Below are 57410 nucleotides of genomic sequence, written 5' to 3'. Positions count from 1 at the left end.
TCCACCTCGCACGAGCGGTCCGAAATTCTCCGGCCCGACGAGCAACGCGGGTGTAGCTCAATGGTAGAGCCCTAGTCTTCCAAACTAGCTACGCGGGTTCGATTCCCGTCACCCGCTCGCCTGGATGAGTCGCGACATCGTCGAACAGACGAGGTCGCGACTCTTCTGCTTCTGAAGGGCGCTGGCCGGACATTTCGCGGAGATCGTGAGTCACGTCACCGAAGGCCCCGTTTCGGGGCCGGGCCTGCCCATTCGTGGCCGATCGTGGCCCGCAGCCGGCGACGTGCCGCCGATTAAACATGGCGGCATCGCAACGGTTGTGTAACGATGCTTCCTGTACGTCTCGGGGGGACGTCATCCATGACAACGAACGAAGGTTTTGACCATTGCTTAACGCCAAGACTTCGGGCCGACGTAACAGCCTCACTGCCCGACTCGCCGCAGCCGCCGTGAGCGTCGCTGCCCTGTCTCTCGCAGTACCCGCTGTCGCCGCCGCGAACCCGGCCGACAAGGTCACCATCTTCCCGGGTGGTCCGACCATCGACGTCCCGCAGATCCCGGGCCTGCCGACCTCGCCGGAGAAGCCCAAGCCGAAGACCACCGAGCCCTCGGTGCCCGGCGTGCCGGCCATGCCGAACGTGTCCACCAAGACCGGCTACGTCGCACTCGCCGACGACGCCACCCACACCATCTACTGGTGGAAGGACGGCAAGTACCTCAAGCAGATGCCGATCTCCATGGGCTCGGATCGCTTCCCCACCGACAACGGCGTGTACCGCACAATGGAGAAGTACCGCGACATGTACATGGACAGCTCCACGTACGGTGTCCCGATCGACTCGCCGGACGGCTACCGCACCTACGTCGAGTACGCGACCCGCATGTCCAACTCGGGCATCTTCATCCACGCCGCTCCGTGGTCGGTGAACCAGCAGGGCAACACCAACGTGAGCCACGGCTGCATCAACGTGAGCACCGAGAACGGTCGCTGGGTCTACGAGAACATCGAGACCGGCACCCCGATCGTGGTGCGCGGCACCGTCGGCGGCAAGTACAACGGCTGACCCCGGTTCCCCGGAACCAACGAGGCCCCTCCCGTATTCGGGAGGGGCCTCGTTTCGCATCGGCTCACGCCGCACATCGTTGGGGTCTGGCCGACAGGCCCAGGGTGGCGTGCACCTGCAGCCAGTGCGCAAGGGCTTCGCAACCGGTGCCGTCCGGGTCGGTCAGCGGGGCGCGGCGGTAGGGCTCGCTGTCGTAGCTGACGTGGCGACCGCCGAGCGGATTGGACCAGCGCAGCCCGGGCACCGACAGCCGCGACGGCAGATAGCCGCGCACCTCCCGGGCGGCCACCGCCAGTCGGCCCAGGTCGGTGCGCCATTGCCGCGGCGAGATCGCGGTCAGTGCGGCGTTCTGCAGTTCCGCCGCACGCACCCGGGTGTAGACCTCCCCCGCCCAGCGGCCGAGCCCGCGGACCGAGAACACCGCGGACAGGTCGGCGAGGTCGCGGATCAGCGAGTCGGGACTGGCATTGCAGATCACGTCGCCGGGGGTGCCCACCCAGCAGGCGGGGATCGACGACGGCAGCGCGGGGCCCGGACCGGCCACGCCCCACCCGTCGCATCCGGCGACGACGCCCGGCGGCTGGTGCGGGTCGGCGACGAAGCCGACGGCCGCCACCGAGTCCAGGAGTGCCTCCTCCGAGGCCGCGCTCGCGTCCGCGAGCAGCGTGCGGATCACGACGGCGCCCTGGGAGTATCCGATGAGCATGAGGGCGCCCGCGGGGTCGGCGGCGCGGGCGGTGGCCATCGCCGCACGCAGGGCGCGCACGCCGACGGCCACACTGGTCTGGTAGTCGTCGCCGGCCAGGCGCGGACTCGGCCCGTAACTGGCCGGATAGGGCACCCAACGGCACCGGAAGCGATCGTCGAGCTCGTCGGTGACCGCCGCGAGCATGCCGGTGACCTCGGTCCGCGTGTCACCGTCGAAGGACTCCCCGGTCCCGCCCACGGCGAGCACCGTGACCGGGCGGGGGCGGAACGAGGCCGCGCGGTGGACTGGAGTCATCACCCCACTGTGCCGGGGCCACCTGACAGGGGCCCCACCGCTTCCTGAGGCGTCGCTGATAGTCGGGCGATCAGCTCTGGCACGACGGGCACCAGAAGAGGTTCCGTCCTTCCAGCTCCTGCCAGGCGATCGGGGTGCCGCACAATCGGCAGGGCTCCCCCGCCCGGCGGTACACGTAGGTGCGCGGACGATTCGACGCGTACGCGGGGGCGCCGTGATCGTCGTCCGGGCGCACCACGTGGATGCGCCCGCGCTGGGCACCCACCTCCATCAGCGCCACCAGATCGGCCCAGATCGCGGCGAACTCCTCCGGCGTGACGGTGGTGCCCGGCCGCAGCGGATCGATACCGGCGCGGAAGAGCACCTCGGCGCGATAGATGTTGCCGACCCCGGCGATCACCTTCTGATCCATGAGCAGCGAACCGATGGCCCGTCGTGAGCGCGCGATCGCCGCGGCCGCCAGGGACGGGTCCGCGTCGGCACGCAACGGGTCCGGCCCCAAACGCCGCACCAGGGCCTCCAGGTCCGGCGGGGTGTACAGCTCGCAGGCGTTCGGCCCGCGCAGGTCCACTCCCAGGTCGTCGCCGACCATCCGCATCCGGATCTGACCGACGGGATCGGGCATCGGCAGCGTCTCCTCGGTGAAGGCGCCGTAGATCCCGAGGTGAATGTGCACCATCGCGTTGCCCGTCGCCGGGTCGCCGTCGTCGAAGGTGTAGAGTAGATGCTTGCCCCAGGCCTGGGCGGCGGTGAACCGCTTCCCGTCCAGGAGGGCCGCTTCGGGACCGAACCGCCCCTGGGGGCTACTGACCCGGACCCGTTGGCCGCCGAACTGCTGCTGCTGCCGACGGGCCAACCGATGCAGCGCGTGGCCTTCGGGCATGGGTGACGATCAGGCCTGCGGGAGGTTCTTCTCGCCGGTGGCCTCGTACTCGCCGATCAGGTCCAGGCGACGCTGGTGGCGAGCCTCCTCCGACCACGGGGTGGCCACGAAGGCGTCGACGATGGCCAGCGCCTCCTCCTTGGAGTGCATCCGGCCACCGAGCCCGATGAGCTGGGCGTTGTTGTGCTGGCGGGCGAGTTCGGCGGTCTCCACGCTCCATGCGAGCGCGCAACGGGCGCCCTTGACCTTGTTCGCGGCGATCTGCTCGCCGTTGCCGCTGCCGCCGAGCACGATGCCCAGGCTGCCCGGGTCGGCGACGACACGCTCGGCCGCCTCGAGGCAGAACGGCGGGTAGTCGTCGACGGCGTCGTATTCGTGAGCACCGCAATCGATCACCTCGTGACCGGCGGCGCGCAGATGATCGGCGATCTCGTTCTTTCGTTCGAAACCGGCATGGTCAGCACCCAGGTAGATCCGCATGCCGCCACTATAGTTTGGTGTCGTGGACACCCACGCGCCCATCCCCTCGGTCCCCGGCATCGTCGACCCCTCCGTCGTGGTGCCGCCGCCGCACGTACCCGGCCCGAACGCCCTGTGGCGACCGCCCGCGGTCTTCTCGGGCCGCCCTCGATTCCATCCCTGGGAACTGCCCATGCTGGTCCTGGTGATCCTGCTGAGCCTGGGCGGCTACCTCACGGTCCTGACGCTGGTCGCGATCGGCCAGATCAGCGACTACTTCCTGCTGGTGCTGGCCCTGCCGGTGCTGTTGCTGGTGGCCCGCGGCACGCTGTTCGCGCAGCAGCGGGTCGGCGCCGTGCAGATGACGCCGACGCAGTTTCCCGAGGGCTACCGCATGATGGTCGACGCGGCCGCTCGCTACGGCCTGCGATACGTGCCGGACGGCTACGTGGTCAACGGCAACGGCGCGATCAACGCCTTCGCCTCCGGCCACGGCTTTCGGCGCTACATCGTGATCTATTCGGATCTGTTCGAAGTGGGCGGCGCCGCGCGCAGCCCGGAGGCGCTGGAGTTCATCATCGCCCACGAGGTGGGCCACATCGCGGCCGGCCACACCTCGTACTGGCGCCAGTTGCTCACCGGCACCGTGATGTCGATTCCGATCCTGGGTTCGACGCTCTCGCGCGCCCAGGAGTACACCGCCGACAACTACGGCTACTACACGTGTCCGGCCGGGGCGCCCCCGGCGATCGGCGTGATGGCGGCCGGCAAATACATGCTCGGTGCCGTCAGTTTCGATCAGTTCGCCGACCGCGCCGTGATGGAGAAGGGCTTCTTCGTGACGCTGGTCAACCTGCTGTCCACGCACCCGGTGCTCACCTGGCGGGCCGCCGCGCTGCGTGACCGCACGCGCGCCGGCGCGATCGTGCTGCGCCCGCGACGTGCCACGCGCGGCATCGGCAGCGGGCACATCCTCGACATCGACGAGCCGGTGTCCTCGGCGCGGCCTGCGCCGGGCATTCTCCCGAACGGACTGCAGTCGCCGCCGAAGTTCTAGGAACGCGCTAGTCGAACGAGGGGTCCTCGGTGCGGGTGCGCTTGAGTTCGAAGAAGTGCGGGTAGCCGGCGAGGGCCACCACGCCGTCCCACACTCGCCCGGCGTCCTCGCCGCGCGGGATCCGGGACAGCACCGGCCCGAAGAAGGCCACGTCGTTGACGTGAATGGTCGGCGTTCCGACGTCCTGGCCCACCTTGTCCATGCCGGCGTGGTGGCTGGCGCGAATCGCCGCGTCGAAGTCGGTGGAATCGGCGGCCTGCGCCAGGTCCGCGTCCAAGCCTGCGGCGGCCAGGGCCGCGGGAATCATCGACGCGTCGGTGTTGCCGCGGTTGTGTCGTTCGGTGCCCATGGCCGTGTACAGCCGGTCGAGCACGTCCTCGCCGTACCGATCGGCGGCCGCGGCCAGGACCCGCACCGGCGCCATCCCGTCGACCAGGAACGCCCGGTACTCCGCGGAGATGTCCTTATCCTCGTTCAGCACCACCAGGCTCATCAGGTGGAAGTTCACGTCGATGGGCCGCACCTGCGCGGCCTCCAGGATCCAGCGCGAGGTGATCCAGCACCACGGGCACAGCGGGTCGAACCAGAAATCCACACGATCGCGATCAGCCATGTCCCCATTCAAGCACTTCGCCGCGCCACCCCGACGCGGCCACCGCCCGAGTGGTTGCCGTCACACCCGAGGTCTGGTTACGTGGAGCGGGGAGGTCGGGGAACGCTCAACAGCGAAGGACCGTCACCATGACCAGCTCACGAACCCGGACCGCCGTCGGTGCCCGCGCCGCACTGGTCGGCGCCGCCGTCGTCGCCACCGCTGCGGCCACGGCCCTGACCGCAGCACCCGCGGACGCGGCCCCGCCGGGTGCGGTCACCATCTCCGGCACACCGATCTCGGTGGTGCAGTGGCCCGCGATCGGCCTCCAGTTCAGCGGTCTCGTGGTGCCGATGCCGGCGCTCGGCAACGTCACCGCGGCCACCACCGGCACACGCGGCCGCACCCGCCTGGCGGCGCCGTTCCCGGCGACGACCTGCTCGGCCAGCGGCGGCGGCGCGCTGGTGTCGATCAACTGGCTCAACACCACCAACGGCCGCAGCGGCAACGCCACGGTCAAGCCGTGCACCAACTTCCTCGATCCCACGCCGCGGTACCGGGACGTCGCCACCGGATCCGGGCAGATCGTGCTCAGCACGCACCTGATCGGCTCGCGCCCCTACCCCAATGCCGCGCAGCCGTCGCTGCCCGGCGTGGGCGGTTTCCTCGCTCCCTGACCCCGCGCGCGGGACTACAGTCGGACGGGTGACTGCACCCAATTTGACTCGCGCTGCGGCCGCCGAGCGCGCAGCGACCATCGACGTCCAGAACTACCGGATCACCCTCGATCTCACGTCCGGTCCGGAGACCTTCGAATCCCACACGGTGGTGACCTTCGCCGCCGAGCGGGGCGCCCAGACCTTCATCGATCTGGTGGCCCCGCACCTGGAGTCGGCCAACCTCAACGGCATCGATCTGGATGTGTCCGGTTATGACGAGTCCGTCGGGCTCGCGCTGCCCGACCTGGCGGAGCAGAACGTGCTGTCGGTGGTGGCCCGGTGCGCCTACTCCAACACCGGCGAGGGCCTGCACCGCTTCGTCGACCCGGCCGATCACGCGGTGTACCTGTACTCGCAGTTCGAGACCGCCGACGCCAAGCGCATGTTCGCCTGCTTCGATCAGCCGGACCTGAAGGCGACGTACTCGATCACCGTCCAGGCACCGGCCGACTGGCAGGTGATCTCCAACGGTGCGACGGCCGAGCGCAATCCGGTCGCCGACGGCGGGGTGGAGCACGTCTTCGCCACCACCGAGGTGATGAGCACCTACCTGGTCGCGCTGATCGCGGGACCGTACGCCGTCTGGTCCGACGAGTACGTCGACGAGCACGGGACCATTCCGTTGCGCCTGTTCTGCCGGGCGTCGCTGGCCGAGTTCATGGATGCCGAGCGCCTGTTCACCGAGACCAAGCAGGGGTTCGGCTTCTATCACCGCACCTTCGGCATCCCGTACGCCTTCGGCAAGTACGACCAGCTGTTCGTGCCCGAGTTCAACGCGGGCGCCATGGAGAACGCCGGTGCGGTGACCTTCCTGGAGGACTACGTGTTCCGCTCCCGCGTGACGCGCTACCTCTACGAGCGTCGCGCCGAGACCCTCCTGCACGAGATGGCGCACATGTGGTTCGGCGACCTGGTCACCATGACCTGGTGGGACGACCTGTGGCTCAACGAGTCGTTCGCGACGTTCGCCTCGGTGCTGTCCCAGGTGGAGGCCACCGAGTACACCAACGCCTGGACGACGTTCGCGAACGTCGAGAAGTCGTGGGCGTACCGGCAGGACCAGCTGCCCTCCACCCACCCGATCGCCGCGGACATCCCCGACATCGCCGCCGTGGAGGTGAACTTCGACGGCATCACCTACGCCAAGGGCGCCTCGGTCCTCAAACAGTTGGTGGCCTACGTGGGGCTGGAACCGTTCCTCGCCGGACTGCGCGAATACTTCGACGAGCATCGCTTCGGCAACGCCACCTTCGCCGATCTGGTCGGTGCACTGGAGCGGGCGTCCGGACGCGATCTGTCCGGCTGGGGCGATCAGTGGCTCAAGACCACCGGCATCAACGTGCTGCGTCCGGACTTCCGCGTCGACGACGACGGCCGGTTCACCGCCTTCACCGTCGTGCAGGAGGGTGCGGCACCCGGCGCGGGCGAGACGCGCGTGCACCGCATGCGCATCGGCGTCTACGACGACGACGCCGACGGTCGCCTGGTTCGCACGCACTCGGTGGAGATCGACGTCGACGGTGAGCGCACCGAGGTGCCCGAGCTGATCGGAGTCGATCGCGGCGCCCTGATTCTGCTCAACGACGACGACCTCACCTACGCCGCGGTACGCCTGGACCCCGAGTCCCTGGCCACCGCCACCACGCGGGTGGCCGACATCGTCGAACCGATGCCGCGCACCCTGGTGTGGTCGGCGGCCTGGGAGATGACCCGCCAGGGAGAGATGCGCGCCCGCGACTTCATCGCCCTGGTCAGCGCCGGCATCGGCGCCGAGACCGAGGTCGGGGTGGTCCAGCGCGTGCTCCTGCAGGCGGCGACGGCGCTGGAGGCCTACAGCGAGCCCGGTTGGGCCGCGGCTACCGGGCGCCCGGCCCTCGCGGCCCGGCTGCTGGAGTTGGCCCGGGCCGCCGAGTCCGGCTCCGACCACCAGCTCGCCTTCGTCGCCGCACTGTGCTCCGTGGTGCCCGGCGCCGCGGAGATCGCGGTGCTGCAGGCACTGCTCGACGACGCCGATCCGGCGACGGCGGGACTGCCCGGGCTGACCGTGGACGCCGAGCTGCGCTGGAAGCTGGTCAAGGCCCTCGCCGGCGCCGGGGTGGCCGACGCCGCCGCCATCGACGCCGAGGCCGCGCGCGACAACACCGCAGCAGGCGCCCGACACGCCGCCGCCGCCCGCGCCGCGCGGCCCCTGCCGGAGGCCAAGGAGCAGGCGTGGACCACCGCCTTCGATGACGACTCGGTGGCCAATGTGACGGTGCGCGCCATGGTGGAGGGCATCGTCGCCCCCGGCCAGGCGCCGCTTCTCGCCGGCTACACCGAGCGCTACTTCGCCGAGGTGGCCCGGCTGTGGGCGCGCCGCTCCAGCGAGGTGGCGCAGACCGTGGTGGTGGGGCTGTATCCCTCGTGGGACATCAGCGAGCAGGCGCTGGCCGCCGCCGACGCCTTCCTGGCGCAGGAGCTGCCGCCGGCGCTGGCCCGCCTGATCGTCGAGGGCCGCGCCGGGGTGGAGCGTTCGCTGCGCGCCCGCCTCGTCGACGCCGGCTGACCGGCGGCGAGACGACGAGAACCGCCCCGCACCTCTTGTCGAGGTGCGGGGCGGTTCTTCGTGTGTCTGTGCGTGCGGGTGCTACGGGCGAGCGACGGCGGTGGCCATCACGCGCAGCGCCGAGACCAGGCCGTCGATCAGCTGGTTCTCGCGGAACGCCGACACCGCAGCGGTCACGCCGAGCTCGGCGACACGGTCGTTGACCCGACCGGCCACCTCCGCGCCCGACACCACGGCCACCTGCCGGGTGTTCGGCGACACGGCGATCAGGGTGGCGTAGGCCGGCTCCGGCGCCTGCGCCAGGACGGCACGGGCGTCGGTGACGATGTCGTCACCGAGTTCGCCGATGTACACCGAGAAACGCACCTCGGCGAGGTTGCTGGCATCGCGCAGCGCCTCGTCGAGTGCGATCAGCTCGTCGCGCGAGAACGGCGGGGTGTCGAAGGTCGCCCCCGGGAACAGTGCGGCCGAGATACGGCCGCTGGCCGTCACGGCCGCGCCGAGCGGAAGCCCCTCGGCGTTGGTATGACCAGCCAGGTCGACGACTCCGGCGCTCTGCTGGACGATGTCACCACTTGCCACTTGCGTACCCTCCCTCGGTGTCGGCAGGCTCGAAATGACGAGGCAGTGCCATGGGTTCGATTTCGGTTGCGCTGAACAATGCCGGCGCACGCGTCCACTCCTGGTCCAGCGTGTACTCCGCGATGCGCGGACGCTTGACACCGGACGAGAAGAGCATCGACACGATGCATGCGGCCACGGCGATGAGAACCAGCACGGTCACTGTCAACCCGACGGGTACGACAAAGTCTTCCACTGTCAGCCTTTCGACGAGCGTCCGCTTCAGGACGCGCCCAGCCCGCGGGATGCGGACCGTCTTTCGCTGTCTAATTTAACCCACCCCGGGCCGCCGCGTGCGCGGAGGGCCTACAGCGCGTCGTAGACCGTTCCGGCGAGTGAGGGACAATGGGCGATGTGACTACCTTTTACGAGCAAGTCGGCGGCGAGGCGACCTTCCGAGCGATCACCGAAAGGTTCTACGCCGAGGTGGCCCGGGACGAGATTCTGCTGCCCATGTACCCCGAGGAGGATCTGGCCGGCGCCGAGCGTCGACTGCGGATGTTCCTGATCCAATACTGGGGCGGCCCGCACACCTACTCCGATGAGCGCGGCCATCCGCGCCTGCGCATGCGGCACGTGCCGTACACGATCGGCCCCGCCCAGCGGGACGCGTGGCTGCGATGCATGGACGTCGCCGTCGCCTCGATCGACTCGGACGTGCTCGACGACGAGCACCGCGCCCGCTTGCAGGAGTATCTGCGCGCGGCCGCGCAGTCCCTGATGAACAGCCCCGTGTGACAGGATTTACCGCGTGACTGCAGATTTTCCCACCGAGGTGTTCCCCGGCGCCCAGAGCGGCCCGGCCGCCGCGGCCGCCGACTGGTGGACCGATGCGGTGATCTATCAGATCTACCCGCGGTCGTTCTCCGACCTCGACGGCGACGGCATCGGCGACCTGGCCGGGGTGATCGACAAGCTCGGCTATCTCGAGCTCCTCGGGGTCGATGCCATCTGGCTGTCCCCGGTGATGCGCTCCCCCATGGCCGACCACGGCTACGACGTCTCCGATCCGCGCGACATCGATCCGATCTTCGGAACCCTCGCCGAGTTCGACGCCCTGGTCGCCGAGGCCCACGAGCGCGACATCAAGGTGACGATGGACCTGGTGCCCAACCACACCAGCGACCAGCACGCCTGGTTCGCCGCCGCCCTCGGCGCGGGCCCCGGCAGCGCCGAACGCGCCCGCTACCACTTCCTCCCCGGGCGCGGCGAGAACGGCGAGTTGCCGCCGAACAACTGGACCAGCGTCTTCGGCGGTCCGGCTTGGAGCCGGGTCCGCGAAGCCGACGGCGAGCTCGGCGAGTGGTACCTGCATCTGTTCTCCCCGGAACAGCCCGACCTCAACTGGGACAACCCCGAGGTGCTGGCCGACCTGGAGACCACCATGCGGTTCTGGCTCGACCGCGGCGTCGACGGCTTCCGCATCGACGTGGCGCACGGAATGGCCAAGGCCCCCGGGCTGCCGGACATGACCGAGCCGGCCACGGTGCTCAAGCACACCGACGACGATCCGCGCTTCAACAACGAGGCCGTCCACGAGATCCACCGCCGGATCCGCGCGGTGATGGACGAGTACCCGGGCACGGCCAATGTGGGCGAGGTGTGGGTCGAGGGCAACGAGCATTTCGCCAAGTATGTGCGCCCGGACGAGCTCCATCTGGGCTTCAATTTCCGCCTGGCCACCGTCGATTTCGAGCCGAGGGCCATCCGCGAGGCCATCGACGAATCGCTGACCGCGGTCGCTGCGGTGGGGGCCGTCCCCACCTGGACTCTGTCGAATCACGACGTCGAGCGCGAGGTGACCCGCTACGCCCCGCAGGTCCCGGAGACCGACAATGACGACGACGCGCTGCGCGCCGAGGAGAACGCGCTGGGGATCGGTATCGCCCGGGCCCGCGCGATGGCGATGATCGAGCTGGCCCTGCCCGGCACCGTCTTCATCTACAACGGCGCCGAGCTCGGCCTGCCGAACGTGGACCTGCCCGACGAGGTGCTCGTCGACCCGGTGTGGGAGCGGTCCGGGCGTACCGAGCGCGGCCGCGACGGGTGCCGGGTGCCGATGCCGTGGGAGGGCCGGGAGGCGCCCTTCGGTTTCAGCACGAACCCGGACACCTGGCTGCCGATGCCCGCGGACTGGGATCGGTTCACCGTCGAACAGCAACTGGAAGACGTCTACTCGACGCTGTCGCTGTACCGGCAGGCCATCGAGCTGCGCTACGACCGGCCCGAATTCAGCGGTCCGTACGTGGAGTGGTACGGCGCACCCGAGGGCTGCCTGGCCTTCCGGCGGTCGGGCGGGGCGATCTGCGCCCTGAACGCCACCGAGCGCCCCGTCCCGCTGCCGCACGGTGAGATCCTGCTGGTCAGTCTCCCCCTCGTCGACGGCATGCTGGCGCCGAACTCGGCCGTCTGGCTGGTCTGAGGGTAAGGCCGGCTACAGCGGCGACAGCCCCAGCCGGGCGCGCCGCTGGTAGACCGATCCGTAGCGCGCGTCCACCCGGATCCACGCCGGGCTCATCCGGACACGCACCGGTTCGTCCTCGCCGATGGCGGTGAGCGGTGAGTCCTCGGAGATCTCGCGGCCGTTCGCGTCGCGGACGAAGCCCATCGAGGTCAGCGCGAAGACGGCCCGCATGGTGACCTCGGCGCGCTCGTCGGGGTCGGCATCGCCGCTGACGGTCAGCACCGTCTGATCCAGCAGTGACGGCGGGGTCCCCAGGGCCCCCGACTCGTCGCGGGCCACCTGGGTTCCCTTGCGCGCCAACGCGATCAGCTCGCGCGCGGGAATGTCGTCCAGGTGCGTGAAGCCGCTGCTGCCGGGCAGCGCGCCGCGCCAGGCGGCCGGGAGCGCGAAACCGAGGCCGACGACGTCGTCGTTCGCGGCCAGCGAGGCGCTGACCGCACCGAGGTCGGCCACCACGTCGGAGGGCTCCACCGTTCCGAACACCGCGCGCGTGGCCAGCACGTCGAAGCCGGTGCGCACCCACAGTCCCACCAGGCCGTCCTCGCGGAGGCGCAGGCGCAGCACGCCCGAGTCGTCGACCCGTGCGGCGCGCGCGACGAACGCCGCCACATCGCCCCGGTCGGCCGCGGAGGCCAGGGTCAACCCGGGCGCCGCCCCGGTCATCGGCCCGCCGAATCCGGACGCAGGAACGACTGCAGGTACTCCTTCTCGGCCGGCGGAATGCGCCGCGGCCGCTGCGTGTCGATGTCGAACGAGACCAGTTGGGTGCTCGCCACCACCGATGGCTTGCTGTCGGGATCGGCGCCGTGCGGACGCACCTCGTAGCCCACGGTGAAGTCGACCGCGCGGACCCGTTCGACGAACATGGTCACCGAGATCGGCGACTGGTCGTGCCGGATCTGTCCCTGGTACTTCACGTGCAGGTCGGCCACCAGGCAGCCCTTGCGCATCGGGTGGGTCGGCTTGTCGTCGTAGAAGAGCCACGGGATGCGCGCCTCCTCCAGCAGAGTCACCATCCGGGCGTGATTGATATGGGCGAAGACGTCCATATCCGACCAGCGCACCGGCACCTGAACCACGTAGCCGTCCGGCGTGCGGTGCCCGTTGTCCTCGAAAAGCCTTCTGTCCCGGTCGATCTCGACATCGTCGTGCGGCACGGTGCCACCTCCCTCGTGCATCCAGCCTACGGTCACACCACGCTGCGCAGTGCACGCACCGCTACCGTCAAGCCCGCGATGCCGGGTTCGGGCGCGTCCTTGACCTCCTCGACCGTGGCCAGCACGCGGGCCAGCGTGGCGCTGCGCGCGGCCTCCCAGTCGGCGATCTTGGTCTCGGCGCTCTCCCCCGGCTCGGACATGCTCAGGATCGCCGAGGTGAGGGACCGGACCAGCGCGTGCAGGTCGTCACGCAACGCCAGCCGGGCCATCAGGTGCCACCGGTCGATCCGTTCCTGTGCGCCGACGGCCACCAGCAGTTCGTCGATCGCGAAGTGTTCGAGCACCGCGAAGGCGAGGTCGCCGACTTCTTCGGGGGTCCGGTCGGTGATCTCGGCCAGGTCGGCGATGTCGAGCAGGTGGAGGCGATACGGGGCGCGGGCCACCGCGCGGGCCAGCTCCGGATCGGCGCCGTCGGCGATGTAGGCGTCGGCCACCTGTTGCAGGTCGGCCGCGATCGTGGGCCGGGCCCACTGATCGATCAGCTCGGTCAGCGCGGCCGCACCGCGATAGCGGCGCACCTCGGCGGCGATGGCGAGCGGCTGCGGACGGTGTTCCAGGAACCATCGGCACGCGCGGGAGAGCAGCATGCGAGCCCGCTGGGTCATCGCGTCGAGCACGGCGGCGTCCAGGTCGCCGGCGCGCAGGCGCGCGATCTGTGCGCTGACACCGAAGACCTCGTCGGTGGCGGTCGACGCCCGGGCGGCCTCGGCCACCGTCGCCGTCGTGGCCTCGGTGATCCGGAACAGGTGGGTGATGCCGCCGTCGTCGACCATCCGATTGACCAGCATGGTGGCGGCCAGCTCCCGCCGCAGGCTGTGCTCGGCGATGCCGGCGGCGAAGCGCTCCCGCAGCGGCGGCGGGAAATAGGACTCCACCAGGGGCGCGAAGACCTCGCCGTCGAGCAGCGTCGTGCCCACCAACTCGGCCTTGGCCTCCAGCTTGACGTGCGCCATCACCGTGGCCAGTTCTGGGCTGGTGAGGCCGCGTCCGGTGGCTTCACGACGCGCCATCAACTCCGCCGGGGTCGGGAGGGTCTCCAGCGCCAGGTCCACGCCGCGCTCGGAGAGATCGGCCAGCAGCCGCGCGTACAGGTCGGCTTCCTCGTCGCCGCGGCGGCGCGCGCACCCCAGTTCGGCGTTCTGGGTGATGTTGTCGGCCAGCACCAGCTCCGCGACATCGTCGGTCATCGATTCCAGCAAGGCGGTCCGCTCGGCGGGGTCGAGGGCTCCGGACGCGATCTGAGCGTCGAGGAGGATCTTGATATTGACCTCGTGGTCGGAGCAGTCCACGCCGGCCGAGTTGTCGAGCGCATCGGTGTTGATCCGCACCCCGCACAGGTCCGCCTGCACGCGCCCACGTTCGGTCACACCCAGGTTACCGCCCTCCCCGACCACTCGGACACGCAACTGATCGGTGCTCACCCGGACCGCGTCGTTGGCCTTGTCGCCCACCGACGCGTCCGACTCATCGTCGGCCCGCAGATAGGTGCCGATCCCGCCGTTGAACAGCAGGTCGACGGGCGCACGGAGGATCGCCTGGATCAGCTCGGGCGGCGACAGCGCGGTCACCGTCTCCGCCAGCCCGAGCGCTCGGCGCACGTGCGGGCTGATCGGAACGGACTTGACCTCCCGCGGGAACACGCCGCCGCCCGCGCTGATCAGCTCCGTGCGATAGTCGGCCCACGACGACCGGGGCAGCGCGAACAGCCGCTCCCGCTCGGCATACGAGGAGACCGGCTCCGGGTCCGGGTCGAGGAAGATGTGCCGATGGTCGAAGGCGGCCACCAGGCGGGTGAACCGGGAGGCGAGCATGCCGTTGCCGAAGACGTCTCCGCTCATGTCGCCGATCCCGACCGCGGTGAACGGTTGGCTCTGCACGTCGACGTCCAGTTCCCGGAAATGCCGCTTGACCGCCTCCCACGCACCACGCGCGGTGATGCCCATGGCCTTGTGGTCGTAGCCCACCGAGCCGCCGGAGGCGAAGGCGTCACCGAGCCAGAAATCGTAGTCGGCGGCCACCGCGTTGGCGATGTCCGAGAAGCTCGCGGTGCCCTTGTCGGCCGCCATCACCAGGTACGGGTCGTCGTCGTCGCGACGCACCACCGCGCGCGGGGGCAGGATCCGCCCGTGCACCCGATTGTCGGTCAGCTGGATCAGCGCAGCCACGAATGCGCGGTAACACGCGATGCCCTCGGCCCGCAGCGCCGCCCGGTCGGCGGCCGCGTCACCGGTGAGCACGGGCGCGCGCCGGACGACGAAACCGCCCTTGGCCCCGGCCGGCACGATGACGGCGTTCTTGACCGCCTGCGCCTTGACCAGACCGAGGACCTCGGTGCGGAAGTCCTCGCGCCGCTCGGACCACCGGCAGCCGCCGCGGGCGACGGCACCGAATCGCAGGTGCACGCCCTCCACGCGCGGCGAGTGCACAAAGATCTCGAAGGCGGGGCGGGGTGGGGGCGCCAGCGCCAGCCGCGCGGTGGCGAGCTTGATCGCCACCGTCGGGGCGAAACCCTCGTCGGCTCGGCGGCATTGCGCGTCGTCGGCGCGAAAGTAGTTGGTGCGCAACGTGGCCCGGATGGTCGCCGCGATCGCCCCGATGGCGCGATCGGCGTCCAGGCTGAGGATGGCGGCGAGTTCGGCGTCCAGCGCCCGCTCAGCGACGGCCACGCGCTCGGGGCGCGCCGCCGCCTCGATCGCCGGATCGAACCAGGCGACGAACAGGTCGACGAGTCCGCGTGCGCTCGCCCGGTACTCGCCGAGCACCTCGGCGAAGTGCGCCACGCTGTTGCCCAGGCCGCACTGCTGCAGATAGCGCACGTAGGTGCGGAGCACGGAGATCGCGGCGCAGCTGAGACCGGCCCGCAAGACCAGTTCGTTGAGTTCGTCGACATCGATGTGGCCCAACCACATGCGCCGGAAGGCTTCGGCGAGCAGGGGCGCACTGGACTCCGGATCGGCCACGCTGACGTGCGGCGCGGGCGCCACCGTGAACTCGTAGATCCGGACGCCGACACCGTCGGCGCGATCGACCAGGTAGGGGTGCTCGTCGAGAACGGTCAGACCCAGGCTGCCCAACATCGGCAGCAACTCGGTGAGGGCGGCGTCGCGTCCGGCCAGGTACAGCACAAAGGTCCACGGGGTATCGCCGCCGGTGCGCAGGTCCACGTGCACGTCCTCGGCGGCCAGCCCGGCCACGATGGGCAGGTCCACGGCCGCCGCCGCCGGCGGGCGCTCCTCCCGGTAGCGGGTCGACAGCGCCGGAAGGAGTTCGCCGACCGCGGCGTCGGGGCCGATCAGGGCCCGCACCCCGTCCTCCCAGCTCGCCGCGGCGGCGGTGAGTAGCCGCTCCAGCCGCGCGTGGGCGGGTGATCCGATCCGCAGATCGCCGGGTTCGGCCTGGGCCGGCACCCGCATCATCACCTGCAGCTGTGCGAGCGGGCCGTCGGCCAGCCGCGTCGCGAACTCCGGCTTCGACCCGCCCACCTCGCCCTCGATCCCCTCGATGATCGCGGCCCGCACATCCGAGGAGTAGCGGTCGCGCGGCAGGTAGGCCAGCGCGCTGAGGGTCCGGCCGTCGTGGCAGCGCCGGGCGAACAGCCGGACCGAGCGGTCCACGGTGGCGACGAGCAGTTGATCGAGTCGGTGGGAGATCTCCTCGACGGACCCGGAGAACAAGGCGAACAGCGGGTAGGTCTGCAGCAGTTCGACGGCGGCCAGACCGTTGAACGAATCCTCGTCGAAGCCGTGCGCCCGCAGAACCGCCGCCACCTTGCCGCGCACCACCGGTATCTGCCGCACCGACTGGTAGATGCCGATGGAGCTGAAGGTGCCGAGGAACTGGTGCTCCACGGCCCCGTCGGAGAAACGCAGAATCATCGGATAGCGGGTGCGCAGCACCCCGGTCTCCAGATAGCCCCGGTCGATCACCGGTTCCGACGGCAGGCCGTCGAGGGCGGGTACCCGGGCGGTGCCGGGGTCCGACCACACCCCCAGTCCGGGCCCGCCGTCGCCGCGCGCGTAGCCGACGACGTGAAAGTTCGCCCCGCTGCCGATCCAGTCGATGAGGTCCCGGTACTCCGCACGCACCCCGTCGGGTGCGACGAACTCGGTCCCCACCTCGGTCAACTGCGCGTGAATCGCCTCCGTATCGCGGGCGAGGGCCCCCAGCAGATCCACCGCACGTGCGACCGCGGCGCGCAGGGTCTCCGCCTCCAGTGCGGCGGTGGCGAAGGCCCGCACGCTGATCCACGATTCGTCCTCGGCCCCGCGGGCGTCGTCGCCGTAGGCCACGAGTCGTCCCGCCGCATCGCGGCGCACCGGCACGATCGGATGCTCGATTCCGGCCACCTGGAGCCCGAAGTCCTCCACCGCGGTCAGCACCGACTCCACCAGGAGCGGGGTGTCGGCGGCTACCACCTCGATCGTGACGTTCGCGTCGCCGTGCACCCGGGTCGTGACCACCGCGGCCCCCTGCGGTCGCACCTCCGCCGCGGCCGGAGGGATCGGAAGCTTGTCGTCGATCGCGGAACCACCCATGTCTGGGAGGCTAGTCGCCCGGGCACCGACCGCGCCGGGTTACCGGCGGGCGCTCACACGTAGTCCGAGACGGCGGACACCGGTAGGGCCGGGCGCCGCGGACCGGTCATCAGAATCGGGGTGAGGGTGGTCGAACCCCGCTCGGCCACCACGCGCGCACGGTACTCGGTGGGGGTCTGTCCCACCACCGCCTCGAAGCGCCGGCGCAGTGTACCCACCGACCGGAATCCGGACGCCGTGGCCACCTCGGTCAACCTGATCGACTCGGGCGCGTCCAGCAGGGTCCGCACGTGCTCGATGCGGCGCGCGGTGATCAGCCCCGCCACGGTCGCCTCGGACCCGGAGAAGAAGCGGTACAGCTGACGCCGACTCATGCCGAGCCCCTCGGCGCAGACCGACGCCGACAGGTCCGGGTTCGCGAAGTCGCGCTCGATGCGCTCGCGAACCGCGGCGCGCACGTACTCGTCGTAGGTCTGTTCCTGCAGTGCGAGCGCCCCGCGGATCAGCTCGATGACCGCCCGCACGTCGCCGGGCCCCAGTCCATGTCGACCGGCGGTGGTGTCCAGCACGAACTGCGTGACGAAGTCCGCCGTGGCCCCGCTGAGGGGCGAGTCCAGGACGGTGGCACCGGTGCGCCGGAAGGCCTCTCCGCACTGATCCACCAGGCGCGCCGGGATGGACAGCACGGCCAGTCGGGTGGGCTCGGTGAAGGTCCAGTCGAGCCGACGATACGGCGAGAACAACACCAGCTGTCCTGCCGCACAATCGACCTCGACCGCACCGTCGGCGAGACGCAGCCGCGATGCGGTGTCCGCGACCGCGGCCTTGACCACTTCACCTTCCGGGGTGGCCGGGATGCGCGCGTCCTCCTGTCGCAGCACGCAGGGCGTGAGCCGAGTGAGTTCGGCACTCCAGGTCGGTCCGGATTCGTAGCGATGGACCGTCGCCCGAAAGTCCGACGGCGGTGCCGCGGTGATCGTCGGAAAGCCCGGGTGGCCGGTCAGTCCGGTCGGACCCGCCAGGCTAATCGGCGGCCGAACTATCGCCATTGAGCGCCCCTTCCCGTGCCGCCTGCCGGAGCTGACTGGGGGTCAGTCCGTACTCGACACTGAATCGTTTGGAGAGCGTCCCCGCCGACCGGAACCCGGAGGCCGCGGCCACTTCGCGCAGATTCATGTGCGGTTGGCGGAGCAGGAGTTCACGCGCGTGGGCCAGACGCCGCCGAGCGATCAGGACCGCGGGCGTCTCGTCGCTGTCAGCGAAGAATCGGTACATGTGGCGACGGCTCAGATACAACATCTGAGCGATGGCATCGCCGGAGAAGTCCGGGTCCCGGTAGTGCTGCTCGATGAGTTGCCCGGCGACCTCCCGGACGTACAGTTCGCTGTCGGCCGCGCGGAAGGCGTCGGAACGATGCGGTGCCAGGGCCGCGCGCACCAGTTCGGCGACGGCCAATTCGGCCCCCGGGTCCAGCTCGCACTGGCGCACTGCCACGTCGTTGGCGAAGCGAGTGATGAAGGCCGCGGTGGCCCGGGCCAGCGGCGAGTCCTCGACCAGCGGCGCCATCGACCACCCTCCGAGCGGTCGCGGGCCGAGCAGTTCGGTGGGCACCCACACGCCGGCGAGGTCGGCCACCATGAGGGAGGACTGCACGAACGGCGCATTGTTGTCCACGGCGACCAGATGGCGCGGGTGGCTGTAGGAGAGCGTGCGGGTACCGGACGAGACCGTGCCGCCGCCGACCATCTGCTGAGTGCCCACCAGGATGAAGTCGGATCGGAACTCCTTGACCAGATCCGGAGTCCGGGCGGTCGTGCACGGGGTCCGCAGCAGGGAGAAGGTCATCAGGCGGGTCAGCGGCCGCCAATACAGATACTCTTCGAAGGCGTCCGGATGTTCCGCGGAGACGCGGAACGTCTCCAGGTAGCCGTCCAATCCCTGCCGCCCCACGCGCCGCAGGTAGCGGGTGGAGGCCCCACCCAGCGGATCGAGCGCACCGATCCGCGACTGCCAATCGTCGACGACAGCCGCCGGCAGACCTGCCGCAGACTCCGCCGATCGGGTCGAGCCGGAGTGGTGCCGCAACTGATCACCGTCGCTTCCTTGACAGACCCCGCACAAACAGATACAAGCCCTAGAACACCCCGAATGCTAACGCATACAAGTGAAACGTACGACTCCGAACGGACGAGAGAAGCCGACGACCCCGCGAATCGCGGGGTCGTCGGGTATCGGCGCGCGGCGCCGGGTCAGTCGCGGGTGAGCTTCCGGTGGGTCACCCGATGCGGACGCGCGGCGTCGTCGCCGAGGCGCTCGATCTTGTTCTCCTCGTAGGCCTCGAAGTTGCCCTCGAACCAGAACCACTTGCCCTCTTCGACGTTGCCTTCCCACGCCAGGATGTGGGTACAGGTCCGGTCCAGGAACCAGCGGTCGTGCGAGATCACCACGGCGCAGCCGGGGAACTGCTCGAGCGCGTTCTCCAGCGAGCTGAGCGTTTCCACGTCCAGGTCGTTCGTCGGCTCATCGAGCAGGATCAGGTTGCCGCCCTCTTTCAGGGTCAGCGCCAGGTTGAGACGGTTGCGCTCACCGCCGGAGAGGACCTCCGAGGGCTTCTGCTGATCGCCGCCCTTGAACCCGAACGCGCTCAGATAGGCGCGCGAGGGCATCTCGTTCTGGCCCACCTCGATGTAGTCCAGGCCGTCGGAGACCACTTCCCACACCGTCTTCTTGGGATCGATGTTGGAGCGGGTCTGGTCCACGTAGCTGAGCTTGACCGTCTCGCCCACCTTGACGATGCCCGAATCCGGCTCTTCGAGCCCGACGATGGTCTTGAACAGCGTCGTCTTGCCGACGCCGTTGGGACCGATGACACCGACGATGCCGTTGCGCGGCAGGGTGAAGGACAGGTCCTTGATCAGCACGCGGCCGTCGAAGCCCTTGTCCAGGTTGCTCACCTCGACCACCACCGAGCCCAGGCGCGGCGGGGTGGGAATCTGGATCTCTTCGAAGTCGAGCTTGCGGTGCTTCTCGGCCTCGATCACCATCTCGTCGTAGCGGGCCAGACGCGCCTTGTTCTTGGTCTGGCGTGCCTTGGCACCGGACCGCACCCAAGCGAGCTCCTCCTTGAGGCGCTTCTGCAGCTTCTGGTCCTTCTTGCCCTGGACCTCCAAGCGCTCGGCCTTCTTCTCCAGGTAGGTGGAGTAGTTGCCCTCGTACGGGTGCAGCTTGCCGCGGTCCACCTCGCAGATCCACTGGGCGACGTGATCGAGGAAGTAGCGATCGTGCGTCACGGCAAGGACGGCGCCCGGGTAGGTCGCCAGGAACTGCTCGAGCCACAGCACCGACTCGGCGTCCAGGTGGTTCGTGGGCTCATCGAGCAGCAGCAGGTCGGGGGCGCTCAGCAGCAGCTTGCACAGCGCCACTCGGCGTCGCTCACCACCGGACAGATGGGTGACAGGCGAGTCGCCGGGCGGGCAGCGCAGCGCGTCCATCGCCTGCTCCACCTGGCTGTCGAGGTCCCAGGCGTCAGCGTTGTCCAGATCCTCCTGGAGCTTGCCCATCTCCTCCATGAGTTCGTCGGAGTAGTCGGTGGCCATGAGCTCGGCGATCTCGTTGAAGCGCGCGAGCTTCACCACGATCTCGCCCATGCCCTCTTCGACGTTCTCCTTGACCGTCTTCTCTTCGTTGAGAGGCGGTTCCTGCAGGAGGATGCCGACGGTCGCCTCGGGGTCGAGGAACGCATCACCGTTGCTCGGCTGGTCCAGGCCCGCCATGATCTTCAGGATCGACGACTTGCCGGCGCCGTTCGGACCCACCACGCCGATCTTGGCACCGGGGTAGAACGACATGGTGACGTCGTCCAGGATGACCTTGTCACCGTGCGCCTTGCGCACCTTCTTCATCGTGTAAATGAACTCGGCCATGGGCCATGCTCCTAGCTGCTAGTTACCGTATTGCGCGGGGTGAGCCTCACTGGTTCCGCACCGGTCGGCGCGGATCCACGCTCACGCCCCGGGAGTCTCACCGTGCGCGATCCCTACCGACTCTATCGCCAATACGGGCCCACCCTCGCACTCGCCGTCGGCGCCGGCACCGATCCGGACCCGCCGCGAATACGACGGACTCGAAACCACCGACCTGAGCCGGTGGACCTCGCTCAGAACGGCGGCTCGTCGAAGTCGCGGTCTTCGAGGACCGCGTGGTCGGCCGCGGTGACGGGTTCCGCGGCCTGTCGAGGTTGCTCGGCGAGGCGACGGTCATGGTTGGCCTTGCGTTCGGCGCGACGCCGGGCTTGCTTGGCCGCCGTGCGGGTGCGGGCGCGCTGCGGACCGTCTTCGACGGTGCCGCCGGCGGTCCCGATCGCATGCCGGCCGGCGAGTTGGTGCGTGCAGCGCAGGTCGGCCAGCCGAGGTCGGGGCGGACGTTGTCGAACTCGGCCACATGGTCCAGATCGCACGCGAAGGCCGCTCGTTCGCAGCCGGGGATCGAGCAGGTGCCCCAGAGGAAGCGCGCGATCAGGTCGGTGAGCAGATTCGGTCGGTACGGATCGCTCGGAAGAGCGGTCTTGGCGATGACGGCGGCCGGTTGTCCGTCGTTTCCGGCCTCGGGCCGTGAGCCATCGCCCCGGCGCTCGTCCGGGGTCTCGGAGCGGGGTGCTCGTCGATGCAACGCCGCCTCATCGGGACGTTCCTGCGCGCCGGCGGCACTCGCAGGGTTGGGTTCCAGCAGGTCGTCGAGACGGTGCTGGTGAATCACGGCATCACCGCGGGCGGCGATCTCCCGAACATGCTCAGCTGAGATCGGCCCGTGTCCGTCGAGGTAGCCGCACTTGTCGCCGCCTTCCAGCGTGGTCGCGTCGCACAGCACGTGCACGACGATCCGCGCGGCGCGGGCGTCGAGTTCGACGTCGCTGATTGCCGCGGTGCAGCCCTCGCTGCCGCACTCGCACGTGAACGGCTTGCGCTGCAGCAGCGCGATCGCCGCGTCGGAGCGCGCTTGAGTTTTGGTGCGGGGGTCTTCTGGGCAGCGGCCGGCGATCACCGCGTCGAGCATCTGCCGCGCGAGGCGCACGTCCTCGGCGGTCGCGGTGAGAAACAGTTGCGCCATCCCCGCTTCGAGGGTCTGGTGGCCGAGGCTGCGGGCGTCTTTAGCGCCCTCGCGTTCGCGGCGCACGGCATCTGGATCGTTCTCAGCGACATGTCGGCGGGCCAGCGCGCCGATCTTAGTGACTGAGATCGAAGTGTATCCGCGCTGGGCGCCCAGGATCTCGGCGGCGATCACGGCGTCGATCTTGGCCATGACGGCTTCGTCGAAGACGATGCGGGTCTCGTGGGCGATCCGATGGAAGCGGTCGCGGTCGATCAGGCCTAGCCTCATCGTCGCGTACACGCGCGGCAACCGATCACGAGCGTCGAACGCGTCCAGAAGCAGGACACGCGCGGCGTACTCGGTGCTCTCCAGACTCATCTGCAGCTCCAGCGTCGTCTGTGCTTCGGCGTCGATCAGCGACTTCTGGGTCGCGACCACATCGGTCGTCGAGGCACAGACACGCGCATGCATCGACAACGCGAACTGGAACAACTGCCATTCCAGGAAGCACGGCCCGTTCTTGGTCGCGGTGATCGCCGCGACCACCGCACCGGTAGGCAGGTTCGCCAGATCGGTGCCGGGAGCGGGAAGACCGCAACCGGTCAGGTCGGCGTCGGGCCACCTCGAAGCGATTCGCTGCACCACGGCCACTCACCTCCCCAAGCGAGTCAGCACACCTTCATCTCGTTCTGGTGTTCTAGGGCAATGGTAGACCCGACCTCCGACAAGAACGGGTCTCGCCGACCGCATTCTGCGAAAACACCCTCGACGAGTCGGGTACACGGTTCCTGAGAATCGTCTGGAAATCCGGCTGGCCCCCTGGACTCTCCCCGAATAACCCGTAGTTTTGATCGGGGAAAGCCCCCACCCACCAATCCCCGGGAGGACCGCGCATGCGACTGCGACTGAAGATCTGGCACCGGAAGCAACGCTTCGTCATTCGACAGCGTCCGGTCCTCAATCAGATCTATCGGTTGGCCGTCGGCGTCGTCGGTACCGTCATGATGCTCGCGGGTCTGGTGATGATCCCGCTGCCGATCCCCGGCCCCGGCTGGGTGACCCTGTTCCTGGGTCTGGCCGTGCTGTCCACCGAGTTCGCGTGGGCCCACCGGGCCACCTCGTTCATCCGCCGTCAGCTGCAGCGCGCCGCGACCCTGTCCAACGCCTTCGTCGAGCGCACCCGCACCGTGGTCGGCAACAACCTCGCCTACCACCGGCGGACCATGCTGGCTCACGCCCGCACCGCTTACACCCGGATCTCGCCCCGCCCGGTCAGGGCCTGATCCGGCACCGGCACCCAATCCTCTTCGGCGGCGCCCTCACCTTCGGGTGGGGGCGCCGTCGTCTGCGGTCCCGGTTGCGCCAGGTCGACGCCCAGCGACACCGCCTTCATCTCCAGCGACGCGCGTTTGACGCCGTCGTTGCCGACGTACTCGTCGGTGGACAGCGCACCGTGCGCGATGATCAGCGCACCGCGCCGCACCGCGGTCGGCACCGCGGCGGCCAGCCTGTTCCAGCACTTCACCGACAGGTACAGCGTCGCCCCGTCGGTCCACTGCCCGGACTCGCGGTCGAGCCGGCGCGAGTGGCAGGCCACCCGGAAGGTCACCAGGTCGCCGTGTGCCTTGGTGCGCACGCTCCGCGGTTCACTGATCACCCGTCCGGTGACCGTCGCATACGTCTCGAACATGTCCGCTCGCTCCTTTGTCTGCGCTGAGGACGAGCCCGAAGGTCACGGACTCGCTCCTCCAGCGTGAGCGGCGACGGCGCGGCGGGGAACCCCCGCGCCCGCGGAGCTGTGGGCAGCTAGGTGCGCGGCGGCGTCTTCTCCACAGGTTCGTCGGCGGCGGAACCGGTGTCGGCCGCCGCGGTGTCCTGCGGTGCGTCCGGGGCCGGCTGGTGCATCTGCGCCAGCATGGCGTTGTAGCTCTCCAGTTCCGCGTCGTCGTCGCGGGCGGCCTTGCGATCGAAGTTCTTCGCCTGCCGGGTGTCCTGACGCTGCCACTGCACCAGCAGGGCGATCATCACCAGCATGAGGGGGAACTCGCCGGTGGCCCAGGCGATGCCGCCGCCGGTCTGCTGATCGGAGCTCAGGTCGTACTGCCACGGCAGCACCAGCGACTTGTACCAGTCCTCGGCGATCACCGCGGTGGTCAGCATGAGTGCGACGCCGAAGAAGGCGTGGAAGGGCAACGAGCCCCACACGATGCCGAGCTTGGCCACGGGCGTGATCTGACGCGGTGACGGATCGATACCGATCACCAGCCAGTAGAACAGGAACCCGGAGATCAAGAAGTGCAGGTTCATCGCCAGGTGCGCGGAGTGATTGTCGACGATGTTCTCGAAGACGCCGCCCAGGTAGAGCACATAGAAGCTACCGACGAACACCGTGATGGCGACGAACGGGTGCGTGATGAACTTGGAGTACTTGCTGTGAATGCCGGTGAGGATCCATTCGCGCGGGCCGGGCGGCTGTCCGCGTCCGGCCGGCGGGATCGCCCGCAGCGCCAGGGTCATCGGCGCACCGAGCACCAGCAGTACCGGCACCAGCATGGACATGATCATGTGGCTCATCATGTGCACGCTGAACACCGCGGGTGCATAGCGACCCAGACCCGAGGAGGTGGCCAGCAGCAGCGCCAGGCAGCCCAGCAGCCAGGCGACCGTCCGGCCCACCGGCCACTTGTCGCCGCGCCGACGCATGCGCCACACACCGATCAGGTACACGATCGCCAGGACGATGGCCAGGCTGCCGAAGATCAGATCGAAGCGCCAGTCCAGTGCGATGCTGGCGAAGCTCGGCGGACGGTCCAGGCGGTAGCCGATCTTCAGTTCCACCGGCGAGACGTCCGCGGTCGCCAGGATCGGCGGCGGGGTCCGCGACAGCCCCGAGCCCAGGCCGAAGGCCACCGCGAAGACCGCCGTCTCCACCGCGGCCAACCGGACGAACAGGGAACGCTGCGGATCCTGCGTCGCCTCCAGCTCGGCGATGGTGCGCTTGCGATGCACCGCGCCGAAGGCGCCCGCGATCAGCAGCGCCACGAACTTGGCAACCACCACCAGCCCGTAGGTGGTGGTGAACAGCTCCGCGAAGGTCATTCGCACCAGGGCGTTGATCACTCCGCTGGCCGCCACCACGATCAGGCACCAGAAGGCCATCCGCGAGTATCGGCGCACCGCCAGGGCGCGCCAGCGGCCGTTGCCGAAGCTGTAGGCCAGCACCACGATCAGGCCGCCGGTCCACGCGGCCGCGGCGACGATGTGCAGGATCAGGCTGTTGGCGCCCAGGTCGTGGTTGCCGCCGGCCGACGAATGACCGGCCAGCGCGGGCGGCATGAGGGACAGGAAACCGAGGCCGAGCACCAGGATCGTCCAGCCCCAGCGCAGTGCGGCCCGGGCCACCACCGCGGCGAAGATCGCGAAAATGGCCGTCCACAGCCAGTACCGGGTCTCGGCGACCTGCCCGCAGACACCGGTCAGATTCCCGGGACCGATGCTCGAGAAGCACTCGGAGATCGTGGTTCCCAGCGGATTGCCGCTGGCGTTGGCCACCGACAGCGGAATCAACGCCAGCGCGGCCACGGCCCATCCGAAGAAGGCCGCCGACGACCAGCGCAGGGCCCGGTAGCCGCCGACGTCCAGTTCACCGCTGGCCTGCGGCGGCACGAAGAACGCGGCGAAGATGGCGCTACCGAACCCGACGGCGGCCAGCAACTGCCCGATCACGGTGAACACCGGGAGCCCGTAGGTGGGCACCCACCCCGGATCGGGCAGGCCGGTCAGCTTCAACGCGGTCGCCGCGCTGATGGCCGTGACGATGACGGCGGCCAGCGCACCCACCGCCAGCAGCGCGGTGATCAGGAGGCGGCGCATGCCGGACGGATCTCGCATGCTGTCGCGATCATGGACCGCGTCCGCCCGCGAGGTCGTCGTACTCATGAGATCCACTCTAGGTCGCGATATAGTGACCCTCGCTGTCGGCTACCCGCCTCCGTAGCTCAGGTGGATAGAGCAAGGGCCTTCTAATCCCGAGGTCGCAGGTTCGAGTCCTGCCGGGGGCACTGTTGGCGGCCGACCGGGCGTACGTGAGTGAACTCATACTCGCGCCCGGTCGGCCGCATGGTTTCAGGCGCCGGTGTAGCGGCCGGGCCGCTTCTCCAGGAAGGCCGCGACCGCCTCGTGGTGGTCGGCCGTCTGGTGGGCGATGCCCTGCATCGCCGCCGACAGTTCGAGCAACTGATCCAGGCTCTGCCGCGAGGACTCGCGCAGCAGCTTCTTGGTCATCCGCACCGCGACGGGCGGATTCGCGGCGATACGGGCCGCCAGCTCGCGCGCCTGCGCCAACAACTCGTCGGGTTCGGTCACCCGCGAGACCAGCCCCCACTCGACGGCCGTCGCCGCGTCGACGCGATCGCCGGTCAACGCCATCTCCGCGGCCCGGGCCTGACCCACCACGCGCGGCAGGAACCAGGCTCCGCCGTCCCCGGGAATGATTCCGAGCTTGACGAAGCTCTCCGCGAAGAACGCGGTCGACGACGCGATCCGCAAGTCGCACATCATGGCGAGGTCGCAGCCGGCGCCGACCGCCGGCCCGTTCACCGCCGCGATGATCGGCACTTCCAGCGTGTCCATCGCGCGCGGGATCCGCTGAATACCCAGCTGGTAGCCCACCCGCTGCTGGTGCGCACCGCCGCCGAAGAGTCCGGTGCGGGCCGCCATGTCCTTGACGTTGCCGCCCGCGGAGAAGGCGCTGCCTGCCCCGGTGAGGATCACCACCCGCACGCTCGGGTCCCGATTGACCGCGTCGATCGCCCCGACGAGGGCGTCGATCACCGCCTCGTCGGAGATGGCGTTGCGCGTCTGCGGCTGATTCAACGTCCAGGTGACGACGTCACCGTCGCGTTCGACGAGCAGTCCTGCCGCGCTCATCCGAGCAGCTCCAGGATGGTGGCGTTGGCCATGCCGCCGGCCTCGCACATGGTCTGCAGGCCGTAGCGGATGCCGTTGTCGCGCATGTGATGCACCATGCGCGTCATCAGGATCGCCCCGGACCCGCCGAGCGGATGGCCCACCGCGATCGCCCCACCCAGCGGGTTGAGCATCTCGTCGGCGGCGCCGATCTCGGCCTGCCAGGCCAGCGGCACCGGAGCGAAGGCCTCGTTCACTTCGAAGACCCCGACGTCGGACACCGACAGTCCCGAGCGGCGCAACGCCTTCGCCGTCGCCGCGATCGGCGCGGTCAGCATCATCACCGGATCGTCGCCGGCGAGCGCCACGGTGTGCACCCGCGCCATCGGCTGCCACCCGTTGGCCAGCGCGATCTCGCTGGTGGTCACCAGCAGGCCGGCCGCACCGTCGGAGATCTGCGAGGCGTTGCCCGCGGTGATCACGCCGTCGGCGTCGAACGGCGTCTTGAGCGTGGACAGCGAGTCGACGGTGGTCCCCCGCCGCAGGCCCTCATCGCTGTCGAGTCCGGCGATCGGCGCCAGCTGCGCATCGAAGGCGCCCGCATCGATGGCGGCGGCCGTGCGCTCGTGCGAACGCGCCGAGTACTCGTCGAGCCGAGACCGCGACAGATTCCACTTGCGGGCCATCGCCTCCGCGCCGAGCCCCTGGTTGAAGCCGTCCACGCCGTAGCGCTCGAGCACCGACGGCGGGTACGGCTGCCCGTCGCCGCGCGCCGATCCCATCGGCACCCGGGACATGGACTCGACGCCGCCGGCGACGGCGATGTCGTAGTGCCCGGCGACAACGCCGGCGGCCGCGAAGTGCACGGCCTGCTGCGCCGAACCGCAGCGGCGATCCACCACGGTGGCCGGGACCGATTCGGGCCACCCGGCCGCGAGCACACCCACCCGGCCGATGCTGCCCGCCTGGTCCCCGACCTGACTGACGCAGCCCCAGACCACGTCGTCGACGAGTGCGGGATCCAGTTCCGTGCGCTCGGCGATCTGCCTGAGGACATGGGCGGTGAGGTCGCCCGGATGGACACCGGACAGAGCGCCGTTGCGTCTGCCGATCGGCGTGCGTACCGCTTCTACGATGACTGCATCTCTCATGGCGGCCATTGTGGCACCCGTCACCGGCAGTCCGGCCCGGCAGGTGTCGCACGCACACTCGGCGCCCGGTCGCGGTGAGATCGTCGTGATCGGCGGGTAACGGCGGCGTCGACCGTTGCGTAACACCGCCGCGACAGCCTGAGTCCCATGACCAGCAGCCCCGAACGCACCGTCGACACCGTCTGCGGGTACTGCGGGGTCGGCTGCGGCCTGCGCCTGACCGTCGTCGACGGCGCGGTGACCGGCTCGGCCGGCACCCCGGACCACCCCGCCAACCGCGGCCGCCTCTGCACCAAGGGCGCCACCACCGTCGACCTGCTGCGCGCCCCCGGACGCCTGACGACGGCGCTGCGCCGCCCCACCCGCGACGCGCCGCTGACCCCGGTCGACGTCGACGACGAACTGGCCCGGGTGGGCCGCGTCTTCACCGAACTCCGCGACGCCCACGGACCCGACGCGGTGGCCCTGTACGTGTCCGGCCAGATGTCCATCGAAGCCCAGTACCTGGCGAACAAGCTGGCCAAGGGCTATCTGCGGACACCGCTGATCGAGTCGAACTCCCGCCTGTGCATGGCCAGTGCGAGCACCGGCTACAAGCAGTCGCTGGGCGCCGACGGACCGCCCGGCAGCTACGACGACCTCGATCACGCCGACCTGTTCCTGGTGATCGGCGCCAACATGGCCGACTGCCATCCGATCCTGTTCCTGCGCATGATGGATCGGGTCAAGGCCGGCGCCCGACTGATCGTGGTGGACCCGCGCCGCACCGCCACCGCCGCCAAGGCCGACCTGCACCTGGCGGTGCGCCCCGGCACCGACCTGGCCCTGCTGAACGGCCTGCTGCGGCTGCTGGTCGACGCCGACGCCCTCGACCACGACTTCATCGCCGCGCACACCGAGGGCTGGCCCGCGCTGGCGGAGATGCTCGAGGACTATCCGGTCGACAAGGTCGCCGCCGACACCGGCCTGTCGGTGGACGAGCTGCGGCGGGCCGCGACGATGATCGCCGAGGCCGACGAGTGGACCAGCCTGTGGACGATGGGCCTGAACCAGTCGGTGCGCGGCACCTGGCACACCAATGTGCTCTGCAACCTGCACCTGGCCACCGGGGCCATCTGCCGCACCGGCAGCGGCCCCTTCTCCCTCACCGGCCAGCCCAACGCGATGGGCGGCCGCGAGATGGGTTACCTGGGGCCGGGACTGCCGGGGCAGCGCTCGGCACTGGACGCCCGCGACCGCGCCGAGGCCGAGGCGCTGTGGGGACTGCCGGACGGGACGATCCCGGACGCTTCCGGCGGCGGCACCATCGACCTGTTCGAGCGACTGGCCGACGGCACCGTGAAGGCCGTCTGGATCATCTGCACCAACCCGGTGGTGTCGGTGGCCAACCGTGACGTCGTGATCCGCGCCCTCCAGCAGGCCGAATTCGTGGTGGTGCAGGACGTGTACACCGACGTGGAGACCGCGGCCTACGCCGATGCGGTGCTCCCGGCGGCGCTGTGGACCGAGGCCGCGGGCGTGATGGTGAACTCCGAACGCTCCCTGAGCCTGTGCGCGCCCGCGGTACCCCCACCCGGCCAGGCCCGACCGGACTGGCAGCTCATCGCCGGCGTCGCCGCCGCCATGGGTTTCGGCGAGGCCTTCGACTTCCCCGACGCAGCAGCGGTCTTCGACGAACTGGCCGCGTTCGCCAACCCGCGCACCGGGTGGGACGTACGCGGGGTGAGCCACGCCCGGCTGAGCGCCGGTCCGGTGCAATGGCCGGCCGCCCCAGGAAGCGCCGACCGCAACCCGATCCGCTACCTGCACGCCACCGACGACGGCGCCGCGCACCCGGTCTTCCCCACCGCCTCGAGACGAGCCCGCTTCCTGGCGCGCCCCTTCCTGCCGGCCGGCGAGGCCCCGAACGAGACCTATCCGCTGCTGCTGACCACCGGGCGGCTCGCGCACCAGTGGCACACGCGCACCAAGACCGCGCGGGTCCCCCGGTTGGAGAAGCTCAACCCGGAGCCCTACGTCCAGCTCCATCCCGAGGACGCGGCGGCCGCGGGCATCGTCGACGGTGCCCCGGTGGACGTCGTCTCCCGCCGCGGGCGGGTACGGCTGCCCGCCAAGGTCGGCGCGGCCATCACCCCCGGCCTGTGCTTCGTGCCGATGCACTGGAGCGGGGAACTGCAGGCGGTCAACGCCGTCACCAGCGACGCCGTCGACGCCGACTCGCTGCAGCCGGAATTCAAACTGTGCGCGGTCTCGATCACGGCGGCCCCGGTCACTCCGGCCCCGGTCACGGGCGACGCCGAGGCCCCGGCACTTCCCGATCCGGCCGAGATCCTGGGCGCCGATCGGGTGCTGGTGGTGTGGGCCTCGCAGACCGGCACCGCGCAGGCCTACGCCGAGCGGTGCGCGCAGCTCGTGCGCGCCGACGGCAGGCAGGTGCTGCTGGCCGAGGCCGACCGTGTCGGCCTCGACGACCTGTGGGGCGACGTGCTGTTCGTGGTGGCCACCACCGGCGACGGCGACGCGCCCGACGGCGCCCTCGCACTCTGGGATGCGTTGGGCACCGCCACCTCCGAGGAGGTCGCCGACCTGCGGTACTCGGTGCTGGGCTTCGGCGACTCGTCGTACGCCGACTTCTGCGGCTTCGCCCGCAAGCTCGACGGACGCCTGCGGTACCTGCGGGCGCGGCCACTGGCGCCGCGGGCCTCGTGCGAGCCCGACTCCGCCGCACCGGCCGACCGCTGGCTGACCGAGGTCCGCGGGGTGCTCGGGGCGACCGCGGACCAGCTGGCCGCCGCCCCGGCGTCGGCGGCCGTCGCGGACGCGACGTATTCGCGTACCCGTCCCCTGCGCGCCCGACTGGTGGCCAACGATCTTCTCTCCGCGCCGGGATCGGCGAAGCAGGTGCGGCGCTTCGCTTTCGAGCTGCCCGCCGACACGCTCACCTACGAGCCGGGCGATGCCTTGGGCGTGTGGCCGCGCAACAGCAGCGCGGCGGTGACGCAGTGGCTCACCGCGACCGGTCTCGACGGCGACACCCCCGTCGAAGTCGACGGCGTCTCGATGCCGCTGACCCGGGCCCTCACCGAGCACTACGACATCACCCGCATCACCGGGGATCTGCTACGCCTGATCGACGCGCGCCACCACGCCGCCGAACTCACCGAGCTGATCGAGAACCCGGCCCGGCTCGCCGAGTGGTCGTGGAACCGGCAGGCGCTCGATCTGCTCGGCGACCATCCGATCACCGCCTCGGTCGCCGACTGGCTCGCGGTGCTGCGCAGGCTGGCGCCGCGCCTGTACTCGATCTCCTCGAGTCCGGCGGTGGACCCGGGCCGCGTGGAGGTGACCGTCTCGGTGGTCGGATTCGACGGCGTGCACGGCCGACGGGCCGGCGTCTGCTCGTCGTACCTCGCCGCGGGCGATCCGGGCCCCGATTCGGCCGAGTACGGAATCTTCATCGCCCCCAACCGCAGCTTCGCGCCGCCCGAGGACCTCCAGGCACCGATGATCATGATCGGCCCGGGCACCGGCGTGGCCCCGTTCCGGGGCTTCCTGCACCACCGGGCCGCGACCGGCGCGACCGGCGAGAACTGGCTGCTGTTCGGCGAGCAGCACCACGCGACCGACTTCTACTACCGCGACGAGCTGACCGGCTTCCTCGACTCCGGTCTGCTGACCCGCCTGGACACCGCCTTCTCCCGCGACCAGGCCGCGAAGGTCTACGTCCAGGACGTGCTGCTGGCCCACGCCGCGCAGGTGTGGTCGTGGTTGCGGCGCGGCGCGCACCTCTACGTCTGCGGCGACGCGACGCACATGGCCCGCGACGTGGACGCCGCGCTGCGCCGGATCGTCGCCGAACAGGGGCGCCTGGCGCCCTCGGCCGCAGACGCCTTCGTCACCGCGCTCGGCGCCGAGAAGCGGTACGTCCGCGACGTCTACTGAATCGGCGCCGCTTCCGCCGATAGGGTGCAGACATGACCTCGACCGGTTTCGACGCGATCGTGCTTGCCGGCGGACGGGCCCGGCGGCTGTCCGGAGCGGACAAGCCGGCCGCGTCCGTCGGCGGCCGCAGACTGCTCGACATCGCGCTCGACGCCGTCGCCGACGCACACACCGTGGTGGTGGTCGGGCCGGAGCGTCGCCTCCCGCCGCAGGTCTTGGCCGCCCGCGAACATCCCCCGTATGCCGGACCGGCGGCGGCCATCGCCGCGGGCCTGGCCGCGCTGGAGTCCGCGGGCCGCACCGACGCGCCCGTCGTGGTGTTGGCCAGCGATCTGCCGGAGGTGACCGCCGAGCAGATCGCGCGCCTGCTGCGAGCCCTGCACGAGGACGGCGCACCCGCGGCCTTCGCCGCCGACGAGACCGGCCACCCCCAATACCTGGTGGGCGCGTGGACCGCTCGGGCCCTCGCCGCCGCCCGCACCGCAGGTCCGAGCGCCTCCGTGCGAAGTCTGTTGCCCGACGGCGCCGCCTTCCTGGCCCTGTCCGGCACCGCGGACGTCGACACCGCCGACGACCTGGCGCAGGCCCGCCGTCGCGCCGGGATCGGCCCCGACCCCGTCGCCGCCCGCGCGATCGTCCGCGACGCCCTGGCGCCGCTGCCCGCGACGCTGCGCAGCGCCGACGCCGCCGCCGGAGCAGTGCTGGCCGCACCGCTGATCGCCGCCGAGCCCTTCCCCCCGTTCGATGCCTCCGCCATGGACGGTTTCGCGGTGGCCGGCGACGGCCCCTGGCGCCTGATCGACGCGCCGCGCGCCGCCGGCCACACCGATACCCCGCCGCTGGCCCCCGGCCAGGCCGCCCCGATCGCCACCGGCGCCGCCCTCCCGGACGGTGCGACCCGTGCGCTGCGCCACGAGGAGACCGCCCGCGACGGCGACCTGCTCACCGAGACCTCCGCGGGCCGCGACGACACCCGGCGGACCGGCAGCGCCTGGCCGGCCGGGGCCACCCTGGCCCCCGCCGGAATCGACGTCGACGCGGCGGTGCGATCGGTGGCCCGCGCGGCCCGCGTCGCCGAGCTGCTCGTGCGCGGCCCCGTCCGCGCCCGCCTGCACACCTCCGGCGACGAGATCGCCTCTGCCGCTTCCGGATCCGGGCCGCTGCCGGTCGGCACCATCGCCGACTCCGCGTCCGGTCCGGTCACCGCGCTGCTGCGCGAGCACGGCCTCGCGGTGAGCGACGGCGGGCACCTCGCCGACTCGGTCGAGGCCTTCCGCGCCGCGCTGGCCGCCCCCGCCGAGCTGATCGTCGTGATCGGCGCGACGGGCCACGGGGTCGCCGACCATCTGCGGAGCGCACTGGCGGCCTCCGCGGCCGAACTGCTGGTGGACGGGATCCGACTGCGCCCCGGCGGTTCCCTGCTGGTCGCTCGAATGCCCAGCGGCACAGTGCTTCTCGGGCTCGGCGGTAATCCGCTGGCCGCGGTCGCCGGAACCGCGGTGCTGGCGCCGGCGATCATCGATGCGCTGCTGGCACGCTCGCCGCGCGCACCGGAGGTCCTCGACCTGGTGTCCTCGGAGCAGTTACGCCTGCCCGGCCGCTGGCGCGTGCTGCCGGTGGAACCGGACGGCACCGGGCGGTGGGTGGCCACCGCCGGCCGCGGCACCGGCCACCTGGCCTCCGCGATCGGCCACCGCGGCCTGGCCCTGATCCCGCCGGCAGGCTCCGAGGCGGGCGTGCACCGCCTGGCCTGACCGCTCACACCCGCGGCGTCCGCCGTGTGCGTTCGATGTGACCGGGCGGCCACACCGCAGCAGAGTCGGGGCAATACGTCGTTCCTACCGTGAGATCCACACGGCCAGGAAGGGCAGATCTCATGCAGCGAACAGTCATCGTGGTGGGCCACGGGATGGTCGGTCACCGCTTCGTCGAAGCCTTGCGCACGCGCGATCGGGAGCGCCGCTTCAAGGTGGTGATCCTCGGCGAGGAGAACGATCCCGCCTACGACCGGGTGGGGTTGTCCGGCTACGTCGACAGCTGGGACCGCGAAGCACTCGCCTTGCCGGGCAACCGCTTCGCCGACGATCCCGAGGTGGAACTCCGTACCGGAACGCGCGTGGCGGCCATCGACTCGCACGAACGGCGCGTCGTCACCGACACCGGTGAGCGCCTGGCCTACGACTCCCTGGTCCTGGCCACCGGATCGTCCGCGTTCGTCCCGCCCGTCCCCGGGCACGACCTGCCGGGCTGCCACGTCTACCGCACCCTCGACGACCTCGACGGCATCGCCGCCGACGCCCGCGCGGCGCTGGCCCGCGACGCTGCGGCGGTGGGCGTGGTCATCGGCGGCGGCCTCCTCGGCCTCGAAGCGGCGAATGCCCTGCGGGGACTGGGCATCGCCCCGCACGTCGTCGAATACAACCCCCGCCTCATGCCCAATCAGGTGGACTCCGGCGGCGGTGAACACCTGGCTCGGATGATCACGGACCTGGGCATCACGCTGAGCTTGGGGACCTCCACCGAGCGCATCGAGCCCGGCGACGACGGCGGCGTGCGGGTGACCCTGTCCGACGACACCCGCGTGGAGGCCGGTCTGGTGGTCTTCGCCGCCGGTGTCCGTCCCCGCGACGAGCTCGCTCGCGCCGCCGGCCTGGACGTGGCCGAACGCGGCGGCGTCCACACCGACCTCACCTGCACCACCAGCGATCCCGACATCTACGCGATCGGTGAGGTCGCGGCCGTCGAGGGCCGGTGCTACGGGCTCGTCGGCCCCGGCTACGCCACCGCCGAGGTGCTGGCCGACCGCCTCGTCGGCGGCGATGCGACCTTCCCGGGCGCGGACCTGTCGACCAAGCTCAAGCTGCTCGGGGTGGAGGTGGCCAGCTTCGGCGACGCGCTGGGCACCTCGCCGGGAGCCCTCAGCGTGGTGGTCAGCGACCCGGTCGGCGGCACCTACGCCAAGCTGGTGCTGTCCGACGACGCCAGCGTCCTGCTCGGCGGCGTCCTGGTGGGCGACACCTCGTCGTACGGCATGCTGCGTCCCCTGGTCGGGGCCACCCTGCCCGGCGACCCGGTCGGGCTGATCTCCCCGGCCGCGGACGGATCGTCGGCGCTCGGGCTCTCGGCGCTACCCGACGACGCCCAGATCTGCTCGTGCAACGACGTCAGCAAGGGCACGCTGTGCGCGGCCGTGGCCGACGGCGCCTGCACGGTGGCCGACCTGAAGAAGTGCACCGGCGCGGGCACCTCGTGCGGCTCCTGCGTCCCGCTGCTGTCGAAGATCCTGGACGAATCCGGCGTGGTGCAGTCGCGCTCGCTCTGCGAGCACTTCCCCCAGTCCCGGGCCGAGCTGTTCGAGCTGGTCCTGGCCAGCCGGGTACGCACCTTCTCGGGACTGATCGGCCGGTTCGGCACCGGCACCGGGTGCGACATCTGCAAGCCGACGGTCGCGTCGATCCTGGCCTCCACCGGCTCCGAGCACATCCTCGGCGGCGAACAGGCCACCCTGCAGGACACCAACGACGCGTTCCTGGCCAACATCCAGCGCAACGGCACCTACTCGGTGGTGCCCCGCGTCCCGGGCGGCGACATCACCGCCGAGCAGCTGATCCTGATCGGCGAGATCGCCCGCGACTTCGATCTGTACACCAAGATCACCGGCGGCCAGCGCATCGACCTGTTCGGCGCACGCGTGGAACAGCTCCCGCAGATCTGGCGGCGCCTGGTGGACGGCGGCATGGAGTCCGGGCAGGCCTACGGCAAGTCGCTGCGCACGGTGAAGAGCTGCGTCGGCTCGGACTGGTGCCGGTACGGCCAGCAGGATTCGGTGCAGCTGGCCGTCGACCTGGAACTGCGGTATCGCGGCCTGCGTTCGCCGCACAAACTCAAGATGGGGGTCTCCGGCTGCGCCCGCGAATGCGCGGAGGCCCGCGGCAAGGACGTCGGCGTCATCGCCACCGAGTCCGGTTGGAACCTGTACGTGTGCGGCAACGGCGGCATGACCCCCAAGCACGCCCAGCTGCTGGCCGGCGACCTGGACACCGCCACCCTGATCCGGTACATCGACCGGTTCCTCATGTACTACATCCGCACCGCCGATCGCCTGCAACGCACCGCGCCCTGGCTCGACGACCTCGACGGCGGCCTGGACCGGCTGCGGCAGGTGGTGGTCGACGACGCGCTCGGCCTGGCCGCCGACTTCGAGGCGGCGATGGCGCGGCACGTCGACGGTTACTCGTGCGAGTGGAAGGGGGTGCTCGACGACCCCGAGAAACTGGCCCGCTTCGTCTCGTTCGTCAATGCGCCCGACGCCCCCGATCCCACGGTGAGCTTCGGCGAAAGTCACGGCCGCAAGGTCCCCGTGCTGCTCGGTCAGCCCGTCGTTCCGGTGAAAGGAGCCTGAACCATGTCCCTCGCCTTCGATCTGCACCGCTGGAGTCGCGACTGGACGGCGGCCTGCCGGCTCGACGCCCTCGAACCGCTGCGCGGCGTCGCCGTCCTGCTCCCCGACGGGGCGCAGGTGGCGCTGTTCCGCCTGGCCGACGATCGCCTCAAGGCCATCGGGAACATCGACCCGATCGGCCGGGCGGCCGTGCTCTCGCGCGGCATCGTCGGCGACCGCCACGGCTTCCCGGTGGTGCACTCGCCGCTCAAGAAGCAGGCGTTCAGCCTGATCGACGGTCGGTGCCTGGACGCCGAGGGCATCTCGGTGCCGGTGTACGGCACCCGGATCGGCCTCGACGGCATGGTCTTCGTCGCCAATTCGCCGCAGGTCCGTTTCGCCTATCGGCCGGCCCCGATCGTGGCGGACCGGTGACCACCGTCCTGGTGGCCCACGGCACCCGCAACCCGCGCGGGGTCGCGATGATCGGCGACCTCGCCGCCGCGATGTCGGCCCGGCTGCACGAGCCGGTGCACGCCGCCTTCGTGGATGTGCTCGGGCCCTCCCCGACCGAGGTGCTCGGCCGCCTCGCCGAGCACCACGCCGCTCGCGACCAGCCGGTGGCGGTGGTGCCCGCGTTCTTGGCGCGCGGCTATCACGTGCGCGTAGACCTGCCCGCGCACGTGGCGGCCGCCGGGCATCCGGCGGTCGCCACGACGCCGGCCCTCGGACCGGCCCCGGAACTGGCCGCGGCCCTGGCGGCACGGCTGCGCGCGGCCGGCCATCGGCGCGGCGACGCGGTGGTGCTGGCCGCCGCCGGATCGTCCGATCCGACGGCCGTGGCCGACGTGGACGAGGCGGCGGCCCTGCTGGGCACGCTGATCGGGACCGCGGTGAGCGTCGGATTCGCGGCGCCGCCCGCCGACGGGTCGGCGCACCCCGGGGTGGCCGAGGCCGTCCGTGCCGCGCGGGCCGGGGGCACGCGCGTGGCGGTGGCGTCGTACCTGCTGGCCGAGGGTCTGTTCCAGCAGCGCCTGGCGCGCGCCGGCGCGGACGTGGTGGCGGCCCCGCTGGGCCTGCACCCGCACGTCGTCGCCCTGGCCTGCCGCCGGGTGCGCGCGGTCAGAGCGCGAGTCGATAGCCCCGCTTGACCACCGTCGCGATGAGTTCGCGCACGCCCAACGCGGTGCGCAGGCGGCCGATGGCCACCTCCACCGCGTGGGCGTCGTCGCCCGCCGCGGGCAGCAGCGCCAGTAGTTCCTCGCGCGAGCGCACCTGACCGGGCTGTGCGGCCAGCGCCTTGAGCAGCGCCAGTCCGGTCGCCGACACCTCCCGCAGTTCCCCGTCGACCACCGCCGCCGCCGCGCGCACACCCAGGGTGTGTCCGGCGACCCGCAGTTCGGCGCGCCGGACGGGAAGATCGTCGGCCACCAGGCGGGCCAGTGCACCCAGCCGCATGCGGTCCGGCGCCACCGAGTCCACCCCGATGCGCGCCAGCGGGGCCGCGGTCACCGGCCCCACGCAATAGACCACCACGCGCGTCAGCAGCGCCTGCCGCAGGGACTGCGTGAGCCCCAGCTCCTCGGCGCGGCCGAGCATGGACGCCACTGCGGGGGCGGAGGTGAAGGTCACCGCGTCGACGCCACCGGTCGCGAGGTCGGAGATGAGAGCGTCGAGGGCGGCCGGATCGTCCGGCGTCTTCCAGCGGTACACCGGGACCGCCACCACGTCGGCGCCGAGCGCCGCCAGACCGGGCAGGAACTCCGGGTTGGGGTCCCAATCGTCGGAGGCCCCGTGCAGTTGCACCGCGACCCGGATCCCGCTCAGGTTCTCGCCGCGCAGGTGCTCGAGCACCTCGGCCGACGACTCCGACTCCGGGGACCATTCCTCGCGCAGACCGGCCGCCCGCAGCGCACCGGTGGGTTTGGGGCCGCGGGAGATGACCCGGGTGCGCGCCAGTACGGCGAGCAGGTCCTCGGCGAGCCCCCACCCGTCCGCGGCTTCGATCCATCCGCGGAAGCCGATGCCGGTGGTGGCGATCAGCATGTCCGGCGGCCGGGCCAGCAGTTCCTCGGTGGCCGCCCGCAGCGCCGCATCGTCGGGCAACGGCACCATCGTGATGGCCGCCGCACCCACCACACGCGCACCGCGCCGCGCCAGCAGAGTGGTGAACTCCTCGGCGCGGCGCGCTGCGGTGACGGCCACCGTGAAACCGGTCAGCGGTCCGTCGTTGTCGGTCATGAAGCAAGTGTCGCAGACACCCGGTCGGTTTCTCGCTCGGCGTCGCGATCACGCGGCACCGCCAGGTACACCCGCCAGGTGATCACCGCGGCCACCGCGTAGAAGATCCCGAAGATCACGAATGCCCAGGTGGCCGCGCCCGTGGCCGAATAGGACTGCCGGAGCACCAGGTTGATGCCGACGCCGCCGAGGCCGCCGACGGCTCCGGCGATGCCGATCACCGCGCCGGACATCGAGCGCGAGTACGCGGCCCGGCCGGCCTCGTCGAGCGGCAGCGCGCGGGCAGCGGCGTCGAACACCGACGGGATGATCTTGTACACCGAGCCGTTGCCCAGCCCCGAGAGCACGAACAGGAGCACGAAGCCCAGGGCGCAGGCCGCGATCGAGTCGCCGCCGGCGATCAGCACCCCTGCGCCGACGATCATCCCCAGGAAGACCACCAGGGTCACGGCGCTCCCGCCGAACCGGTCGGCCAGGCGTCCGCCCCAGACGCGGCTGAGCGAGCCGAGCAGCGGTCCGATGAACGCGATCTGCGCGGCGTGCAGCGAGGCCTCGGCCACCGTCTGCCCCTGGTCGCGGAAGCTGATCGCGAGCATCTGCCCGAACGCGAACGAGAAGCCGATGAACGAACCGAACGTGCCGATGTACAGCAGCGAGATGGTCCACGTGTGCCGATTGCGCACCGCCGCGGCCATCGCGGCCAGGTCGACGCCCGGCCCGGCCAGATTGTCCATGTACAGCGCGGCCCCGATACCCGCGATCACGAGCGCCACCAGGTAGAACGCGCACACCCAGTACGGCTGACGGTCCCCCGCCCAGGCGATCACGAGCAGCCCCAGCAGCTGCACGGCGGGCACGCCGAGGTTGCCGCCGCCGGCGTTGAGCCCGAGCGCCCACCCCTTGAGGCGCTGGGGATAGAAGGCGTTGATGTTGGTCATCGACGAGGCGAAGTTGCCGCCGCCCAGACCCGTGAGCGCCGCGCACACCAGGTACATCCACAGCGGCTGGCCCGGATTGGCCAGCAGCACGATGGTCGCCGACACCGGGATCAGCAGCACGACGGCCGAGAACACCGTCCAGTTGCGGCCGCCGAAGAAGCTCGTCGCCATCGTGTACGGGAACCGCAGCAGGGCCCCGGCGAGGGTGGCGACCGCACCGATGAGGAACTTGTCACCGAGGGTGAGGCCGTAGACGTCGGTCGGCATGAACAGGACCATGACCGACCACAGCGACCACACCGAGAAGCCGACGTGTTCGGCGGCCACCGACCAGATCAGATTTCTTCGGGCCACCCGGGATCCGCCCGCCTCCCAAGCCTCGACGTCCTCGGGATCCCAGTCCGTGATCGTGTGAGTTCGATTGCGCGCCAACGTCTTCTCCTCGCCGTAACGGTTGCTCTGACGGCTGTCAGGCTGAAGGAAAGCCTAGGAGCGCCTCATGTCGCGGTAGGTGGCGCAATCGTCTCCTCCGCGTAATCAGGTCCTCTCGGCCCCGCCGTCGGGCCTGTGAGGTCAGGTCAGGGCGGGCAGCCAGCGTCCGCGCATGGCGACCAGCACCAGGACGCTGAGCGCCACCAGACCCACCGCCATGGCGATGGCCGACTCATCGTCGCGCTGCAGAGACAGGTAGATGGCCAGCGGCATCGTCTGCGTGACGCCCTCCACGTTCCCGGCGAAGGTGACCGTGGCACCGAACTCCCCCAGCGCCCGGGCGAAACACATGACCGCACCGGCGCCGATGCCCGCGCGGATCTGCGGCACGGTGATCCGCCAGAAGGTGGTCATCCGACTCGCGCCCAGCGTGTAGGCGGCCTCCTCGGCGTCGAGGTTGCGACTGCGCAGCGCCGCTTCGACGCTGACCACCAGGAACGGCATGGCGACGACGAGCTGCGCGATGGCCACCGCGGCGAAGGTGTAGGTGGGCGTCCAGTCGAACCAGTCGTCCAGGTAGCCGCCCACCAGGCCGCGTCGCCCCAGCAGCGTGAGCAGGGCGACGCCGATGACCACCGGCGGCATCACCATCGGCACCACCACCAGCAGTCGGACCAGCCGAACCGGCCGGATCGCCCCGGAGGCCAGGATCGCCGCCAACGGCACCCCCAGCACCAAGGCCGCCAGGGTCGCCAGCGATGCACCGGCCAGCGACAGGCCCAGCGCCGACAGCGCAGCGGGTGCCGTCAGCAGGCTCCACATCCGACTCCACGGCGCCGCCCAGGCCAGCGCGATCAGCGGTGCCACCAGCACCACCAGTCCGAGGACGCCGACACCGGAGATCGCCGCGGGCAGTCGGCCGCCGGGCGCCTGGATGTCCGCCCGGTGCGGCTCGGAGCGTGGTCGGCTCACGGGAGCCCGAAGCCCGCATCCGCCAGGATCTCCCGACCGCGGGCCGAGGTCAGCAATTCGACGAAGGCCTGGCCGTCGGCGGTCACCGCCGCCGCCGGATACTCGTTCACCGGCGCATTCGGGATCTCGAGCACCTCCACCTCGGCGCCCGCCGACCGCGCATCGGTCTGGTAGACCAGCGCGGCATCGGCTTCCCCGCTGGTCACCGCGCCCAGCGCGGCGCGCACGTCCACGGCCCGGGTCATCGGCTGCGCGGTGCCGCCGATCGCCCCGATCGCATTGTCGGCGGCCCGGCCGCACGGCACCTCGGCGGCGCAGATCACCGTGCGGCGACCCTTCTCGGTGAAGTAGTCCAGGCCCTCGACACCGCCGGGATTGCCGGCGGGCACCACGATGACCAGAGCGTTGGTGGCCACCACCACCGGATCGGCCGCCAGTCCGTCGGCCACCGCGCGATCCATCGTGACGGTGTCGGCGGTGATGAGCACGTCCGCATCGGCGCCCGAGCGCAGCCGTTGCACGAGTGCCGAGGAGGCCGCGGCGTCCACCTGCACCCGCGCCCCGTCGTGCTCGGCGCCGTAGGCCGTGGCCAGCGGCTCCATCACATCCACCAGGGAGGCCGCGGCCATCACCCGGATCTGCCCGTCGTCGTCGCCGGAGCAGCCGGTCAGCACGGTCAACCCGAGGACCACCGCCACCACCGCCGCGGCGCGCCGCACACCACCGAGTCGTCTCACCCTCACCCCTCGTTCCGTCGGTCTGCGGCCGCGTCCGTTACTCGGCCGACCACCCGGCCGAGCCTCAGCCACCGGCGAACGGCGGCAGCAGGTCCACCTCGGCGCCGATCGGTGCGGCGCCGTCGCGCAGCAGTGCGTCGCCGTCGAGCACCGAGCAGTGCTCGACCAGTTCGCCGGTCTCCTCACCGTGCCGGGCGCGGACCGCCGCGCGCAGGTCGGCCACGGTCAGCGCCGCCAGTTCCAGCTGCTCGCGGGCGCAGCCAGTGCGATCGACCAGACCGGCGAAATAGTTGACGGTGATGGTTTCAGCCACCGATTGCTCCCATCGGACGAGTCGGGTGGGTCAGGACGTCGACGGGTAGGTGCCCGGGCGACTTGCGCCAGGTGACCTCCCGCCAGGCGGCGGCCAGCTCGGCGTCGTCGCCGCCCCCGCGCAGGACGGCGCGCAGGTCGATCTCATCGTCGGAGAACAGGCAGGGGCGTACGCGGCCCTCCGCGGTGATCCGGGTGCGGTCACACGCACCGCAGAACGAGCGCGTCATCGAGGCGATCACGCCGACGGTTCCCGGGCCCTCGCCCACCCGCCACCGTTCGGCGGGCGCACCGAGGTCCTCCCGTTCGATGGCGGTCAGCTCGAAGCGTTCGCCGAGGGCGGTCAGCACCTGGGCGGCGGTGACGAACTCGTCGCGCCGCCAGGTGCCGTCGGCGTCCAGCGGCATAGATTCGATGAACCGCAGCGACAGCCCGCGGTCGAGGCACCACTGCAGCAGGTCGGCCGCATGCCCGAGATTCCCTTCGAGCGCGACCGCGTTGATCTTGACCGGCGCGAGTCCGGCGGCGACCGCCGCGTCGATGCCCTCGATCACGTCGGGCAGTCGGTCGCGGCGGGTGATGGTGGCGAACAGCTCCCGGTCGACGGTGTCCAGGGAGACGTTGATTCGCGAAAGCCCTGCCGCGGCAAGACCTTCCGCGCGACGCGCCAGTCCCACACCGTTCGTGGTCAACGCGACGGGCAGGTTCTGGTGGCGGGTCCGGATGCCGGCGATGATGTGCTCGAGGTCGCGACGGATCAGCGGCTCGCCACCGGTCAGCCGAACCTCGCCGATCCCGAGGTCGTCGACCGCCACATCCACCAGGCGCACCACCTCGTCGGCGGACAGCAGTTCTTCTCGCGGCATGATCGGCAGACCCTGCTCGGGCATGCAGTAGTGGCAGCGCAGATTGCACGCCTGAGTCAAGGAGATCCGCAGATCGCGGGCGCGCCGACCGAGGCCGTCCACCAAGACGGCTGCGGTCTTCGGCTGCACCCCCGTCATAGTTGCGAGGCTAGCAGCATCCCGGCGGCCTCAGGCGGCAGTCCGACCCCGCCCCGACCCCCGTGAACGGCCCGCCTTCGAACACCCGATCACACCGATGGCGTTCTCCGCACTCGCCGTCGGGGGGTTGACACTAGGGTAGGACCTGTGAAACGCAGACCCATCGGAGACCACCGCGCCGAAGTGGCGGCCCACGTGGCCGGATTGGCCCGCACCGAAACCATCCCCGTGACCGCGGGACTCGACCGCGTGACCAGTCGAGCCGTGCACGCACCCCATACGCTGCCGCTTTTCGACAATTCCGCCATGGACGGGTTCGCCGTCCGCGCCGCCGACGTGCGCGTCGGCACGCCGCTGCCGGTCCGCGGCCGGATCTACGCCGGCGACGCCAAACGCCACCGGTTGCCGGGTGGCGCCGCGATGGCCATCATGACCGGCGCGCCGCTGCCACGCGGAGCCGATGCGGTGATCCCCGTGGAGCAGGCCGACGAGGCCGACGGCGCGGTGTGCTTCCGGCACGTCCCCGAGCCGGGCGCCTTCGTCCGGACCGCGGGCGAGGACGTCGCGGTGGGCGACCTGGTGGTGGCGGCCGGCACCCGGCTGGCTCCCCGGCATCTGGGGGCACTGGCGGCCAGCGGGGTACCCACGCTCGACGTGCATCGTCGCCCCACCGTGGCGATCGTCTCCACCGGCAGCGAACTGATCCGCCCCGGCCAGAAGCCGGCGCCTGGTCAGGTCTTCGAGTCCAATTCCCTTGTGCTGCAGTCCCTCTCGGTCAAGCACGGCGCCCAGGTCACGTTCGTCGCGTCGGCGCGCGACGACGGTGACTTCGACACCATCTTGACCGCGGCCTGCCTGGACGCCGACCTGGTGCTGACCTCCGGCGGCATCTCCATGGGCGAACGGGAGCCGGTCCGCCAGACCCTCGGCGAGCACGGCTGGTTCGGCCCGATCGCGATGCAGCCCGGCGGCCCCCAGGGCCTGGCCACCTGGAACGACACCCCGGTGTGCTGCTTCCCGGGCAATCCGGTCAGCATCCTGGTCTCGTTCGAGGTGCTGCTGCGCGATGCGCTGCGCGCCGTCGCCGGGCTCCCGCCGGTGGCGCCCGCCACGGCGCCGCTGGCCCATGCGGTGACGTCGGTGGCCGGCAAGACGCAGTTCCTGCGCGGCGTCGGCAATCCCGACGGCACCGTCTCCCCGCTCGGCGGCCCCGGCAGTCACCTCGCCGTGACCGCGGCCGCCGCCGACCTGCTCATCGAGATCGACGCCGACGCGACCGAGCTGGCCGCCGGCACGGAGGTGACCACATGGCCGCTGACCTGACCTCCCCGGGGTCCGCACCCGAACCGGCCCACCCCGGCGGCCTGACGCACCTGCGCGCCGACGGCACCGCGGCGATGGTCGACGTCTCGGACAAGGACGTCACCCGGCGCACCGCGCTGGCCCGCGGCGTCTTCGTCACGACGGCACTGGTGATCGACGCGATCCGCGGCGGCGGCGTGGCCAAGGGCGACGTTCTGGCCACCGCGCGCATCGCCGGTATCCAGGGCGCCAAACGCACCTCGGAACTGATTCCGCTGTGTCACCCGCTGCCGCTGTCCAAGGTGGCCGTGGACTTCGCGCTGGAGGCCGACCGGATCGTCATCAGCGCCACCGCCACCACCACCGGCAAGACCGGGGTGGAGATGGAAGCGCTGACCGCGGTCACCGTCGCCGGTCTCACGCTGCACGACATGGTCAAGGCCCTCGACCCGGCGGCGGTGCTCACCGACATCGTGCTGCAGGAGAAGAGCGGCGGACGCCGCGGGCACTGGACGCGCGCGGAGCACGCCGCGCAGGCCGCACCCGTGCCGCCGCCCGGTCGCGTCGCGATGCATCCCACCGACCGCGCCGTGGTGATCGTGGCGTCCACGCGGATCGCGGCCGGGGAAGCCGACGACCGGACCGGCGGTGAGATCCGGCGCTGGCTCACCGAGCAGGGGTTCGCACCCGACCCCGTGCTGGTGGTCGCCGACGTCGACTTCGCGGCGGTGCTGCCGAGCGTGCTCACCACCGCGCCCGCCGTCGTGGTGACCACGGGCGGCACCGGCCCCACCGCCGACGATCTGGTCCCCGAGGGCACCGCCGCGGTGCTGACCACCGAACTGCCCGGGATCGCCGAGGCCATTCGCGACAAGGGCCGCGCGGCGACGCCGTTGGCCGCGCTCAGTCGCGGCACGGCGGGCCTGGCCGGCGGCACCTTCGTGGTGAATCTGCCCGGCTCGCCCGGCGGCGTCGCCGACGGCCTGCACGTGCTGACCCCGCTGCTCGACCATCTGGTGGCGCTGGCGAAGGGAGACGGCCATGCCGAGTGAACCGGGCTGCGGCGGCGACATCGTCGATCATGCGCTCGACCCGCGGGTCTGCGAGGACCGCGTGCGCACCGACGCCGACGGCGCGGTGGTGACCTTCACCGGAGTGGTGCGCAATCACCACGGTGGCCGCGCCGTGGCCGACCTCCGCTACGAGGCGCATCCGAAGGCCGATCGATTCCTGCAGCAGCTCCTGGACCGGCACCGCGGGGACGACGTCCGCGTCGCCGCCCAGCACCGGGTCGGCGATCTGGCGATCGGCGACCTCGCGGTGGTGGTGTCCGTGGCCGCGCCGCATCGCGGTGAGGCGTTCGCGGTGTGCGAGCGCGTGATCGACGAGATCAAGAACCAGGTCCCGATCTGGAAGTTCGAGACCTACGTCGACGGCGACACCGCCTGGGTGGACGCGTGTCGCCGCTGACCGGGCGGCGGGAACGGCCTCAGTTCAACGAGTAGACGCCGAGGGCGTTGTCGACGATGGTGCCGAAGTACAGCACCCCGTCGCGCTCGGCGACGCTGGTGACGAACGTGTAGTCGACATCGGCGGGCTTGACGTCGTGCACCAGATTGCCGTCGAAGTCGAAGGCGATCACCCACACCACGTCCTCCGGCGACGGCCCGAGGCCTTCGGGCACGCGCGCCAGGATGCGGCGCGCCCGCGGCGGCAGGCGGAAGATCTTCTCCAGCAACGGGTTCCGCGGGGACGCCAAGGCGCACCACACCAGGCCGTCGGAGCCGATCGACATGTTGTCCGGGTAGCCGGGCAGGCCGTCGATCAGCACCTCCGTCTCCCCCGCCTGCGCGCCGGTCAGGTGGTAGCGGGTGATGCGGGATGCGCCGGTCTCGGCGACCAGCAGGAACGACTCGTCCGGCGCCAGCACCACGCCGTTGGCGAACTGGAGGTCGTCGAGCAGCACCGTCACCTCGCCGTCGGGGGTGCGCCGGATCAGCCGGCCGCTGCCGGAATGCTCGATGATGTCGCTGCGCCACTGATCGATGCGGTAGCGCTGGGACGAGGCGGTGAAGTAGGCCGTGCCGTCGGCGGCGGAGACCACGTTGCTGGCGAAGTGCAGCGGACGGTCGTCGACGGTGTCCACCAGGACGCTGGGCCGACCGCGGCCGCCGTCCAGGTGCAGCAGCCCGAAATCGTGGTCGCAGAGCAGCAGCGAACCGTCCGGCAGCGCTTCGATCCCCAGCAGGTGCCCGGCGGTGTCGGCCAGCACCTCGATCTCGCCGGTCTCCGGGGTCACGGCCACCAGTCGCCCGTCGTCCAAGCCGGTCACGACGCGCCCGTCGGGCAGGCACACCACGTCCTCGGGGCCGTTTCCTGGGAGGGCGATGCGTCGAAAATTACTCACTCTGTCAGTCATATCAGCATCGGACCGGTCGCGCTGCGGTCGTTGGTCCCGGTTCCCTGGTTCATCTCCTCATCGCTGGACCGACGACGACGCCCAGTACGCACTTCGTTTGATAGTCACCTTGTTGCATAGTGCGGTGATGCAGGAGTAGCGTCGGTCGCATGGCACTTGAGCACGCCATCCTGGTGTCGTTGGCCGAGCGTCCCGGGACGGGATACGAGATCGGTCAGCAATTTCAGCGATCGATCGGCTACTTCTGGTCGGCCACGCACCAGCAGATCTATCGGACCCTCAAGAAGCTCGACGCCGACGGCCTGGTGACCTTCGAATCGGTCAGCCAAGAAGGGCGGCCGGACAAAAAGGTCTACACGCTCTCCGACGACGGCCGGACCCTGCTGCGCACGTGGGTCGAGAGCCCGACGCCGGTGGTTCCGCTGCGCAGCGATCTCGGTGTCAAGCTCCGCGCCGCCGAATTCGGCGACCTGGCCCGCATCCTGGGCGAGCTCAAGGCGCACCGCGACGAGGCCGACGCCCAACTGCAGCTGTACCGCGGCTTCGAACGGGACTACTACCCCGAACCCGACGCCCTCACCGGCCGCAAGCTGCACCAGTACCTGGTGCTCCGCGGCGGCGTCCGCGCCTCGCAGGCGACCGTCGACTGGTGCGACGAGACCATCGCCGGCCTGCAGCGCGAACTCGACAACGAGACCTGACCGGTCCCGCGCCACCACAGCCCACCGGACCCCTCACCCGAGGCGGTTCGACCAACGATCCAGAAAGGTCGCCATGTCAGCCCCGACCAGCGCCCCGAACGCCCACTACCCCAAGCTCTTCGAGCCGCTGCGCATCGGCGGCATGACCCTGCCGAACCGCGTCGTGATGGGTTCGATGCACACCGGCCTGGAGGATCGGGTCTGGGACACCCCCAAGCTCGCCGCCTACTACGCCGAACGCGCCCGCGGCGGGGTCGGCCTGATCATCACCGGCGGCTTCTCCCCCACCCGGACCGGTCTGCTGCTGCCCTTCGCCGGCAAGATGACCAACCACGCCGACGTGCTCCGCCACCGCGAATTCACCAAGGCCGTGCACGCCGAGGGCGGCAAGATCGCGCTGCAGCTGATCCATGCGGGCCGCTACGGCTACACCCCGATCAAGGTGGCCGCCGGCAGCGAGCCGTCGCCGATCCACCCGTTCAAGCACATGAAGATGACCGATCAGATGATCCGGCACGTCATCCGCACCTTCGGCGAGGCGGCCAAGCTGGCCCGTCGCGCCGGCTACGACGCGATCGAGCTGATGGGCGGCGAGGGCTACCTCATCAACCAGTTCCTGTGCCCGCGGACCAACGACCGCACCGACCGCTGGGGCGGATCCACCGAGAACCGTCAGCGGTTCCTGATCGAGATCGTCAAGGAGGTGCGCAAGCAGGTCCCGCGCGACTTCCCGGTGATCCTGCGCCAGTCGGTGGCCGACTTCGTCAAGGGCGGCCAGACCTTCGACGAGATCGCGCTGCTGGCCAAGCGCGTCGAGGAACTCGGTGTGGACGCCATCAACACCGACATCGGCTGGCACGAGGCCCAGGTGCCGACCATCGCCACCTCGGTGCCGCGCGGTGCCTTCGTGAAGTTCACCGAACGCCTGCGCGACGTCGTCGACATCCCGCTGATCGCGTCGAACCGCATCAACACGCCCGAACTCGCCGAGGAGATCCTCGAAGGCGGCAAGATCGACGCCGTGTCGATGGCGCGTCCGCTGCTGGCCGACCCCGATTTCGTGAACAAGGCCGAGCAGGGCCGCGCCGACGAGATCAACACCTGTATCGGGTGCAACCAGGCCTGCCTCGACCACGCCTTCGTCGGCAAGAAGGTCTCCTGCCTGCTGAACCCGCGTGCCGGCCGCGAGACCGTGCTGACGCTGGGGCAGACCCGGCGCGCCACGCGCGTCGCCGTGATCGGCGCGGGCCCGGCCGGACTGTCCGCCGCCGTCTCGGCCGCCCAGCGCGGCCACCGGGTGGACCTGTACGAGGCCGGCGACTCCATCGGCGGCCAGTTCTCCATCGCCGCCCGCATTCCGGGCAAGGAGGAGTTCAACGAGACCATCCGGTACTACCACCGGCAGCTCGAGATCAACCAGGTGAACGTGCACCTGGACACCCGCGTCAGCGCCGACGAGATCATCGCCGAGGGCTTCGACCAGGTGATCGTGGCGACCGGCGTGACCCCGCGCGTGCCGCAGATCGAGGGCATCGACCACCCGATGGTGATGTCCTACGCCGACGCCGTCCTCGGCCGCCGCGAGGTGGGCAAGCGCGTGGCCGTGATGGGCGCCGGCGGCATCGGTTTCGACGTCACCGAATTCCTCACCGTCGACGATTCGCCCACCCTGAACCTGAAGGAGTGGGAGCAGGAGTGGGGCGTCACCGACGACCTCGACACCCCCGGCTTCGTCACCAAACCGCGTCCCCTGCCCGCCGTGCGCCAGGTGTACATGGTCCAGCGCAAGCCCGGCAGCCAGGGCAAGACCCTGGGCAAGACCACCGGGTGGGTGCACCGCGCCACGGTCAAGATGAAGGGCGTCGAGCAGATCTCCGGCGCCGTCTACGACAAGATCGACGACGCCGGCCTGCACCTGACGCTGCACGACAGGGAAGGCAACGAGACCGGCAAGCGGGTCCTGGAAGTGGACAACGTGGTGGTGTGCGCCGGGCAGGAATCGGTGCGCGACCTCGTCGATCCGCTGACCCTGGCAGGGATCACCACCCATGTGATCGGCGGCGCCGATCTGGCCTCCGAGCTCGACGCCAAGCGCGCCATCCGCCAGGGCACCGAAGTGGCCGCCGGCCTGCCCTGACCCACCCGCTGCGCCGCTGCCGATCCGGACCGATCGGCAGCGGCGCACGCACCGGTTCGGCGGTATATTCGGCAGAGAGGCACCCAACCGATTCCGAGGTCGTCATGAGCCCCGAGACCGACTTCACCGCCGACCAGATTTGGTGGCACATCGACGCCGAGCGCGCCGCTCTGGCCGATGTCCTCGAGGGACTCGACGACGACGCCTGGTCCACCGATTCTCTGTGCGCCGGATGGCGGGTGCGCGATGTGGCCGCTCACCTGACGATGGCGACCGCCGGGACGGCCGACATGCTGCCCTGGCTGCTGCGCACCGGTTTCTCCTTCGACAAGGCCATCCGCGAGTCGGCGATCGCGCTGCCCGCCGACCGCGCCGAGATCGTCGACCGGCTCCGCGCCCTCGTCGGCTGTCGCCGCACCGCCCCCTTCGTCTCGATCCGGGAACCGCTGATCGACATCCTCGTGCACACCCAGGACATCTGCGTACCCCTGGGCCGCGAAGTCCCCGAGCCTGCCCCCACGCCGACTTCCGGGTCCCGCGCCGACGCGGCCGCGGCGGCCGCCGACCGGGTCCTCGCCCTCAACCGGCGCCCGGTCGTCAGTCTGCGCAGACTTCCGCGCGGGGTGCAGCTGGTGGCCGTCGACGCCGACTGGTCGTGGGGCCGCGGCGAACTCATCACCGGCGCCATGACCCACCTGCTGCTGGCACTCGCCGGACGTCGTGCCGCCGCCGCACTGCTCTCCGGACCGGTGCACCTGCTCGATCGCTAGCAACTGCGCACGCGCACCCACAACTGAGTAGCCGAAGCATGAACCTGAGTAGTCGCGGTAGTAGCGGTGACCGCTCTCCCGTTGCCACGCTCTACGTGGGAGACAACAGTGTCCCCGCACGATCCCCAAGGAGAGTTCCCATGCGATTTTTAACGAGAGTCGGCACCGGGTTGACCGCCGCGGCGATGGCCGTCGGACTGCTTTCCGCCGCCGGCGGCGTGGCCTCCGCCGACAAAGAGAAGCCGCCGCACCCCAACGCTCGACTGATCCAGATGCCCGCCAAGGCATTTCCACACATCTATCAGAATGTGTCACCAGAAAAGGACGATGCACCCACCTACTCCGGGGTCATTTTGACTCCCGCGCAGACTCGGGACTTGTACGGATCCGGGGTGCTGCCAATGATCGAACAAGCGGCCCCCTACAACTACAATTTGGCCGCGAAGCTTCTTCGGGATGAGTCCAAGAAAGCCCTCGCACAGAACCCCGACGGCTGCGTCCGCTTCTATTGGAAGCCCCAGGGCAAGGATCCACGGTTTCCCGCCTTCTACGTGGCCGCCATTGCCACCAAGTACTGCTACCCGCCGTACCTGATTCCGTAGCCGCCCGTGTCGAAGACGTCGTGAGTGCTCGCCTCCGCTGCCGGCGCCTCAGGTGTGACCGATGAGGTGACCGGCCAGTACGATCTGGCACATGGCTCTTCCCGCACCGAACTCGTCCGCCCGCGCCGTCGTCACCGGCGCCTCCTCCGGCATCGGCATGGCCCTGGCCTGCGTCCTCGCCGACCGCGGACATTCACTGATCCTCGTCGCCCGCCGCGGTGAGATCCTCACCGAACTGGCCGACGAGCTGCGCCGCCGCTGCGGCGTGGAGGTGGAGGTGCGGGCCACGGACCTGTCCGATGCCGCGGCGACCGCGCGCCTGTGCGAGGAGTTGGCGTCGCGCGAGATCTCGATCCTCTGCAACAACGCTGGGATCGCCACCTTCGGCCCCCTCGCCGAACTGGATCCGGCCTACGAGCAGGCGCAGGTGCTGCTGAACGTGAACGCCGTCCACGACCTCACCCTCGCGGTGCTGCCGCAGATGATCGCGCGCGGTTCCGGCGGGATCCTGATGGTCGGCTCGGCCGCCGGCAACATGCCGATCCCGAACAACGCCACCTACGCCGCCACCAAGGCCTTCGTGAACACCTTGAGCGAATCGCTGCGCGGCGAACTCGCCGGCACCGGCGTCCACGTGACCCTGCTGGCACCGGGCCCCGTGCGCACCCAGACCCCCGCCGAGGACGAGGCCTCGATCGTCGACAAGATGGTCCCCGACTTCCTCTGGCACTCGTCCCAGCGGGTCGCCGAGATGAGCCTGGATGCGCTGGGTCGCAACAAGATGCGGGTGGTGCCCGGCGCACTGTCGAAGGCCATGTCGGTGGCCGGCGGGTACAGCCCCCGAGCGATCGTCGCCCCGATCGTCGGCACCTTCTACGCCAAGCTGGGCGACGCCGAGTAGCCACGCGATCGCACCGCGGGTCTACAGTCGAAGATCGTGGAAGACAAACTGGTCTGGATCGACTGCGAGATGACCGGCCTGGACACCGGTACCGACAAACTCATCGAGATCGCCGCCCTGGTGACCGATAGCGACTTGAACATCCTCGGCGACGGGGTGGACGTGGTGATCCACGCCGGCGACGCCGCCCTGGCGGCCATGCCGCCGGTGGTGGTCAAGATGCACGCCGCCTCGGGTCTGACCGAGGAAGTCCGACGGTCCACCGTCACGGTGGCCGAGGCCGAACAAATGGTGCTGGCCTATCTGCGCGAGCACATCCCCGGCGGCGGAGTGCCGCTGGCCGGGAACTCGATCGCCACCGATCGAGCCTTCCTCGCCCGCGACATGCCCGAGCTGAACAATTTCCTGCACTACCGGATGATCGATGTCAGCTCCATCAAGGAGCTGTGCCGCCGCTGGTTCCCGGCGATCTACTTCGGACAGCCGGAGAAGGGCCTCGCGCACCGCGCCCTCGCCGACATCCGCGAGTCGATCCGCGAGCTCCGCTACTACCGGCAGGTCGCCTTCGTGCCCGCGCCCGGACCGGACGCCGAAGCGCTCACCGCCGTCGTCGAAGCGCTCGGACCTGCGTAAACGACACTCGCGTAACTCGATTGGAGTTCGCCGCCGATAGCGGCTAGAGTATGGGCCTGGATCGGAAGTTACCCGCAAGGGAAACCGAAGATTCGAAATGGTGACCGTAGTTCAGTTGGTAGAGCACCAGGTTGTGATCCTGGCTGTCGCGGGTTCGAGTCCCGTCGGTCACCCCGAGAAAGAGTCGGCCCGGACCCGCGGAAACGCGAGTCCGGGCCGATTCGCATCCGCCGAGCCCACTCTTTCGGGTTAAAGGCCAAAATGTGTGTATGGCCCGGGCGTGGCGTGGGGGTGTTCTATCGGCTTCGGCCTCCCCATCCGTGTTGGATGCCGTTGCCGTCTTCCCAGTTGAAGCCGGTGTCGTAGGCGGGCGGTCCGATCTGCTCATCCTTGAGCGGTGTTGTCTTCGGTCGCTGAGGCGGCGGGTTGTAGTGCTCTTCGCGGACCAGGTTCCACGGATCGCGAGGGCGGGCGGTTGAGGCTGTTCAGCTTCCACTCGGCGGCTCGTCTGGCGTGTTCGGTGAGGAACCCTCAATGGGCGCGGAACAGGCCTTTGCGGGCCTTGTTGGGGCCGCCTTCGAGTGGTGAGGTGGTCCGCGGCAGCGGATGTTGTTCGTCGGTCAGGCGGGGGTCGATCCAGGTGAATAGGTGTTCGTTTTTGATCAACCGTCGCAGCAGGCCCCGGGTTTTGCGGAGGTCGCGGTGCGTGTACCACCAGGTGGCGTTGTCGGAGTCTCCGGTGGGGCGGCTGGTGTGGCGGTTGGGGTAGGTGCGGTGGCGCAGGAACTGGTCCCATTTCTGTTCCCCGTCGTTGTAGGCCTGGAGCCAGAGGACGGTTTGGTCGGTGTTGCGGACGTGCATCAATGCCCTGGCGAGGGTGAGGATTTCGCGTCCGGCGTCGAGTCGGGGTTTGAAGGTGTGGTGTCGGCGGACGGTGTGGAAAATGTGGAAGCAGCAGCAAGGCCAACACAGAGGAAGCACGGGATCAGTACAAGGTCGAGACAATGGGAGCGACCCGATGAGTACCCCGAAGTCGACCGCTCAGACGACTCGGCAGCGACGGACACCCCACGCAAGGCCGCGCCTGCCCGGATGCGCAACTACCGCATCGTGGCCGAACCGCGCACCGTGCCGGACCTGCACAAGCTCGCCCAGCTCTTCATCGGCATGGCGATTGCTCGCGGCGACGCCGAACAGAAAGCGCGACATGACCTGGGATCGCTGAAGAGCGACCCGTCGCGCCTGGACGGTCCTGACAAGAGCTGACTGTCACAACAGGGGGAACAGGATGTCGAATGCCCTTGGCACACTGAGCACTGGGCTTCGGTGCCGTCAGCCTGTCGTCTGGGTGACAACGCCCTGTCCCGGTACCCTAGAGGCAGGCCTACCTGTCCGGAGGCGACATACGCAAGAGGAGGAGGTACGCTGTGGCACGTCCGAGTGAGCGACCGACTGCTGAGCAGATCGAGCTCGCCGAAGCACAGATCTTGGAGCAATCCAAGCGAATCGACTTCTTCCTCACGGAGTACTCCGTAGAGATTCTGGCCCAAAAGGTCCGCGACGATGAATACGTCGTCCCCGCATACCAGCGTGAGTTCACCTGGGAGGATCGACGCAAGTCCCGCTTCATCGAGTCCCTGATCATGGGCTTGCCAATCCCTTTCATCTTCTTCTGGGAGATGCCGGACGGCAGACTTGAAATCGTGGACGGGTCCCAGCGTCTACGGACGATCGAAGAGTTCATCTACGGCGGCTTCCAACTTGGAGACCTTGACCCATTGACTCATCTTTCAGGTTTTCGGTTCAATGATCTTCCCGAGTCAAGACAACGCAAGATCAAGAATCGGTCTGTCCGTGGAATCGTCTTGAATGAGCATGCCGATGAGGCAGCCCGACTCGATATGTTCGAGCGCATCAATACTGGCAGCAAGAATGCAAACAATGCGGAGATTCGTCGTGGAGCACTCGCCGGCCCATTCCTTGATGTCGTGATGGAACTTGCCAACCTCCCGATCCTGGGCAGCCTCGCACCCATGCCCGCCAAGGCGAAGAAGGAACGTGGTTATGAGGAACTTGTCACGCGATTCTTCGCTTACAGCGATGGACTGGAAGACTATCGAGACCGCCCTTCTGACTTCCTCTTCGTCTACTCGAAGAAGATGAACGAAGCCTTTGCAGCCGATCCGGCGCTCGCTGACGCATATCGCACACGGCTCAACACGGTTCTAGAGTTTGTCTCTCGGAACTTCCCGATCGGTTTCAGGAAGACTGCAAAGGGCGCAGCCACCCCTCGGGCCAGATTTGAAGCGATTGCGGTGGGCTCCGAGCGAGCCTTGGCCGAGCGCCCTGAACTCAAAGATGCCTCGGCTGAGGACATCGGAGTTTCTTCATGGATCGACGGGGCAGAGTTCCAGAAGGTCACGAGTTCCGATGGAGCGAATGCGATTGCTCGCCTCAATGGGCGGATCGATTTTGTGAAGAACAAGTTGGTGAAGCATGGCGACGATTGAGCTCGTCCCATTCTTTGACGAGAGGTACGCCGAAATTGAGGCCTACCTCTCATTTCTCCAGAATGTAGAAGAGGCCGCGAGACAGGGGACCCCAAGGCTTCGCGCGACAGACGCTCCGATCACAACCGAGCAGAAGAAGATTCTGAACTCAAGTTTCTATCTGCAGCTCTACAACCTGGTCGAAGCCACGGTGCTCCGATGCCTTGAGGCGGTGGTGGCCGCGATCGAAGAGGCCGAACGCCGACCTAACGAACTGAGCATCGGGTTGCGGACTGAATGGGTACGGTCCATAGCGCGAACCCACAGCGATCTCGGACCTGACAAGCGGTTGCTCGCCGCTCTCGACTTATGCGAACAACTCCTGCAGCAGATGCCGATCAAAGATTTCAAGATCGAACCTGGCGGTGGCGGAAACTGGGACGACTCTTCCATTGAAAAGCTCTGCGAGCGCGTCGGATGCGGACTAGCGATTTCTCCCGACGTCGCCCAGGCGGCCAAGCGTCATGTCAGAGATGACCTAGGAGCACTGAAGCTCGTCAAGAACCGTCGCAATAGTCTTGCACATGGCTCATTATCCTTTGTTGATTGCAGTGACGGCGTAACGGTGGCTGAACTAAAGGATCTTTCCGCGGCAGTCGGCGACTATCTAAGAGAAGCTGTCGGCTGCTTTGTCAGTTTCATCAAACTTGAAATTGCAGAGAAGGAAGCCCAATCGGAGAAGGAAGGAGTGATCGCCTCATGAATGGGGACGAGAGCACTCTCACCATCCGCGCTATTGACCTGTTCTGCGGAGTTGGCGGACTCACCCACGGACTCGCCCAGGCCGGCATCGAAGTTGCGGCTGGGATCGATATTGATCCGGCATGCAAGTACCCCTACGAAGCCAATAATAAATCGACGTTCATAGAAGGCGACGTAAGTGCCCTTTCGGCGTCGGAGGTAGCGCAACTGATCGACGGTGCAGATGTCAGCATGATCGCTGGATGCGCGCCGTGTCAGCCGTTCTCCACCTACAGCCGATCAGGCCGAAGCAAGAAGCGCGGCGACGACTGGCAGCTAGTTGAGAAATTCGGCAAGTTGGTCAAAGAGATTCAGCCAGATCTCGTAACGATGGAAAACGTCCCGCAACTACTTGACCATCCGGTCTTTGAGCAGTTCCTAGAGAGTCTAGATGGCTACTCGATCGAGTGGTCTGTCGTTCAGGCAGTTCGTATTGGCATTCCGCAGACAAGGAAGCGCTTGGTCCTGATTGCCTCGAAATTGGGAGCCGATGGCCTCTCGCTCCCACAGAGCGAAGGGAAGGCAAACACGGTTCGCCAGGCTATCGGACGTCTCCGCCCACTCAAGGCCGGGGAGTCCGACCCCAAGGATCGACTACACGTCGCATCCCGGCTGAGCAAGACAAATCTAGAGCGGATACGCCACTCGAAGCAGGGCGGAACGTGGCGCGACTGGCCGGATGGCCTCCAAGCTGCTTGCCACCAGAAGAGCAGTGGCGCGACCTATCCGAGCGTATACGGACGGATGTCCTGGGATGAAGCGAGCCCAACCATCACGACGCAGTGCTTCGGGTACGGAAATGGACGCTTCGGCCACCCGGAACAGGATCGAGCCATCTCCCTTCGCGAGGCGGCAATCTTGCAGACCTTCCCGCCGAAGTACAAGTTCGTGCGCCCCGATGAACCCGTCCGGTTCAGCGTTCTTGGGCGTCTCATCGGCAACGCAGTTCCCGTGCGTCTAGGAGAGGTAGTGGGACAAACCGTGGTTGCACATGCCGCGCAGTTCACCCGTCCTGGCGGCTTTGCGGACGGCTAGCGATCTGCCGCCCTCGGTCAGCTTGCCAGGATGACGCCAGCCTCAACGAGTCGCACGTCGCACCACCTTGCGATCCACGCCCATGCTCTGCGCGATCACCCTCATCGAGACACCGCCGAGGTGGAGACGCACGGCCTCCGCCGCCTCATCGACTCCCAGCTCCGGACGACGACGCCCGACGCGCCGCCGAGTGAGGTGTGCCGACACCGTGGCGCGACGTACACCGTACCTGTCTGCAAGCTCGTTTACCGGCTCTTCGGTTCTGAGAGTGCGTAGGTGAGGTTCGGGACGAGCGCGGGCGACCACAAGATGTAGGCGGGTCCTGGGTGTGATCATGGAAGTTCCTACACACCCT

General features: G+C 69.6%; 49 protein-coding genes, 3 tRNA genes and 1 pseudogene. 28 read left to right on the top strand and 25 right to left on the bottom strand.

Annotated elements, in window-relative coordinates:
• The first annotated feature begins 46 nt into the window (after nt 1–46).
• Nucleotides 47–117 (top strand) — tRNA-Gly (locus tag ACFFJD_RS09520).
• 269 nt (nt 118–386) lie between these two features.
• The gene (locus ACFFJD_RS09515) at nt 387–1064 is read left to right on the top strand and encodes a L,D-transpeptidase (RefSeq protein WP_382363475.1); all 678 of its coding nucleotides are present in this window, start codon (nt 387–389) and stop codon (nt 1062–1064) included.
• Nucleotides 1065–1128: 64 nt separating this feature from the next.
• On the opposite strand, the gene ACFFJD_RS09510 is transcribed toward ACFFJD_RS09515, so the two are convergent.
• From ACFFJD_RS09510 to ACFFJD_RS09500, 3 genes are all read right to left on the bottom strand, one after another.
• The gene (locus ACFFJD_RS09510) at nt 1129–2067 is read right to left on the bottom strand and encodes a cutinase family protein (protein ID WP_382363473.1); all 939 of its coding nucleotides are present in this window, start codon (nt 2065–2067) and stop codon (nt 1129–1131) included.
• A 70-nt stretch (nt 2068–2137) separates the two neighbouring features.
• Nucleotides 2138–2950 carry an Fpg/Nei family DNA glycosylase gene (locus ACFFJD_RS09505; RefSeq protein WP_382363471.1) on the bottom strand — a complete coding sequence of 271 codons (813 nt, stop codon included), beginning with the start codon at nt 2948–2950 and terminating at the stop codon, nt 2138–2140.
• A 9-nt stretch (nt 2951–2959) separates the two neighbouring features.
• The gene (locus ACFFJD_RS09500) at nt 2960–3430 is read right to left on the bottom strand and encodes a ribose-5-phosphate isomerase (protein ID WP_382363469.1); all 471 of its coding nucleotides are present in this window, start codon (nt 3428–3430) and stop codon (nt 2960–2962) included.
• A 22-nt stretch (nt 3431–3452) separates the two neighbouring features.
• Here ACFFJD_RS09500 and ACFFJD_RS09495 point away from each other — a divergent pair, with 22 nt between their 5' ends.
• Complete coding sequence (locus tag ACFFJD_RS09495; RefSeq protein ID WP_382363467.1) at nt 3453–4466, top strand: M48 family metallopeptidase; 1014 nt, start codon at nt 3453–3455, stop codon at nt 4464–4466.
• A gap of 7 nt (nt 4467–4473) precedes the next feature.
• On the opposite strand, the gene ACFFJD_RS09490 is transcribed toward ACFFJD_RS09495, so the two are convergent.
• Nucleotides 4474–5079 (bottom strand): mycothiol-dependent nitroreductase Rv2466c family protein, encoded by a 606-nt coding sequence (locus ACFFJD_RS09490; protein WP_382363465.1) that lies wholly within the window; start codon nt 5077–5079, stop codon nt 4474–4476.
• A 128-nt stretch (nt 5080–5207) separates the two neighbouring features.
• Between ACFFJD_RS09490 and ACFFJD_RS09485 the strand changes: the two genes are divergently transcribed.
• Complete coding sequence (locus ACFFJD_RS09485; RefSeq protein ID WP_382363463.1) at nt 5208–5735, top strand: hypothetical protein; 528 nt, start codon at nt 5208–5210, stop codon at nt 5733–5735.
• A 28-nt stretch (nt 5736–5763) separates the two neighbouring features.
• The gene (gene pepN / locus ACFFJD_RS09480; protein ID WP_382363461.1) at nt 5764–8322 is read left to right on the top strand and encodes an aminopeptidase N; all 2559 of its coding nucleotides are present in this window, start codon (nt 5764–5766) and stop codon (nt 8320–8322) included.
• 81 nt (nt 8323–8403) lie between these two features.
• Here the strand turns inward: pepN and ACFFJD_RS09475 are convergent, their stop codons facing one another.
• Both ACFFJD_RS09475 and ctaJ read right to left on the bottom strand, forming a co-directional pair.
• A complete protein-coding gene (locus ACFFJD_RS09475; protein ID WP_382363459.1) occupies nt 8404–8904 on the bottom strand; it encodes a DUF5130 family protein in 501 nt (166 codons plus the stop codon).
• Nucleotides 8891–9139, bottom strand: coding sequence for an aa3-type cytochrome oxidase subunit CtaJ (gene ctaJ / locus ACFFJD_RS09470; protein ID WP_382363457.1), 249 nt, complete (start codon nt 9137–9139; stop codon nt 8891–8893). The genes ACFFJD_RS09475 and ctaJ overlap by 14 nt, the downstream gene beginning before the upstream one ends.
• A 149-nt stretch (nt 9140–9288) precedes the next feature.
• Between ctaJ and ACFFJD_RS09465 the strand changes: the two genes are divergently transcribed.
• Both ACFFJD_RS09465 and ACFFJD_RS09460 read left to right on the top strand, forming a co-directional pair.
• Complete coding sequence (locus ACFFJD_RS09465) at nt 9289–9681, top strand: globin (RefSeq protein ID WP_382363455.1); 393 nt, start codon at nt 9289–9291, stop codon at nt 9679–9681.
• 37 nt (nt 9682–9718) lie between these two features.
• The gene (locus ACFFJD_RS09460) at nt 9719–11365 is read left to right on the top strand and encodes a glycoside hydrolase family 13 protein (protein ID WP_382364450.1); all 1647 of its coding nucleotides are present in this window, start codon (nt 9719–9721) and stop codon (nt 11363–11365) included.
• 12 nt (nt 11366–11377) lie between these two features.
• Here the strand turns inward: ACFFJD_RS09460 and ACFFJD_RS09455 are convergent, their stop codons facing one another.
• The 7 genes from ACFFJD_RS09455 to ACFFJD_RS09425 form a co-directional block, all read right to left on the bottom strand.
• Nucleotides 11378–12070, bottom strand: a complete 693-nt coding sequence (locus ACFFJD_RS09455; protein WP_382363453.1) for a DUF8185 domain-containing protein — start codon at nt 12068–12070, stop codon at nt 11378–11380.
• The gene (locus ACFFJD_RS09450) at nt 12067–12585 is read right to left on the bottom strand and encodes an acyl-CoA thioesterase (RefSeq protein ID WP_382363451.1); all 519 of its coding nucleotides are present in this window, start codon (nt 12583–12585) and stop codon (nt 12067–12069) included. The genes ACFFJD_RS09455 and ACFFJD_RS09450 overlap by 4 nt, the downstream gene beginning before the upstream one ends.
• An 11-nt stretch (nt 12586–12596) precedes the next feature.
• Nucleotides 12597–17159 (bottom strand): NAD-glutamate dehydrogenase domain-containing protein, encoded by a 4563-nt coding sequence (locus tag ACFFJD_RS09445; protein WP_382363449.1) that lies wholly within the window; start codon nt 17157–17159, stop codon nt 12597–12599.
• A 53-nt stretch (nt 17160–17212) separates the two neighbouring features.
• Nucleotides 17213–18040, bottom strand: a complete 828-nt coding sequence (locus tag ACFFJD_RS09440) for an AraC family transcriptional regulator (RefSeq protein ID WP_382363447.1) — start codon at nt 18038–18040, stop codon at nt 17213–17215.
• Between the two features lie 142 nt (nt 18041–18182).
• Entirely contained in the window at nt 18183–19244 is a 1062-nt protein-coding gene (locus tag ACFFJD_RS09435; protein WP_382363445.1) for an AraC family transcriptional regulator, read from the bottom strand.
• A 164-nt stretch (nt 19245–19408) separates the two neighbouring features.
• A complete protein-coding gene (gene ettA, locus ACFFJD_RS09430; RefSeq protein WP_382363443.1) occupies nt 19409–21082 on the bottom strand; it encodes an energy-dependent translational throttle protein EttA in 1674 nt (557 codons plus the stop codon).
• Nucleotides 21083–21179: 97 nt separating this feature from the next.
• On the bottom strand, nt 21180–22892 hold the full coding sequence (locus tag ACFFJD_RS09425) for a DUF222 domain-containing protein (protein WP_382363441.1): 1713 nt from the start codon (nt 22890–22892) through the stop codon (nt 21180–21182).
• Nucleotides 22893–23140: 248 nt separating this feature from the next.
• Here ACFFJD_RS09425 and ACFFJD_RS09420 point away from each other — a divergent pair, with 248 nt between their 5' ends.
• Nucleotides 23141–23530: a TIGR02611 family protein gene (locus ACFFJD_RS09420; RefSeq protein WP_382363439.1), complete on the top strand. Its 390-nt coding sequence runs from the start codon at nt 23141–23143 to the stop codon at nt 23528–23530.
• Here ACFFJD_RS09420 and ACFFJD_RS09415 read toward each other — a convergent pair.
• Nucleotides 23494–23937, bottom strand: a complete 444-nt coding sequence (locus ACFFJD_RS09415; RefSeq protein WP_382363437.1) for a single-stranded DNA-binding protein — start codon at nt 23935–23937, stop codon at nt 23494–23496. The two genes, ACFFJD_RS09420 and ACFFJD_RS09415, sit on opposite strands and share 37 nt — an antisense overlap.
• A 116-nt stretch (nt 23938–24053) precedes the next feature.
• Nucleotides 24054–26186 carry a bifunctional copper resistance protein CopD/cytochrome c oxidase assembly protein gene (locus ACFFJD_RS09410; RefSeq protein WP_382363435.1) on the bottom strand — a complete coding sequence of 711 codons (2133 nt, stop codon included), beginning with the start codon at nt 26184–26186 and terminating at the stop codon, nt 24054–24056.
• 48 nt (nt 26187–26234) lie between these two features.
• Between ACFFJD_RS09410 and ACFFJD_RS09405 the strand changes: the two genes are divergently transcribed.
• Nucleotides 26235–26308, top strand: a tRNA-Arg gene (locus ACFFJD_RS09405).
• Nucleotides 26309–26372: 64 nt separating this feature from the next.
• On the opposite strand, the gene ACFFJD_RS09400 is transcribed toward ACFFJD_RS09405, so the two are convergent.
• Together ACFFJD_RS09400 and ACFFJD_RS09395 are read right to left on the bottom strand one after the other, a co-directional pair.
• Nucleotides 26373–27176 (bottom strand): crotonase/enoyl-CoA hydratase family protein, encoded by an 804-nt coding sequence (locus tag ACFFJD_RS09400; protein ID WP_382363433.1) that lies wholly within the window; start codon nt 27174–27176, stop codon nt 26373–26375.
• A complete protein-coding gene (locus ACFFJD_RS09395) occupies nt 27173–28306 on the bottom strand; it encodes a thiolase family protein (RefSeq protein WP_382363431.1) in 1134 nt (377 codons plus the stop codon). Before ACFFJD_RS09395 ends, ACFFJD_RS09400 begins: the two co-directional genes overlap by 4 nt.
• Nucleotides 28307–28453: 147 nt before the next feature.
• Here ACFFJD_RS09395 and ACFFJD_RS09390 point away from each other — a divergent pair, with 147 nt between their 5' ends.
• From ACFFJD_RS09390 to ACFFJD_RS09370, 5 genes are all read left to right on the top strand, one after another.
• A complete protein-coding gene (locus ACFFJD_RS09390; protein ID WP_382363429.1) occupies nt 28454–32248 on the top strand; it encodes a bifunctional nitrate reductase/sulfite reductase flavoprotein subunit alpha in 3795 nt (1264 codons plus the stop codon).
• A gap of 32 nt (nt 32249–32280) precedes the next feature.
• Complete coding sequence (locus ACFFJD_RS09385) at nt 32281–34002, top strand: NTP transferase domain-containing protein (RefSeq protein ID WP_382363427.1); 1722 nt, start codon at nt 32281–32283, stop codon at nt 34000–34002.
• A 122-nt stretch (nt 34003–34124) separates the two neighbouring features.
• Entirely contained in the window at nt 34125–36650 is a 2526-nt protein-coding gene (gene nirB / locus ACFFJD_RS09380) for a nitrite reductase large subunit NirB (protein WP_382363425.1), read from the top strand.
• 3 nt (nt 36651–36653) lie between these two features.
• Nucleotides 36654–37064, top strand: coding sequence for a nitrite reductase small subunit NirD (gene nirD, locus ACFFJD_RS09375; protein WP_382363423.1), 411 nt, complete (start codon nt 36654–36656; stop codon nt 37062–37064).
• On the top strand, nt 37061–37780 hold the full coding sequence (locus ACFFJD_RS09370; protein WP_382363421.1) for a sirohydrochlorin chelatase: 720 nt from the start codon (nt 37061–37063) through the stop codon (nt 37778–37780). Before nirD ends, ACFFJD_RS09370 begins: the two co-directional genes overlap by 4 nt.
• On the opposite strand, the gene ACFFJD_RS09365 is transcribed toward ACFFJD_RS09370, so the two are convergent.
• The 6 genes from ACFFJD_RS09365 to moaA all read right to left on the bottom strand — a co-directional run bounded on the left by ACFFJD_RS09365 (nt 37752) and on the right by moaA (nt 43265).
• Nucleotides 37752–38870, bottom strand: a complete 1119-nt coding sequence (locus ACFFJD_RS09365; protein ID WP_382363419.1) for a uroporphyrinogen-III synthase — start codon at nt 38868–38870, stop codon at nt 37752–37754. The genes ACFFJD_RS09370 and ACFFJD_RS09365 overlap by 29 nt on opposite strands.
• Complete coding sequence (locus tag ACFFJD_RS09360) at nt 38867–40240, bottom strand: MFS transporter (protein WP_382363417.1); 1374 nt, start codon at nt 40238–40240, stop codon at nt 38867–38869. Before ACFFJD_RS09360 ends, ACFFJD_RS09365 begins: the two co-directional genes overlap by 4 nt.
• A 141-nt stretch (nt 40241–40381) precedes the next feature.
• Nucleotides 40382–41212: a molybdate ABC transporter permease subunit gene (gene modB, locus ACFFJD_RS09355; RefSeq protein WP_382363415.1), complete on the bottom strand. Its 831-nt coding sequence runs from the start codon at nt 41210–41212 to the stop codon at nt 40382–40384.
• A complete protein-coding gene (gene modA / locus ACFFJD_RS09350; protein ID WP_382363414.1) occupies nt 41209–41949 on the bottom strand; it encodes a molybdate ABC transporter substrate-binding protein in 741 nt (246 codons plus the stop codon). The genes modB and modA overlap by 4 nt, the downstream gene beginning before the upstream one ends.
• A 64-nt stretch (nt 41950–42013) precedes the next feature.
• Nucleotides 42014–42262, bottom strand: a complete 249-nt coding sequence (locus tag ACFFJD_RS09345) for a MoaD/ThiS family protein (protein ID WP_382363412.1) — start codon at nt 42260–42262, stop codon at nt 42014–42016.
• The gene (moaA, locus tag ACFFJD_RS09340; RefSeq protein ID WP_382363410.1) at nt 42255–43265 is read right to left on the bottom strand and encodes a GTP 3',8-cyclase MoaA; all 1011 of its coding nucleotides are present in this window, start codon (nt 43263–43265) and stop codon (nt 42255–42257) included. The genes ACFFJD_RS09345 and moaA overlap by 8 nt, the downstream gene beginning before the upstream one ends.
• Before the next feature lie 147 nt (nt 43266–43412).
• On the opposite strand from moaA, the gene ACFFJD_RS09335 reads away from it, so the two are divergent.
• The 3 genes from ACFFJD_RS09335 to ACFFJD_RS09325 are packed head-to-tail and all read left to right on the top strand — an operon-like array spanning nt 43413 to nt 46037.
• The gene (locus ACFFJD_RS09335; protein WP_382363408.1) at nt 43413–44588 is read left to right on the top strand and encodes a molybdopterin molybdotransferase MoeA; all 1176 of its coding nucleotides are present in this window, start codon (nt 43413–43415) and stop codon (nt 44586–44588) included.
• Nucleotides 44573–45619 carry a bifunctional molybdenum cofactor biosynthesis protein MoaC/MoaB gene (gene moaCB, locus ACFFJD_RS09330; RefSeq protein WP_382363406.1) on the top strand — a complete coding sequence of 349 codons (1047 nt, stop codon included), beginning with the start codon at nt 44573–44575 and terminating at the stop codon, nt 45617–45619. The genes ACFFJD_RS09335 and moaCB overlap by 16 nt, the downstream gene beginning before the upstream one ends.
• Entirely contained in the window at nt 45609–46037 is a 429-nt protein-coding gene (locus ACFFJD_RS09325) for a molybdenum cofactor biosynthesis protein MoaE (RefSeq protein WP_382363404.1), read from the top strand. Before moaCB ends, ACFFJD_RS09325 begins: the two co-directional genes overlap by 11 nt.
• A gap of 19 nt (nt 46038–46056) precedes the next feature.
• Here ACFFJD_RS09325 and ACFFJD_RS09320 read toward each other — a convergent pair whose 3' ends face one another.
• Nucleotides 46057–46974, bottom strand: a complete 918-nt coding sequence (locus ACFFJD_RS09320; protein ID WP_382363402.1) for an SMP-30/gluconolactonase/LRE family protein — start codon at nt 46972–46974, stop codon at nt 46057–46059.
• A gap of 161 nt (nt 46975–47135) precedes the next feature.
• Between ACFFJD_RS09320 and ACFFJD_RS09315 the strand changes: the two genes are divergently transcribed.
• The 7 genes from ACFFJD_RS09315 (at nt 47136) to ACFFJD_RS09285 (ending at nt 52903) form a co-directional block, all read left to right on the top strand.
• Nucleotides 47136–47687 (top strand): PadR family transcriptional regulator, encoded by a 552-nt coding sequence (locus ACFFJD_RS09315; protein ID WP_382363400.1) that lies wholly within the window; start codon nt 47136–47138, stop codon nt 47685–47687.
• 73 nt (nt 47688–47760) lie between these two features.
• Nucleotides 47761–49824 carry an FAD-dependent oxidoreductase gene (locus ACFFJD_RS09310; RefSeq protein WP_382363398.1) on the top strand — a complete coding sequence of 688 codons (2064 nt, stop codon included), beginning with the start codon at nt 47761–47763 and terminating at the stop codon, nt 49822–49824.
• A gap of 104 nt (nt 49825–49928) precedes the next feature.
• The gene (locus ACFFJD_RS09305) at nt 49929–50594 is read left to right on the top strand and encodes a maleylpyruvate isomerase family mycothiol-dependent enzyme (RefSeq protein ID WP_382363396.1); all 666 of its coding nucleotides are present in this window, start codon (nt 49929–49931) and stop codon (nt 50592–50594) included.
• A gap of 140 nt (nt 50595–50734) precedes the next feature.
• Nucleotides 50735–51196, top strand: a complete 462-nt coding sequence (locus ACFFJD_RS09300) for a hypothetical protein (RefSeq protein WP_382363394.1) — start codon at nt 50735–50737, stop codon at nt 51194–51196.
• A 91-nt stretch (nt 51197–51287) separates the two neighbouring features.
• On the top strand, nt 51288–52097 hold the full coding sequence (cmrA, locus tag ACFFJD_RS09295) for a mycolate reductase (protein ID WP_382363392.1): 810 nt from the start codon (nt 51288–51290) through the stop codon (nt 52095–52097).
• A gap of 36 nt (nt 52098–52133) precedes the next feature.
• Complete coding sequence (gene orn, locus ACFFJD_RS09290; RefSeq protein WP_382363390.1) at nt 52134–52730, top strand: oligoribonuclease; 597 nt, start codon at nt 52134–52136, stop codon at nt 52728–52730.
• Nucleotides 52731–52830: 100 nt separating this feature from the next.
• Nucleotides 52831–52903, top strand: a tRNA-His gene (locus ACFFJD_RS09285).
• 123 nt (nt 52904–53026) lie between these two features.
• Here the strand turns inward: ACFFJD_RS09285 and ACFFJD_RS09280 are convergent.
• Nucleotides 53027–53687, bottom strand: a pseudogene (locus ACFFJD_RS09280) (transposase family protein); the annotation flags it as partial.
• Nucleotides 53688–53822: 135 nt separating this feature from the next.
• Here ACFFJD_RS09280 and ACFFJD_RS09275 point away from each other — a divergent pair.
• The 4 genes from ACFFJD_RS09275 (at nt 53823) to ACFFJD_RS09260 (ending at nt 57055) form a co-directional block, all read left to right on the top strand.
• Complete coding sequence (locus tag ACFFJD_RS09275) at nt 53823–53996, top strand: hypothetical protein (RefSeq protein ID WP_382363388.1); 174 nt, start codon at nt 53823–53825, stop codon at nt 53994–53996.
• A 161-nt stretch (nt 53997–54157) separates the two neighbouring features.
• Complete coding sequence (locus ACFFJD_RS09270; protein WP_382363386.1) at nt 54158–55240, top strand: DUF262 domain-containing protein; 1083 nt, start codon at nt 54158–54160, stop codon at nt 55238–55240.
• Entirely contained in the window at nt 55227–55982 is a 756-nt protein-coding gene (locus ACFFJD_RS09265; RefSeq protein ID WP_382363384.1) for an MAE_28990/MAE_18760 family HEPN-like nuclease, read from the top strand. The genes ACFFJD_RS09270 and ACFFJD_RS09265 overlap by 14 nt, the downstream gene beginning before the upstream one ends.
• Nucleotides 55979–57055 carry a DNA cytosine methyltransferase gene (locus ACFFJD_RS09260; protein ID WP_382363382.1) on the top strand — a complete coding sequence of 359 codons (1077 nt, stop codon included), beginning with the start codon at nt 55979–55981 and terminating at the stop codon, nt 57053–57055. The genes ACFFJD_RS09265 and ACFFJD_RS09260 overlap by 4 nt, the downstream gene beginning before the upstream one ends.
• Nucleotides 57056–57410 lie beyond the last annotated feature (355 nt).

Source organism: Gordonia phosphorivorans (assembly GCF_042432625.1).
In the GTDB taxonomy this organism is placed as follows: Bacteria; Actinomycetota; Actinomycetes; order Mycobacteriales; family Mycobacteriaceae; genus Gordonia; species Gordonia phosphorivorans.
This window is presented reverse-complemented; position numbering and strand designations above follow the sequence as displayed.

Excerpts from the sequence above, each read along its gene's own strand:
- nirD (WP_382363423.1), top strand. The coding sequence starts at position 36,654 with ATGTCCCTCGCCTTCGATCTGCACCGCTGGAGTCGCGACTGGACGGCG.
- ACFFJD_RS09415 (WP_382363437.1), bottom strand. The coding sequence starts at position 23,937 with ATGTTCGAGACGTATGCGACGGTCACCGGACGGGTGATCAGTGAACCG.
- ACFFJD_RS09305 (WP_382363396.1), top strand. The coding sequence starts at position 49,929 with ATGAGCCCCGAGACCGACTTCACCGCCGACCAGATTTGGTGGCACATC.
- ACFFJD_RS09410 (WP_382363435.1), bottom strand. The coding sequence starts at position 26,186 with ATGAGTACGACGACCTCGCGGGCGGACGCGGTCCATGATCGCGACAGC.
- ACFFJD_RS09445 (WP_382363449.1), bottom strand. The coding sequence starts at position 17,159 with ATGGGTGGTTCCGCGATCGACGACAAGCTTCCGATCCCTCCGGCCGCG.
- ACFFJD_RS09300 (WP_382363394.1), top strand. The coding sequence starts at position 50,735 with ATGCGATTTTTAACGAGAGTCGGCACCGGGTTGACCGCCGCGGCGATG.
- ACFFJD_RS09265 (WP_382363384.1), top strand. The coding sequence starts at position 55,227 with ATGGCGACGATTGAGCTCGTCCCATTCTTTGACGAGAGGTACGCCGAA.
- nirB (WP_382363425.1), top strand. The coding sequence starts at position 34,125 with ATGCAGCGAACAGTCATCGTGGTGGGCCACGGGATGGTCGGTCACCGC.
- ACFFJD_RS09420 (WP_382363439.1), top strand. The coding sequence starts at position 23,141 with ATGCGACTGCGACTGAAGATCTGGCACCGGAAGCAACGCTTCGTCATT.
- ACFFJD_RS09310 (WP_382363398.1), top strand. The coding sequence starts at position 47,761 with ATGTCAGCCCCGACCAGCGCCCCGAACGCCCACTACCCCAAGCTCTTC.
- ettA (WP_382363443.1), bottom strand. The coding sequence starts at position 21,082 with ATGGCCGAGTTCATTTACACGATGAAGAAGGTGCGCAAGGCGCACGGT.
- ACFFJD_RS09450 (WP_382363451.1), bottom strand. The coding sequence starts at position 12,585 with ATGCACGAGGGAGGTGGCACCGTGCCGCACGACGATGTCGAGATCGAC.
- ACFFJD_RS09505 (WP_382363471.1), bottom strand. The coding sequence starts at position 2,950 with ATGCCCGAAGGCCACGCGCTGCATCGGTTGGCCCGTCGGCAGCAGCAG.
- ACFFJD_RS09485 (WP_382363463.1), top strand. The coding sequence starts at position 5,208 with ATGACCAGCTCACGAACCCGGACCGCCGTCGGTGCCCGCGCCGCACTG.
- moaA (WP_382363410.1), bottom strand. The coding sequence starts at position 43,265 with ATGACGGGGGTGCAGCCGAAGACCGCAGCCGTCTTGGTGGACGGCCTC.
- ACFFJD_RS09385 (WP_382363427.1), top strand. The coding sequence starts at position 32,281 with ATGACCTCGACCGGTTTCGACGCGATCGTGCTTGCCGGCGGACGGGCC.
- ACFFJD_RS09395 (WP_382363431.1), bottom strand. The coding sequence starts at position 28,306 with ATGAGAGATGCAGTCATCGTAGAAGCGGTACGCACGCCGATCGGCAGA.
- ACFFJD_RS09465 (WP_382363455.1), top strand. The coding sequence starts at position 9,289 with ATGGGCGATGTGACTACCTTTTACGAGCAAGTCGGCGGCGAGGCGACC.
- ACFFJD_RS09490 (WP_382363465.1), bottom strand. The coding sequence starts at position 5,079 with ATGGCTGATCGCGATCGTGTGGATTTCTGGTTCGACCCGCTGTGCCCG.
- ACFFJD_RS09325 (WP_382363404.1), top strand. The coding sequence starts at position 45,609 with ATGCCGAGTGAACCGGGCTGCGGCGGCGACATCGTCGATCATGCGCTC.
- ACFFJD_RS09400 (WP_382363433.1), bottom strand. The coding sequence starts at position 27,176 with ATGAGCGCGGCAGGACTGCTCGTCGAACGCGACGGTGACGTCGTCACC.
- ACFFJD_RS09510 (WP_382363473.1), bottom strand. The coding sequence starts at position 2,067 with ATGACTCCAGTCCACCGCGCGGCCTCGTTCCGCCCCCGCCCGGTCACG.
- ACFFJD_RS09500 (WP_382363469.1), bottom strand. The coding sequence starts at position 3,430 with ATGCGGATCTACCTGGGTGCTGACCATGCCGGTTTCGAACGAAAGAAC.
- moaCB (WP_382363406.1), top strand. The coding sequence starts at position 44,573 with ATGGCCGCTGACCTGACCTCCCCGGGGTCCGCACCCGAACCGGCCCAC.
- ACFFJD_RS09455 (WP_382363453.1), bottom strand. The coding sequence starts at position 12,070 with ATGACCGGGGCGGCGCCCGGGTTGACCCTGGCCTCCGCGGCCGACCGG.
- ACFFJD_RS09315 (WP_382363400.1), top strand. The coding sequence starts at position 47,136 with ATGGCACTTGAGCACGCCATCCTGGTGTCGTTGGCCGAGCGTCCCGGG.
- ACFFJD_RS09260 (WP_382363382.1), top strand. The coding sequence starts at position 55,979 with ATGAATGGGGACGAGAGCACTCTCACCATCCGCGCTATTGACCTGTTC.
- cmrA (WP_382363392.1), top strand. The coding sequence starts at position 51,288 with ATGGCTCTTCCCGCACCGAACTCGTCCGCCCGCGCCGTCGTCACCGGC.
- ACFFJD_RS09275 (WP_382363388.1), top strand. The coding sequence starts at position 53,823 with ATGCGCAACTACCGCATCGTGGCCGAACCGCGCACCGTGCCGGACCTG.
- ACFFJD_RS09365 (WP_382363419.1), bottom strand. The coding sequence starts at position 38,870 with ATGACCGACAACGACGGACCGCTGACCGGTTTCACGGTGGCCGTCACC.
- ACFFJD_RS09390 (WP_382363429.1), top strand. The coding sequence starts at position 28,454 with ATGACCAGCAGCCCCGAACGCACCGTCGACACCGTCTGCGGGTACTGC.